Source organism: Simplicispira sp. GW247-4R2A, from assembly GCF_059424465.1.
This window is the reverse complement of sequence record NZ_JBWKZM010000001.1, coordinates 87,006-133,835: the sequence shown is the minus strand read 5'-3', so window position 1 is coordinate 133,835 and position 46,830 is coordinate 87,006. Positions and strand designations below refer to the sequence as shown.

Below are 46,830 nucleotides of genomic sequence, written 5' to 3'. Positions count from 1 at the left end.
GGGGCGGCCTTTGCTCGGCGTCCCACGCCTGGGGCCGCGCCAGTGTTGTGCGCTGCTGACGAACGCGCAAGGCGGCCAGCAGCGTCCGATCACAACTCGTTACGACATCGCCCTCAAGTTCTGCGCCATCGCGCCGAAGCGCCGCCACAATGGCACGCGCGCCGACACCGGCATGGCTGCGCGCGGCAGGCGCCTGAACAGGGCGACTTTCTCACCGTTTAATCGGCCATTGCCGGCGCCTTGCGCCCTCGACAATGTGGACAAGAGGAGCCTCCGATGGACATGCAATACCAGCTCAAGGCCGGCAGCTACTACCTGTACGACATGCGCGACGTGCCCAGCGCCGTGACCGGCGAGCGGCGCTTCAAGCTCAAGACCGACACCGTGGCGATTGCCTTTGACGCCCACACCGGTGAAGTGCACCAGCACGGCAGCCCGGTGCGCATCCAGTCCTGGGCCAACCACACGCGCCGGCGCCTGCGCGCGGCAGGCAATCAGGCGGTGGCCAACGACCTGGTCGTGGTGTCTGGCCCCCTGCCCGTGGACGAACTCAACAAATGCCTGTGGATTGCCGGCTACTGCCGGCGCATGTTCAAGCGCCTCGCCACACTGCCGCACGGCAAGCTGCAGCGCCCGCCTGAGACAACGCGCCGCGCCGCCTGAGCTTGCGGTTTATTCGGCCCCGTCCTCATCCTCTGGGACTTCCGGCGCTTCGGCATGCTTGACGATGGTGACCGGCACCGGGCTGGAATGCGCCAGTGCCTGCGACACCGAACCCAGTAGCGCGCCGCTGATAGCGCCCTGACCGCGGGCGCCGATGATGGCCATGTCGCTCTGCGTGTTCTCAATCAAATCCACCAGTGTGTGCGCCGGGTCGCCCATGCCGATTTCCGTCTCGTAGGTCAGGCCCGCTGCATCGAGCAGCGCGCGGGCACCGGCCATCAGGTGGGCGCCGGCCTCCAGGCTGGCGGCGGCAATGCGGTCGGGGTCGCGCGAGACGACCAGCTCGTACAGCGTGGCCGGCTCCTGCACGTTGGCCAGTACGAAGTCGGCACGCAAACCAGCGTGCACCAGGCCAATCGCGTGGCGCACGGCGTCGAGCGCGAGTTCGGAGCCATCAACGGCAATCAGGATTCTGGGCATACGGGACTTTCTTCTAAGAGCATGGCGGCCAGTGTAGCGGTCGGGCGCTCCAACCCTAGAAACGGCAGTTGACCGCTTTCCATTGTCTGGACAAGAGCATGGTGGCTGGCATTGTTGGCTTCGTTGGCACTCACCCAGGGGGTAAACAGCGCTATGCACCCACCAGCACCACGCTGGCCGCACCATGCGGCGTTGCTCGTCCTTGCGCACAGGAGTGCGCGGCGTCCTCACGCCTTGCCTGGCCCGCCCATCGCAGCACTGGCAGGCGCATTCAACTGCCGCTTCTAGCGGTGACAATCGCACGTATGCTGAAGTTTGAGCTCCTCACCACCGACCCCACCAGCCACGCGCGCCGCGCGGCGATGACCCTTAACCACGGAGTGGTACAAACTCCCGTCTTCATGCCCGTGGGGACGTATGGCACCGTCAAGGGCGTGATGCCGCAAAGCCTGCTCGATATGGGCGCGCAGATCATCCTGGGCAATACCTTTCACCTGTGGATGCGCCCCGGGCAGGACGTGATGCAAAGCTTTGGCGGCCTGCACGCGTTCGAGCAGTGGCACAAGCCCATCCTGACCGACTCGGGCGGTTTTCAGGTCTGGAGCCTGGGCACGATGCGCAAGATCACCGAAGAAGGCGTGCACTTTGCGTCTCCCGTCAATGGCGACAAGCTCTTCATGTCGCCCGAGGTGAGCATGCAGATCCAGACCACGCTGAACAGCGACATCGTGATGCAGCTCGATGAGTGCACCCCGTACGAGACCAAGGGGCAGCTCACCACCGAGCGCGAAGCGCGCCAGTCGATGGAAATGAGCCTGCGCTGGGCGCGCCGCAGCCAGGAGGAATTTGCCCGGCTGCAAAACCCCAATGCGCTGTTTGGCATCGTGCAGGGCGGCATGTTCACCAACCTGCGCGAAGAATCTCTGGCACGCCTGGTCGAGATGGATTTCCCCGGCTATGCCATTGGCGGCGTGAGCGTGGGCGAGCCCAAGGAGCAGATGCTGGGCATCATGGCGCACACCCCGCACCAACTGCCCCAGCACAAGCCGCGCTATCTGATGGGCGTGGGCACGCCCGAAGACCTGGTCCAGGGCGTGGCCGACGGCGTGGACATGTTCGACTGCGTCATGCCGACCCGCAACGCCCGCAACGGCACGCTGTTCACGCGCTTTGGCGACCTGAAGATCAGGAACGCCCGGCACAAGACGGACCACCAGCCGCTCGATACCACCTGCACCTGCCACGCCTGCGCGGGCCAGTCGGGCGTGGCGTGGGACCAAGGCGGGCGCGGCGGTTTCAGTCGCGCCTACCTGCACCACCTGGACCGCTGCGGCGAGATGCTCGGCCCCATGCTGACCACGGTCCACAACCTGCATTACTACCTGAACCTGATGCGCGAAGTACGGGAGGCGCTGGACGCGGGGCAGTTCGCGCAGTTTCGGGCGCGGTTCAAGGCGGATCGGGCGCGCGGGGTGTAAGCCTCGGTAAAGCGGGGCTCCCCCTCTCGACCTCCAGTCGAAGCCACGATGCACCGTCCTGCTTTGCTGCGTACCTGGCGCGATCGGGCTTGATCGGACGCATTCGCGCGACGCAAACCGGCACGCGCACAATGCCAGCGTGAAGAAACCGTTGTCTAAAACTGTGTTGCACACAGCCCTGGCGCCACTCAAATGGCTGCTGGCGCTGGTCATTCTGTTCGAGGAATGGGGCTGGGAACCGCTGCAGCGGGCGCTCGCCACCCTCGGCCGCTGGCCGGGCCTGCGCTGGATCGAAAGCGCCGTGCGCCGCGCACCGCCCTGGCTGGCCCTGGTTCTTTTTTGCGTGCCCGCACTGGCTTTGCTGCCCGTAAAACTGCTGGCGCTGTGGCTGATCGGCGAAGGGCACGCGGTGGCCGGGCTTGCCGTCATCCTGTTGGCCAAGCTGGTAGGCACGGCCGTCGTCGCTCGGCTGTTCAACCTGACGCAGCCCGCCCTGATGCAGCTCACATGGTTCGCACGGTGGTACGGCCGCTGGACACGCTGGAAAGACCTGCTGCTGGCGCAGGTACGTGCCTCGGCGCCGTGGCGCATGGCCCGCGTGATCAAGCGCACGCTGCGCCGCATCACCACGCACTGGATGCGCGCCATTCGCAGCTGATGCCTGCAAAGCGCCTGTGGGTGCAGGCCGGCGAGCAGTGCGCCCTCAATGGACACCGCACCCACCGTAGCGCTTGCCCGCTCCATCCATCCGTTTAAAGCAGGCTCACGGTCTCAGCGCTCGAGATCCAGCGTAACGGCGGTTTGTCCTGGAATGCTGGCGATGGAGAGTTGCGCGCCAATGGCGCAAGCGCGCTCTTGCAGACCGGTCAGTCCCTTGTGCCATGGCTCCTGGATATCAAACCCCTTGCCGTTGTCGGTCATGCGCAAACGAAGGCCACTGCCTTGTGCCTTGACGGTGATGCTCAGAATATCGGCCATGGAGTGTTGCAGGGTGTTGGAGAACACCTCCAGCACAATGAACTGGAGCTGTCGCATGGCCTGTGCATCAAGGCGCTCCAGTGGCGGCAATAAATCGACATCCCAATGCAGGGTGATACCCGAGCTTTCCAGGCGAGGCCCAAGCCGGTAGCGCAGGTTGGCCAACAAGGCGACAACATCACCGGCGGGCAGGTGCATCGAGTCCACAGTGAGCTTGAGCTGGTCCAAAGAGTCGCGCAGGGTTTGAAGAAGCTGATCCGGTTGTGCCACGCCCGATTGCACTTGGCGAATGGCGGAACTGATGTGCGATCCAACGCCATCGTGCATATCGCGCAAGATGCTGGCGCGCTCCAGACTACGTGCTTGCTCGCGCGCCAGGGCTTCGACACGGACATAGCTCTCTTGAAGCGCCAGCTCTCTTTCGGCGACGCGAGCCGCCAGATTGGCGAGCAAATCACGCGACTGCGCGCTGGCCGCACGGAACCGCGTCACCACAAAGTAACCCAGCGCCAAGCCGAACACCGTCGGTGAATACCGCATCCAGGAGTTGTCAGGGTAGCTCGGGTCAATGCGGAAAGCATAGAAATCGTGTGCGCCAACGGCTATGTTGAGCAACATGGCGAAACCGATCCAGCGTGAGGACCATTGCGCGCGGCGCATGCTTCGCGCGACAAAAAACGCACCAAACACGACAAAACTCGCGAGTTCAAGGGCATACCAAAGTGTCAATACCAAGGGTCGCTGGTAGGCCAGCGCGATGTACGCCAGTGGGCCACTCAGCCAGGCCAACAGCCCTATCCAACGGGTAAGCAGAACGGCCCCACGTTGGTTGGACCAACTCGCAGCATGCATACAAAACTGCGACATGCAAAAGGTCCAGATCGCCATGGCCACCACCGGCACCACACCCCACTGCGGCCAAGGCAGCGGTGGACTCTCAATCAATACGTCGCCTACCCGCGTGCTCCAGCACACCTCCGCCAAACCGGCAAACAGGTACAGCGGATCACGCCGCGTTTTAGCTGAGACACTGGTATCGATTTGGGTGAACCACAAGATCAGCGCCATCAGACCCACGAACAAACTGAACCCTGCAACGAACACGGACCCCGTGATGCGCAAATGGTAGGCCCGCAGGTACATTTTGGTCGTCTCTGTCTCCGGCCCAATATAGAGTTTGGAGAGTCCGCCGCGGCGCCCCGCGTCGGTGCGGATTCGAACCTGCAACACGTTGGCATGCGTCAGCAGATCGGACGGAACAAGAATGTGGCGTGGTTGTTGGGCGAAGTCTGCCCCGCCAGCACGATCCATGGCGCCGCGGCGCTGCAGGAGCATGCCGTTCAATTTGATTTCGTAGGCGTTGCCCAATCTGGGGATGTACAGGCCATACGGCACGTCGGGATACAACTGGTTCAGCGGGAACGAAATTTCAAACTGCGCACTGCCCTGCGTTCCGGCTCGCCAATAGTCCCACGCATACGGCAGAGTGGTCTGGCGATGGACGGTGGCGGCTCCTTCGGGGTGAAACTCGCCGGCCGCAGAGTCGAGACGAAGCACCGCGCTTGGCGCAGCCGCCCAACTCTGGAGGCCTCCCAGCGCCAGGAAAAGCCAGACCAGGATGAGGCGCCCCCGCATGCTCATGCTTGGTGCCCTAAAAACACTAGCGACCAGTACCCAGAAGGCCAAGCTGGGTGGCCTCGTAGACGGCTTCACCGCGGGATCGCACCGCCAGCTTGCGGTAGAGATTCTTGATGTGTGTTTGCACGGTGTGCACCGTGACGCCATGCAATTTGGCAATTTCCGCATAGCTGAAGCCCCGTGCAATAAGCTCCAGAACTTCCTGCTCGCGTACAGACAACAACGGCCTTATCGACATGGGCAGGGGCGTTGTGGGGGCGCTGACAGCATGGGCCTGGTTGAGCGTCAGAAATTTGGCGAGCACACGCCGCGCGATCATGGGTGAAATCGGCGAGGCCCCGGCCTTCATCTCCAGGATCGATGTGGCGATATTGTGCGGCGCTGCGTCTTTGTGGATATAGCCCAGGGCGCCGGCTTCGATGCTCTTGAGCACGTTGTCTTCGTCGCCAAACATTGAGATCACGAGCGATTCGCACTGCGGGTGAACCTGAGCCGCATGCCGAATCACCTGCAAGCCGCTACCGTCTGGCAGCCCCAGGTCAACCAAGAGGACATGGACGGCTTCTTCGTTGGCATCAAGCCATGCACAGGCGCTTGCCACCGAGTCGGCCTCGCCCGCCAGACCAAGCTCGGGGCAGCTGCGGACATTGGCCGCGAAATAATCGCGCATCCGGGCATCGTCTTCCACAATCAGGACACGCCACATTACAACTCCACAGCAGTCTGACCCTTGGCGAGCATGCCACGGATTGGGGAAGGCGCAAGCGGCTGTTCCGCCCCCGACATTCCGTACCGTTTACAGGCCAATCCTGACGCCGAGTCAACCCGAACACCGGCCGCTGCGCCATCCCATGAACGGGGGATGCACAAGATCACCCAGCTTTCTTAACCTGCAACTCTTTGTTCGTTTGGAGAATTGCATGTTGCTGAAAATGAAACCTCTTTCGCTGGCCCTGTCAGGTTCTGCGCTGTTGGTGCTTGCCGCCTGCGGCGGCGGCACTTCGACCGAAGCACCGGCAACTCCTGCGACGCTCACCGGGACGGTAACCGTGGACCAGGCCATCAAAAATGCCGTGGTGTGCATGGACCTCAATGCCAATAATGCCTGCGATGCGGACGAACCGGCTTCGGCAAAAACAGGGGCTGATGGCGCCTACAGCCTCACCTACGATCCCGCTAAGGTGACTGCGGCGCAGGCGGCAGGCGCTTCGCTCATTGCTCCCATGGTGCCCGGCGCCATCACCGATGCAACAACCACCCTGGATGCCGCCGACCCAACGACAAGCAGTACCGACAAGGCCTACGTACTCAAGCAGGTGCCGGGCAAGGGCGGGCAGATCAATCCCTTAACCTCGCTGGTCGAAGTAGGGATGGCACAGGGCATGGCCGAGAATGTGGCGCGGGCCAACGTTGCCACGCAACTGGGCATCGCCGATTCCAAGATCGACAACTACCAAGACGACCCCAGCTTCAACGCGGACCAGGTTCAGGACAACGCCCGCATGATGGCCAAAATCACCGCAGCCGCATTGGAGGCAGGCGCTTCCTTGCAGGTGGGCGACCAGACAGCAGCCGTCAGCCCGGCTGCGGGAAGCCTGGCCAAGCTGCATTACACCGATGCGGCGAACTACGAAGTGCGCACCTTGGACATTCTGGGCAAGTCTGCCGGCACCGGTCCAGTACAGATAGTCGATATGCGCAGCGGTCAAACCAACAGTACCGCAATGGTCGAGGGGACGCTGTACACCGAGGTTTACCTCTCCAGCGCCGGATGGGTCCATTGCAATGCCGCAGCCGCCGTTGTCGGGACACTAGGCAATCCTAGCCGCAGCACTTACTGCAACACCCAGCAATCTGCGGGCTTCACTGTCTCCTCCGATGTTGCTGGCCAAACTATGGCCAGCGTGGTCACATCCATGCAGGCAGACCCCAGTACCAATGTCATTAACAACGCGCTACCCACGGCACCATTGCTGACCGCTTTGGGAACCGCTGCTTTTCCAGCCAACGCCTATATCGACCAGCGTACCAAGCTCAATCTGGCGCAAGCCATTTACGTCGACAGCACCGACAAACCCCTTGCTGCAACCATTACCTCACTCGAACAGCTTATTGCCAGCAAACCCAGCGCTGCAGTCAAACTCGTCACGGGTGGTGGCACCCTGGGACTGGGACGTGCGGACAGCCAAACAAGCACGTTACGCGTGTCTTTCAGTGGCGCCACTAGCCCCATAGCCGGGGTCGCGCAGTTCTATCGATGCGACTACAACGCCAGCCAGGACAGCATCGCCAATTGCGTCGCGACCCAGACGGGCACCTATACCATCAGCACCGTGAATGGCGTCCGCGTCTTGCGCTATTCGGGGAATGCGCCGACGATCATGGACCACACCCGCTTGCATGTCGAGGTCGCACAAGGGGTTCCTGGACTCACAGATGGCCCGCTCAGCGGTCCCCGTGTCTTTATGGCTCGCGAAAATAAGGCTACCGTGGCGTTCAACCAAAGCACGAGCAACCGCCTGAACAGCACCGCCTGGGCAGCACTGAAAAGCAAACTTGGTATTTGATTGAAGGTGGGGGCCTATGTGCCCCCATCCGACCCACTTAGCGCCGCCATAAAACAGGCCCCTGCCATGCGAGATAGCAAGGGCCTCATGCAGCGCGGTTGCGCGGCGAATCAGTCGCGCAGCTCAGGGGGCAGCGAACCCCCGTTGGCGGCGATGCTGCGCATCACCTGCTTGTGCAGCCAGATGTTCCAGGCGGCCGAACCGGGTTCGTCACTGCCGCTGTAGAACAATTCGCCGGCCAGCTCCTTGCGCGCGGACAGGCTGCTGTCCAAGCCCAGCAACTTGAGCAGATCAACGATCGAGGTGCGCCAGTTCAGCGCACTGGCGCCCGGCATCGCATCCAGGATGGGCGCCACATCCCCCATCGGGATGGAAGGCGGCGCGGCTGGGGCGGCCGGTGCGGCCGGCGTATCTGCGGCAGCCGGTGCGGGGGGTGGTGCCACGACGACTTCAGCTGCGTTGGCCGATGGGAAAATTTTGGAAAAGATCTTGGAGAAGAAACCCATAAATGCTCCCTTGGTGACGTTGAGGTGGACGTCGAAGTTGCGGTTGGTTTGGCACAACACCCAAGGATGAATCCTTGAGTACTGTGGGGCTTTGTATCACGCCAAGAAGACCGGCGCCCGTTCCGCTGCCTGCTGGCTGGCCTGCGCACTGGTGCCACACGCATGGCAGAACTTCGCAAACGCACTCTTGCGCGTGTTGCAGGCGCCGCAGCGGTCAAACAAACCGATACCGCAGTGCGGGCAGAAGTCGATCTTTTCGTTCTTCAAATCCACCGGACGCTCGCAGCCGGGACAGACGCTTTTGGCCAGGCGCGCCAGAGCCACGTCGTAGCTCAATTCCTTGCGTCGCTCCTGGTCCGGCAGGGCTTCGGCGAGTTTTTGCCGCTCCAGGTAGCGGTTGAGGGCCAGGATGGCGTAGCGCCCCACCAGCGCGGTTACCGCAATGCCCACCACGTAACGCACGTAGCCGCCGTAGCTCGGCAGGTAGGGCACGAGCTCGACAAAGAAGGCGAACAGCGCGAAAAAGATGAAACCCCAGACGAAGGGCCAGTAGGTGCCCTTGCGCTTTTTCACAAACAGCCAGCCGGCCACAACGAGCAGCGGCAGGGTCAGCGCCAGCCGGTAGAGGAACACGCGCATTTCCACGCGCCGCATTTCCTCATTGAGCTTGGCGCGGGCCGCGGTCTCCATGCTGTCGAGCTGCTTTTGCGTTTGCGCTGCCGCCTGCCGTGCGTCCAGCGCCGCTTGCTGCTGCGCCTCGACGGCGCGCTGCTGGGCCTGTTCGGCGCGCTGCTGTGCGTCGAGCGCACGGGTGCGGGCGATGACTTCGGGGTCTTGCTCGGATCGCTGGGTCACGCTGCGCGTGGCCAGCCAATTGTTGAAGCTCTCGCGCTGGGCGCGTGTTTCGCTGCGCGCCTTGCTGCGCTGGAGCTGCGCCTGGGCCAGGGCGCTGTCGGCGGCCTCGGCCGCACTGCGCTCGCCGCGCAACTGCTCGCGCAGCCGCTGGGCCGCGGGCTGGTTCAGAAAGTTGTCGAGCGCCAGCGGCGTCTCCACCTTGGGCAGGTCGCCCACGATGGTGCCGCCCAGGCCGATCAGGAAGCTGGCAAACACCAGCGCCACCAACCACAGGCCACGGCGAAACCATTTTTCGGACAGGCGCAGGGATTTGCTCATTTCGTTTTCCTGATGGAATTACTATATTTTCGATAGCTGTTCGCGCAACCACTGTATGCGCTGGAGGCTATTTTCTTCTATTTTTTCTTACCTTTTCATCTGACCCGCCCCAGCGGCGGCGGCCCCTACGCCTGCGCGACAGGCGGGCAGCGCGCCGTCTTTCACAATGCCGCCATCGCACTCAGAGGTATTTTCCATGGCCAAAGCTTTTGATCTTGTCGTTCACGGCGCCACCGGTTTTACCGGCCGGCTGGTGGTGGAGTATCTGCTCCAGCGCTACCCAGCAGGCAGCGGTCTGCGCTGGGCCATGGGCGGGCGCAGTGCAGAGAAACTTGCCTCGGTGCGCGACGCCATCGGCGCGCCAGCCGATACGCCCCTGGTGCTGACCGACAGCAGCGACCCCGCCAGCCTGCAGGCGCTGATGGAGCAGACCCGGCTGGTGCTGACCACGGTGGGGCCCTACCAGCTCTACGGCAGTGAACTCGTGGCGGCCTGCGCGGCTGCGGGCGTGGACTATGTCGACCTGTGCGGCGAGCCGGCCTGGATGCGCCAGATGATCGATGCGCACGAAGGTGCGGCAAAGGCCAGCGGCGCGCGCATTGTGTTCTCTTGCGGTTTTGATTCCATACCGTTCGACATGGGCGTATGGATGCTGCAGAACGCGATGCATGCGCGCTTTGGCCACCCTGCCAGCCGCGTGCGCGGACGCGTGCGCAAGATGAAGGGCACCTTCTCCGGCGGGACTGCCGCCAGCCTGAAAGCCACCATGGCCGCCGCCGCGGACCCCGGCGTGCTGGAGCTGTTGCGCAACCCCTTCTCGCTCACCCCTGGCTTTGAAGGCCCGCGCCAACCCTCGGGCAACAAACCCATGGTGGACGAGGCGCTGGGCATGTGGGTAGCGCCGTTCGTGATGGCCGCCATCAACACGCGCAATATCCACCGCTCCAACTTGTTGACGGGGCACCGCTACGGGCCGGACTTTGTGTACGACGAGATGCTGGTGACCGGCACGGGCGAGAAGGGCGAAGCGATGGCCAACGCCGTGGCCGCCGACAAGTCGCTTGGCTCCGACAGCGGCCCCAGGCCGGGCGAAGGCCCTTCGCGCGAGGAGCGCGAGGCGGGGTTCTACGACGTGCTCTTCCTGGGGATGGACGCCGAGGGCCACCAACTGCGCGTGGCGGTCCAGGGCGACCGCGACCCGGGCTACGGCTCAACCTCCAAGATGATTGCCGAGGCGGCCGTGTGCCTGCTGCAGGACGCCACCAGCACACCGGGCGGTATCTGGACCACGGCCCCTGCACTGGGACAGCCGCTGATCGACCGGCTGCAGGCCCACGCCGGGCTGACATTCGCCGTCGAGCCAGCCTGAACCGCCTTAGCGGAGCAGCCCCCACCACTGCCAGAGCGCAAAGCCTGCCAGCAGGGCCGCCGAGCTCCATTGGATGCGCTGGCGCCAGGTCTCATCCAGGCGCGCGCGCCAACGGGCCACCATGGCAGTCAGCAGCAGCCACCACAGCGCCGAGCCCAGCCACACCCCCGCCACCATGGGCAGCACCGCCACGGTCCGGGCCCCACCGGCCATGGCGCCGAAGATGGCGATGAACGACAGGATGGTGACCGGGTTCGACAGGGTGAGCGCCAGCGTGCCGACAAAACACCCCAACAGATCGCCGGACGTGGCCACGACTGCCGCCTGCCGGGCCATGGGCTGGCGTGCCACGCGCCAGGCCATCCCCAACAGCACCAGCCCACCCACCAGCGCCAGCCAGGTTCGCGCGCCCACCAGCGCATCGATCAGAAAGCGCGTGCCCAGTGCCCCGAGTGCGCCATACAGCGCATCCGCCGTGGCCGCTCCGAGCCCCGTGGCCAGGCCGGCACGCATACCGCGCTCCAGCGTGCGCTGGATGGTCAGCAGGCCGATGGGCCCCACTGGCGCAGCGATCGAGAACCCAACCCACAGAGCCTCAGAAAACAACACAAATACCTTGGAAACCATCTCGCCATGGTAGGCAGAGACGGCGCATGACAACAGCCAGAAAATTCGGCCGAACAGCTTGAATGCCGTTCTTTTCAAGGCAAGAATTGGCAATGACAAAACATTCACCGATCCAGCTCGACAACAAGGCCTGGCTGCTACTGCAGGCCCTGCAGGCCGATGGCCGGGCACCGCTCAAGGCGCTGGCCGATGCCACGGGCCTATCCATGCCGGCCACAGCCGAGCGCCTCAAGCGACTGCAGGAGTCCGGTGTGATCCGCGGCTACCAGGCACAGGTGGAACCGGCCGCCGTGGGCTACGGGGTGCGCGCCATCGTGGGCATCCATGTGCCGCAACCGGGCAAGCGCGCCCTGCTGGACAGGCTCGCCGAGCTGCCCGAGGTGCTGGAATGCCACCATGTGGCGGGGGAGGATTCCTATGTGATGCAGGTCGTCGCCACCTCACTGCAAGACCTGGAGCGCTTCCTCGCCGGCATCAACGGCTATGGCGAAACACGCACCTCCATCGTGTTCTCCACGCCCATCGAGCGGCGCGGGCTGGCGCGGCCTGCACGCTGAGAACGTGTTTACGATCTCGCAGGAGCCGCGTTGGAGCGCAATCGGGATGAGTGGATGCTTCGGATGCGCCGCATGGGCTCATGCCCATGCAAGCAGCCGGGGCGTCCAATCGCCCGATTTCGCTCCAACGCGGCCCCTGGGAGATCGTAAACACGTTCTGAGGGCCTGCTCTCGTGTCTCCTGCAGGCGCGCGTTCGCGCGCAACCGGTCACCCACCTACACACAACTTCACGCTTGCCCTACAGACATTTGACAAGCAGGCCGCATCATGGCGATATTGGCTTTCCGTGAGCCGTATCCCAGGAGAACCTTCATGCACCGCCCTCTCACCACCGCCGCCGCTGTGGCTGCCCTTGCCCTCGCCAGCCTGGCGCCGGCGCAGGCTGCCACCCAGGCCACTGTGATCATCCAGTCCGGTCCAACCCTCGAATACCGCAACCTGCCACCACCACCGCCCCCACGCGTCATCGAGCGCCCTGGCATGCGGCGCGGCCAAGTCTGGGTGGAAGGTCACTGGGAATGGCGCGGTGCACGCTACCACTGGATCAATGGCTACTGGCTGAAGATGCGCCCCGGCTACACCTACATGCAACCTCACTGGGTGCAGAGCGGCGGCGATTGGCGCTTTGAGCGCGGCGGCTGGCAAGGCCGCGGTCCCGGTATGCGCGACCATGACGACATGCGCAACCGCTACAACCGCCACGACATGGACGGCGACGGCTTGCGCAACAACCGGGACGGCGACCGCGATGGCGACGGCGTGCGCAACCGCAACGACCGGCATCCAAACGACCCGCGCCGCAATTAAGCGCCGCCGGCATTGCGGCCTTGCTGCACGCAAAGCGCCCCAGCCCTCGCGGTTGGGGCGCTTTTTCGTTACCGCTGTGCGAGAAACACCGTCAGTACGCCGGTGTAGCCGTAGATGTTGGCGTGCGCGATTTCACCGCCGGCAAAAAACCCGACCAGCGGCACATCGCCCAGGGCATGCTGCACGATGCGCAGTTCCGCACTGTCACCGCCAAAATGCCGGCCACCACGGCCTGAGCAGCTCACGTAAAGCGCGCCGGCAATGGCGTGGGTGGGCGCCGCACCTTCGGGCGCCAGTTCCTCGCGGATTTCGGCGCAGATGCGCGTCAGATCGGCGCGCGCCGCCTGCACGTTGCGCTGGCAGAACGCCAGGCGCATGCCGCTTTCCACACGCTCTGCGAGGGCTACGCCGTGGCGCGTGCCATCGAGCCCGATGATGTGCCGCACACGGGTTTCGGCACCGAAATGGCCGGTGCTGCGCAACGCCGGTGCGGACCCCGAACGCTCGTCGTCCATGAGACCGGCCAGCGTCACGCGCACGCGCTCGATGGCCTGCTGCGGATCGCCTGAAAGCGAGACCTCCAGCGTATCGAGCAGGCGCTCGAGCGCCGGCTCGTTGTCCAGCGCCAGCACCACGTTGTCGGCGGCCTCGGTGATGCGGTGCACCGGCCCGACGGGCTGGCAGCCCTGCGTGACGCGCGAGATCAGGGCCACGCCGGCCCCAAAGGCCACGCCCGAGAGGCCGCCGGTAAATACGCCACTGGCGGCGCCCTGCCCGGCAAGGTTGCCGTTGCCACCCACGGCAAATTGCACGCTGGCGCCACGGCTGGCCGCCAGACCACCAAACAAATAGCCGCTCGCCGTGCGGTCGGCCAATTCGGCCACCAGCGCCGCAACCTCAGGCGCGGCGCCATCGGCATGTACCAGCGCCGTCTGCGCCGAAAACCCGCCCACCCCGCTGCAGGGCAGCGGCGCGACGCCGGAGAACACGCGGTACTGGTCGGGCGGCAATTCCAGCAGCATCAGCGCCAGCGCTGGCTGGTCGAAGTATTCGGCGCTGCCGCCGCAGACCCCGACGCCCACAGTGCCGCTCCAGTCGGTGATTTCGGGCAGCTCGGCGGCCAGCAGGTCGAGCACTTCCTGCGCTTGATCGGCGTAGTGGTCGGTGATGTAGAGCAGGCCCAGCGTGGGTGCCGACGCATATCCAGGCGCGCCCATCTGCGCGCGCACCTGGGCCAGCGCCATCAGCGCTGCCATGCGGGCTTGCGGATGGGTGGCGTGGCCGGTTGGAAACAGTTTCATCGAGATCCCCGCCAAAGAAGGTGCCCAGCGCTGCGCGCTGGTGGCTTCAGCGCGTGCTACGGGCCGAGGTTTTGCGCGCCGCCGCCTTGCGCGGTGCAGGTTTTTTTGCCGTCGCCTTGGCCACCTTCTTCGCAGCCACGGGCTGTTTGGCCGCGCTGCGGGGGCTGGCCGCCTTGGTGCGGCCGGTGGCGGCCTGCATGCTCTTGACGCCCTGAGCCGCCATTTGCGCGGTCATGCCGGTGGCGGTCTTCAGAGCGTCCTTGGCCAGACCGGTGGCCACGTTGCGCGCGGCGTCCACGGCCGTCTGGCGCGCAGCGTCCTTCATGGCCGAGCTGGCGATCTGCTGGAACTGCTGCGTCAGCGCGCCCCACCACTGCATCGGGTCGATGACGCTGGTGGCTTCGGCCTTGCCTTTGGATTTGCCTGCAGGGGCCTTCTTGTCCGTGCCGCCGTGCACGGAGCCTGCGGCCTCGGGCGCTGCTTCGTCCGCCGAGGGGCGAACCGCGTCGGCCGCGCGGGATGCCACGCCGCTGACCATCTGCGCGGCTTGGGCCAAGCCCTCACCCGCCTTGTGCACCCCGCCCATCACGGTATCGGCGGTCTTGAGCTTGAAGGCATTGGCCACGTCGCCCATGCTGAAGTTCATGCCCTTGAGCGTGGCCAGGGTCATCTTCTGCACTTCCAGCGCCTGGATGGTGGCGGCCAGAGCCCGCGAGTTCTGCTCCAGCCAGAACTGTACGGCTTTGAGCTCCTCGACGCGCTTGTCCAACTCTTCGACGCTGAGGGTCGGCGCCACCCAGTTGGAGAGCTGGGGCAGCTGCGGGATGTTGCCTGCAGCGCCCTTGGCCAGGCCTTGCAGGAAATCGAAGCCCGGCACGAATTTGCCAAAACCAAAGGGGGTTGAATCGCTCATGGTTGCTTCCGCTGTGGAGGGTTAAGAGGTGTGCGGACAGCTTACTCCAATGCGCCCCGGCTGGGGGCGCCCACAGCGGTAATGCGGCGCTCAGTTCTTCTGCGTGGGCATGGGCATCGCCATGGGCGCGGCGTGGCCGCCGTGCGCGCCAGGGGGCATGGTGGCCACCGGGACCTGCAGTTCCATGCGGTGCTCCTCGCCCTTGGCGTCCTTGAACACCAGGGTCAGCGGCAATTGCGTGTCCTTGGCCAGCGGCGCCTTCAGGTCCATCAGCATGATGTGGTAGCCACCGGGCTTGAGCTCGACCGCCTTGCCGGCCGGCAGATCGAGCTCCGGCAAAGCACGCATTTTCATGACGCCACCATCCATTTTCATCTCATGCACTTCGGCGTGGCCAGCAGCAGGCGTCTCGGCACGCAGCAGGCGCAAAGGCTCGCTAGCGGTAATGCGCATGAATGCACCCGAGCTCGTTTGGCCCTGCACGCTGGCACGTGCCCAGGCGCCATCGACGGCGGCCGGAGCCGCGCCCTGGGCATAGGCATGGCCGGCCAGCAGAGTGGCGGCAAACAGCAGGGAGGTGGTGAAACGTTGCATAGTCATCGTGGGCTCCTGTGAAAAACTTAGTGCGAATGGCCGCCGGCTGCGGGCAGCAGCTCCAGCGCAGCCGCGGGGGATTTGAGGTCGTGCAGCTTCTGGCCTGCCGTGGGCACCTCGGTCCAGTCCATGCGGCCCTGTTCGCAGATTTGCTCCACCGGCCAGTAGATTGTTCCGGCCTGGCTGGGCAGGTGCGCCTGGAGCACGAACTCGTCGTAGAAATCGCCGGGCAGTGCGTCCGCTGGCGTCTTGGCGCTCCAGCGGATGCGGCGCACTTCCTCGGTGATGGTCTTGCCGTGGTCGCTGCGCGCCTGGGCCAGCTTCTCGCGCTCGATGGCAATCGTCCAGCCCGGCTTGGGCATGGGCTTGGCGCCTTCCACGCCGGCGGGAATGGTGACGGCGATCTCGCGCGTGGGCGATGCGCCGCAGCCGTGGCCGACGCGGAACGTGGCTTTGTAGCTGCTGCCTGCATTGGCCACCTGGTATTCCAGCGTGACATGCGCATTTGCAAGGTTAAAAACGCCGCTAGCGCTTACCAGTAAAGCGCTGACAGCTATGAATTTGAGAGTTTTTGAAGGCATGGTGGTTCTTTCAGAGGTCGATCTTGAGTTCCGCGACATAGCTGCGCTGCGGATAGGGGTGGAAATTCCAGAACTGGTAGTTGTTGGCGTTGTCGATGCCGAAGGACGCCACCATGTGCTTGTCGATCCGGTAGCGGGCACGCAGGTCCACGGTGAAGAACTTGCTCACGCCCATGTAGGCAAAACCGTTCACGTCGCTGTTGTCGAGGGTGCGGAACTGCGGGCCGCTGTAGCGCGCGCCCACCGAGGTGCTCCAGCGCTCGTTCCAGCGGTAGCTCGCCAGCGCGCTGGCGCGCCATTTGGCGACATTGGGCTGGCGCTTGCCGATGGTGTCGCCCGGCACCGTGACGAAGCCGGCGTTGTCCTTGATGACCGAATCGGCGTAGGTGACGCTGGCGTTCAGGTCCAGGCCGCGGCGCAGCACGTCGCTGCCGCTCCAGGCCAGTTCCAATCCCTTTGTCTGGATGCGGCCAACGTTCTGCACGCGGCTGACGTTGCGGTTGGCCACGGTATCCAGCGTGGTCTGGGTGTAGAGCGCGTCGTGCGTGTCCTCGGTGAAGAAGGTCAGGCGCAGCAGGCTGCTCCCCAGGTCTTTTTCCGCGCTCAGCTCGGTGGTCCAGGATTTTTCCGGCCGCAGGTTCGGGTCGTTGATGTACTGCGCATTCGCGGTGGCGGTGGCGCCATACAGCTCACTCACTGTCGGAAAGCGCACCGCCCGGCCGGCCGAGGCCTTGAGCACCGTGTCCGGCAGCCACTGCCAGGAGAGCGCCGCCTTGGGCGAGAAGTGCGTCTCGCTGCGCTCGGCCCAGCGCGTGTCGATGGCGGGCGCGGCGCCCGGAATGGCGGTGCTGCCGTCGTAAGCGCTCCAGCGCTCGCCGCGCAGGCCCAGCACCGTCTTCCAGCGTGGCGCGAACGACCAGGCATCCTGCGCGTACAGGCTTTGCAAGCGCGTCTTGCCGCCCACCTCGCTGACCCGCGCGCCGGGGCCGTCCTGCAGCCAGTTGCCCGGGATCGCGGAGGTGAGGTAGTCCAGTTGGTAGCTGCCCTGCTGGAAGCCGAAATCGACGATGTGGGCGCCCTGCATGCCGCCCGGGCGCCAGATGCCCTTGAGTGCCAGGTTGTTCCAGCCTGTTCCGTTGCCGTCTGCCAGCGTGCCCGCCCCCCCGGACGCGGCACCGGGAAGGGGGTTGGCGGCGCTGTTCTGGCGCTTCTGGTCTTTGCCGTAGTCGTAGAGGCTGGCCGCCACTTCCCAGTCAAACACGCCCTGCGTATGGCTCTTGACCGACAGGCCGTGCATGGTGTGCAGGAGCGATTCGTTGGTCAGCGCGAAATCGCTGCCGGTCAGCGGCGCGTAGCTGCGCCCGCCGATGTTGATGGCGCCGCTCGTGACCGGCTGGCCCGCGGCATCGCGCAGGTACGACACCGGCCGCCCCTGCGACTGGTTTTGCCACACCCCCAGCGTATAGGCGGCGCGCAAGGTGGGCGTGATGTCCCAGGCCAGCTTGGCCTTGAAGTGGTCCTGCTGCGTGGTGTACGCCGTGCCGCTGCCCAGAATCCACCAGGTGGCATTGGCGCTGTTCAAACCTGGAACCGCGCCGGTGACCGGTGTGCCGGCCGTGCCGGGCGTTCCGCTGGCCAGGGTGCGCGTGGCAAAGGTCAGCGGCTGGCCCTCGCTGTCGGTGTGGCTGAAGTTGAGGAACCAGGCCCAGTCGCCGCTTTTGTTGCCCACCGAGGTGCTGGCCTGCCAGCTGCGGGTTGTGGTGTTGGTGCCGTAGAGCTCAAAAGGCTGCGACACGTAGCCCATCTTGGCGTGGGCCTCGAAGTGCGTGGGCATGCGCGTGACGTAATCGACCACCGCGCCCACCGAGTTGCCGGGGTAGGCGGCGGAGAACGGCCCGTACATCACATCGACCCGCTCGATCTCCTCGGGCGTCACCAAACCCCAGCGCGGCGGAAACGACAGGCCGCCGATGCCGTTGCCCAGGTAGTTCGACAGCAGGATGCCGTCGGCATACACCGCCGAGCGCGCGCTGTTGCCGGTGCCCGAGGCCCGGCTGGAGAGGATGGCGTGGTTGTAGTCGCCGATGTAGCGCTTACGCACCAGCAGGCTGGGGAAGTACTTGAGCGCGTCCTCGCTGTCGGTGGCGTTGATGCCCTGCTCAATCTGCTCGCCCGTGACACCCTCCATGGTGGTGGGAATCTGCGTCGGCAGCGAGGTGGGCTGACCACCGGTGATGGTGACGACGCCCAGTTCTTTGGTCGGGGCATCGTTGGCCTGGGCATACGCGCTCAGGCTGAAGGGAAAGGCCACGGCAAGCGCCATGGCCACGCGATTTCTGCGCATGGGAACACTCCTGAAACCAATGAAAACGACCGCCAGCGCTTATCCCTATTGGGCAAGCAGCTACGGTTGCAATAGCACTTCAGGAGAACAGCGGAGGCCCGCGCGCCGGCAGCGGCGCGGCCGTGCGCGCCGCAATGTGCGCGGCGGGAATGGGCAGCAGGGCATGGGCCAGCCGCAGGGCCTGCGGCAGGCGGATGGGCGCAGGCGGCGGGGCGGCACTGCCAAAGTGCACGCACAGCGGACAGTCAAGCGTATGCCCGCGCTGCGTCTGCGTACCATCGTCGCCCAGCACCAGCAGCTTGACGTCGCCGCTGGCCGAGCACACCAGCTGCGCCGATTGCGGGTGAACGAAAGGCGACGCCGTCGCCACGCCGATGGACATGGCAAACCACACCAGCATGAAGCTGGCGAGAGCGCGAAAGCGGCGCAAGGTTTGCATGGACGGGGATTGTAGGCGGCGCGCTTGCCGAACGCTCATCCGGCTTCGCGCCGCAGCAGGTCTTGCAAGCCGCTGGCGCGCTGGGTGCGCAGCTGCACCGCCTGCGCCAGCAGCCCGGCGCGCGGCGCCACCAGCGTAAAGATCTGGCGCGCGCGGGTGATGCCGGTATAGACCAGTTCGCGCGAAAGCAAGGCGCCCGCGTGCGGCGGCAGCACCAGCGCGGTGTGCTCGAACTCCGAGCCCTGCGCCTTGTGCACCGTCATGGCGAACGCGGTTTCCACATGCGCCAGCCGCGCCACGCTGACCGAGCGCAAGCTCGGGCCATCGGCAAAAAACACGCGCAGGCCGGCGCCCCCCGCAGCCGGCAAGGCCAGGCCCACATCGCCATTGAACACGCCGGCCTCCGCGTCGTTGCGTGTGACGAGCACCGGGCGCCCGGCGTACCACTGGCCGGTGCCGCCAAGCAGCCGCGCCTCGCGCGCCGCACGTTCGATGGCGCGCGCCATCCCCTCGGCACCCCAGGGGCCTTCGCGCACCGCGCACAGCAAGCGAAAGCGCTCGAAGGCGGCGAGCACGCTGGCGGCCCAGGCAGCGTGCCCTGCCGCATCGTCCGCCACCGGCCGGCTGCCAAGCCGCAACAGGTAGTCGCGGTAGCTCGGCGCGGGCCCCTCGGCGAGCGCCAGGTCCACGGCGGCCTGGGGCTCGGCACCTTCCAACGAATGGAGGGCGCCACTGGCGTCATGGCGCAACAGCGCCGCCGCACGCGCGCCGTCCCCTGCGTGGACGGCCAGCGCCAGCGCGCCGATGGGGCCGGAAAAGCGGTGGCTCTCGCGCAGCACGACCGTGTTCGCGGCGAGCAGCGGCACCGGCACCGCCAACGCACGCAGCGCCTGGGGAATGTCCACGCCGGCTGCCGCCTGGGCGTAGCGCACCGTGCCCGCGTCGTAATGGCCCTGCTCCGCGCCCTGGCACAGGTCGCCCAGCACGGCCCCCGCTTCAACCGAGGCGAGCTGGTCTTTGTCGCCCAGGAGCACCAGGCGGGCGTGGGCGGGCAACGCGGCGAGCAGCGCAGCCATCATTTCAAGGTGCACCATGGAGGCTTCATCGACGATGAGCACGTCCACATCCAGCGGCGCCGCCGCGTGGTGGCGCAGCCGCCGCGTGCCTGGGCGGGCGCCCAGCAGCGCGTGCAGGGTACGCGCCGGACCGATGCGCGTGGCAAAGCCGGCCAGGTCCAGGGTATCGCCCGCCCGCGCCTGCAAACCCGCCAGCGCCGTCTCCAGCGATTGGCGCAAGCGCGCTGCCGCCTTGCCTGTGGGCGCGGCCAGCGCGACGCGCAGGCGCTCGGGCGTGCTGTCCACCGCCAGCAACGCGGCGAGCAGGCGGGCTGCGGTGTAGGTCTTGCCGGTGCCGGGGCCGCCCGTGACGATGGCCAGGCGCGAGCGCAAGGCGATGGCACAGGCGAGCTTCTGCCAGTCGCAGGTGCCAGCAGGCGCCGGGTCGAACAAGCGGTCGAGCCAGTGGCGCGCCAGCGCGGTGTCCACCGCGATAGGCTCGGCAGCGCGGGCACGCAACTGCTGCGCCACCGCTTGCTCGAAATGCCAGTAGCGCCGCAGGTACAGGAGCGGCGCCTCGGGCGGGCCGGCGAGCACCAGCGGGGTGCCACCGTCCGGCTGGGCACCCTGCTGCGGCGCGCGGGCGGCGTCCTGCACGCAGTGGCTGGCGCGCAGCGCCTGCATCCAGTGGGCGGGGTCGGTGGAAAGGCCGCGCAACAACGCGTCCAGCGCCTCCTGAGCCGCTGGCGGCCAGCCCGGCAAGGCAAGCGGCCGCACGCACAGCAGGTTCACCGGAAGGCAACTGTGGCCACGGCCCTCGAACTGTGCCAGCAGGGCGGCGGCCACCAACAGCTCGGGTGCAGCGTCGGGGTCGAGCCGGGCCATGAACTGTGCCAGCGCCCAGTCGAGCTGGCGCAGCCAGCCTGCGTCGGCCAGGGCGCGCAAGCCGGCAAGGGTGGCGGCGCGCGGGCCGGGCACTCCCGGAATCTGGGGCATCTCACCCATGCCCAGGTCGGTCGTGCTCATGGGTGCACCTCGCCTGCCACGGGCGTCTGGAGCAGCGCGTCGAGCGCATCCAGCAGCGCCAGCGGCGGCGCAAGCTGCACCACGCCGCTGGCCGGCCCGTCGATGCCGCGCAGGAAGTACAACAGCACGCCGCCCAGGTGCTGCTGCGGGGCATAGTGCGCGCCCAAGCGCGCGCGCAGCAGGCGGTGCAGCGCCAGCAGGTAGAGCGCAGCCTGCACGTCGTAGCGGTGCTGGGCCAGGGCCTGCTCCAGGGCGGGCAGAGCGTAGGCCTGGGCGTCCGGCCCCAGCCAGTTGGATTTGTAGTCCAGCACCCAGTAGCGCCCGCCATGCTCGAACACCAGATCGGCAAAGCCCATCAGCATGCCGTGCAGCGCACGCTCGGGCAGGGCCGGGCGTGGCAGGCCGGGCAGCAGATGCTGGCGGCACAGCGCGTCGATGCCCTGCGCCGGCAAGCGCTGGGCGGGCAGCCAGAATTCCATCTCCGGCAGGCGCGTGGCCAGCGCGGCGAGGGGCACGCCCAGCGGCGGCAAGGGGGTTGCCACGACCGCCGCCAGCCAGGTCAGCACCTCGTCTGCCACCGCGCCATAGGCAGAGCGCTCGCAGCGCCGGCGCAGGCGCGCGGCCACCGGACCATCGGGCGCGAATGCAAAGCCTTCGCCCGCGAGCCATTCGAGCTGCTCATGCAAAAAGTTGCCCACCAGCGTGCCGCGTGCAAAGCCGTGCCAGAGCGCCGGTGGCTCGGGAAACAGGTCGGCCGTACTGCCGCGCGGGCGCTTGGCCAGCGTGGCGCTGCCGGGTTCGGCGCGTTCGGCGCGTTCGGCATCGTCCGGCACCGGCGCCTCATCATCCGCCGGCATGGCGCGGTGCGTGGGCAGCAGCGCCTGCTCCGGGCCGGCGGATGGCAGGCCGCGCACCAACTGGGAAAAGCTGGCGATGCCCCAATGCCGGTCGAACCAGGCGGTGTAGTCCGTGCCCTCCTGCAAGGCGCGCACGCCGCCGCGTGGAACAAAGGCGGTGCAAGGCGCGGCGCCCTCCTCTACCGCTTCCAGGCTGATCGCTGGCTGTGCGTCCGCCAGGTCGTGCAGTTCGTTAAGCCACTCCTCGGGCGAGCGCGCCTCGCCTCCGGCCAGCACGCTGCCGGCCGCGCTGCGGTGGGTACTGGTCTTGGCCGACTTGCCTTCGCTGATGGCGGCAAAGCCCAGCCAGAGCGCGTGCCGCGCGCGGGTCAGCGCCACGTAGAACAGGCGCAGATCTTCGCGCAGGCGTTCGCACTCGGCCTGCTGCCATTGCGCATCGCTGGGCGCAAGCTGGAGCGTGCGAACGCCCGCGGCATCCGACAGCGCCACGGCGGGGTTGCGCTTTTGCTTCTTCACCGGCCGCACGGAGCAAGCAAACGGCAGGCAGACCACCGGGTATTCCAGCCCCTTGCTTTTGTGGATGGTGACGATCTGCACCAGGTCGGCATCGCTCTCCAGGCGCACGATCTGCTCGTCGGCGGCCGCGCCCGCTTGCTGCAACTGGCCGGCAAGCCAGCGCACCAGCGCCTGCTCGCCATCGAGCGTGCTGCTGGCGGTCTGCAGCAGTTCGGCGAGGTGCAGGAAGTTGGTCAGGCGCCGCTCGCCACCGGCCTCGCGCAGCCAGCGCGCGGGCAGGCCGAACTGGTGCAGCGTCTGGCGCAGCATGGGCAGCACGCCCTGCGATTGCCACAGCGCCTGCAACGCGCGCAATTGCTCGCTGCGCGCCTCCAGCGCCGCATCGTCCTGCGCCAGGCGTTCAAGCTCGGCCAGCGGCAAATCCAGCGTCGCGCTCGCCAGCGCGGTGCGCAGGCGCCGCGCATCGCGCGGCTCGGCCACGGCTTGCAGCCACCAGAGCAGGTCGCGCGCTTCGGGGCCCTTGAACACCGAGTCCTTGTCCGACAAATACACCGAGGCCAGGCCCCGGCGGCGCAGCGCACGCTGCATGGCCTGGGCTTCGGTGCCGCTGCGCACCAGCACGGCGATGTCGGCGGGGCGCAGTGGCCTGAACGGCTCGCCTTCCTCGGCAAAGCCCGCCTGCGGGTCGTTGAGCCAATCGACAATCTGCTCGGCGCAGCGTGCGGCAAAGCGCTGGCGCTGCACCGGCGCGCCCGCGGGCTCCAGGGCGTGGGCGAGCACCATCGGGGGCAATGCGCCCGCGCGTGTCACCAGGCGCTCCTTGCGCCCTTTGGCGCCCACCGGCACAAAGGGCAGCGGGTCGGCTTCCAGCGCGGCGCTCTCGCCCATGTCCCCCGCCACTTCGCCGGAGCGAAACCCAAAGGCCCCCGCGCCAGGGCGCTCCTCCGCGCGGGCAAACCAGTGGTTGACCACCTCCACCAGCACCTGGGTGGAGCGGTAGTTGGTGTCCAGCATGGCGTGCCGGCCGCGGGTGGCGCGGCGCGCGGCCAGGTAGCTGTAGATATCGGCACCACGGAAGGCATAAATCGATTGCTTGGGGTCGCCAATGAGCAGCAGCGCCGTCGCCGGGTCGTTGGCCTGCGGCTGGTACAGGCGCTCGAAGATGCGGTACTGCAGCGGCGAGGTGTCCTGGAATTCGTCAATCAGCGCCACCGGGTGCTGCGCCAGGATGCGCGCACGCAGGGCATCGCCGCGCGGCCCCGAGAGTGCGCGGTCCAGCCGCACCAGCATGTCGTGGAAGCCAAAGCTGCCGCTTTGCTGTTTGAGGTGGGCCAGGCGCTCGGCAATCCGCGCGGCAGCATGCTCGCGCAGCGCAATCTCGGGGGTGGGCAGAGCCTGCTGCGCAGCCAGCAGCGCAGGGATGGCAGAAAAGTCGGGCGGAATCTCGCTCGGCGGCGCATCGGGTTTGCGCAAGGCCAGCAGCGCTTCGCGGCACAGGCGTTCGGTGGCGGTCTTGGTGAGCGTGAGCGGCTCCACCCCGTCGGAGCGGGCCCAGTCGGCCACCGTGCGCAGCCAAGCGGTGACGGACGAGAGCTTGCGCGAGTCCCAGGCGGTCTTGCGCTCGGCAAGCTCGGTCTGCACCCACAGCGCCAGTGCGTCGGCGCGCTCGGCCCACCCGGCCTTGAGCCCGGCGACGGCTGCCGCGTGCCGTGCATCGGCGCGGGCCAGGCAATCGGTGACGCTGCCCTCGCCCGCACCGGGCGCCAGCGCCACCGTTTCCAGCGCGCGCGCATCGGCGGCCAGGGCGTCCACGTCGGGCCACACGGCCAGCACGCGCTCCAGAAGCTCGGGCGAGAGCAGGTACACCTGCTGGCGCCAGTGGTCGTGTACCGCCTGGGCGCGCAGGGTGGCTTCGTCGGCGTCGAGCTCTTCGTCAAACAGCGCGCCGCTATCGAAAGCGTGCTCACGCAGCATGCGCTGGCACCAGGCGTCGATGGTCTGCACTGCCGCGTCGTCCATGCCCTCGGCGGCCGTCGCCAGGCGCCAGGCGGCCTGCGCGCGTGCGGGGCCGGGCGCGTACGCATCGCGCAGCGCGGCCAGGTACGCATCGTCTGGCGTGGGATCGATCTCATCGCGCAGCACACGCGCTGCTTCGGCCAGCCGGGCGCGGATGCGGCCCGAGAGCTCCCGCGTGGCCGCCCGGGTGAACGTCATCACCAGAATTTCGGCCGGCGCCAGCGGCCGGGCATAGCCGGCCTCGCCGCCGTGGCCCAGCACCAGGCGCAGGTAGAGCGCGGCAATGGTCCAGGTCTTGCCCGTTCCGGCGCTCGCTTCGATGAGGCGGCTGCCGTGCAAGGGAAAATGCAGCGGGTCGAGCTTGTGGGTGGCAAGGTCGGCGGAGGGGCTCATTCGTCTTCCTCCGCGTCATCGCCATCGCCGGGCGCAAGGGTGGTGTGCGGTGTGATCTGGAGCGCCTCGGCCGCCCATCGCGCCAGCGGCGCGTGCAGCAGCAGCGCCAGGGCCTCGAAACGCCCATCGGCGGCGAGCGCCTCGAAGTCGGGGTAGAAGCGCTCCCACTCCGGGTCTTTGACTTCACCCGGCGCGCCCTGGCGCGACCCCGAGCCTTCGTACGCGGCCTGGGCGGGTCGCTCGCTCACCAGGGCCAGCGCAGTGGCGAGCGGCAAGGGCAGCGGCGCATCGGCGTGCCACTGCTGCTGCCACAGCCCCAGAACGACCGTGAGCGTCTGCTGTGCTGTTGCCTGCTCCATGGGCGGCCAGCAGACCACCGCATCACCGGCGACGAGCACCCCTTCCACCGGGGCGCCACAGGCGGCCGCCGCGAGCGTGCGCAGCCACCAGACCAGCATTTTCTCGGGCCGCGCCCGCGCCGGCCCTTTCCCCTTGGCAAGCACGCGCGAGACCGTGCGCCCCAGCAAGGCGACGCGCCCGTCGGCTGCGCGGTGCAGGGAGTCGATCCAGTCTTCCAGGGCGGCAGGCGCTGCATTTTTTAGGTCTAAATGGCCTCTAGCGCTTATTCCATATGCGTTAGCAGCTACCAAATCAGAAGCATCCAACGATTCCCACACCACCCGCAGGCGCGGCGCCGGTACGCTCCACAGCGCGCACTGCTGCTGCCAGGCCTCGGCCACGGGAAGCAGGGTGTCGAACAGCATGTGCTGGGCGCGGGCCCCCAGCGCAGCCATGGGCAGGCGGCCCGCGCGGCGCAGCCCTTCCAGGGCGTCGGCCAGCATGGCGTCCAGCGGGGCGGGGTCGCCCACCGCTGTGCGGGCGTCGAGCGCGGCCAGCGTGTCCTCGGCCATCTGGTACTGCTCCAGGCCCGCGACGGCAAAGCTCTCATCGTCGGCCACCTCTTGCTCGGGCGGCTCGAACACCACCGCCAGTCGCTCGCGCAAAAAAGCACGCGCCGGGTGGCGCAGCCAGGCGCTGAGCTGCGCGAGCGTGGCGATGTGGGGCGTAGACGCGAAGGGGGACGCCGGGCGCAGGGCCGCATCCGGCTGGCCCGGCGCAGCGGCCTCGTGCGCGGCACGCCACTCGCGCGCGTAGGTGAACCAGCGCGCGTCGCCCTCGAAATACTGGCGGCTGAAGGGCTGCAGCGGGTGCTCGGTGGTGCGCGCCTTGACGGCCTCTTCGCCCCAGCCAGCGGCCAGGTAGTCGCGCAGTTGGGACACCAGCACCGAGGGCGGCTGTTCGCTGTTGTCGCGCACGCTGCGGCCGGTCCAGCTCACCAACAGCATGCGGCGTGCCGAGAGCAGGGCTTCGAGCATGAGCTGGCGGTCGTCGCTCTGGCGCGACCGGTCGCCAGGGCGCGCCATGCCGGGCAGCGCCATCAGGTCAAAGTCGCTGCGCGGGCTGCGGCGTGGGTAGTCGCCGTCGTTCATGCCGAGCAGGCAGACCACCTCGAACGGGATGGCGCGCAGCGGCAGCAGCGTGCAAAAAGTGACGCCGCCGGCCCGAAAGCGCTGGGCGAGCTGGGGTTCATCGAGTGCCTGCATCCAGGCGGAGCGCGCGATCTCCAGCGGGATCGTGCCGGCGAAATCGCCTGCCTCGCAGGCGGCAAGCCAGTCGGAGAGCGCGGCTTCGAGCGCCTGCAGCACTTGGCGATCGGCCTCGCCCACGGGCTTGGCAAAATCGGCCATGAGCGCGCGAAAGCGTTGCGCCCACACGGTGGGATCGGTGGGCCCCTGGCAGGATTCGAGCCAATGTCTGAGCCGTGCGAGCAAGGCGGCCAGCGCGCCGGCGAGTTCGGCGTCGAGCCCGCCCACCTCGTCCCAGGCCTCGATGCCGCCAAAGCTGCCACTGCCCACGGCGTAGCCGAGCAGCATGCGCTCCAGCCCGAACCATGCCGTGTTCTGCGCGCCGCAGGCCTGCAGGCCCAGGCCTGCACGCTGCCCGGCGTCCAGGCCCCAGCGAATACCGGCGCCCGACATCCACTGCGCGAGCTGGGCCACACCGTCGGCCGCCAGGCCAAAGCGCGCCGCAATTGCCGGAACGTCGAGCAGATCGCGCAGTTCGCTCATGGCAAAACGTTGCTGGGGCACCTGCAAAAGCCAGTCAAGCGCCCCCACCAGGGGATGGCTGGCACGCGCACCCAGGTCGGCAATCCCCCAGGGGATGTAGCGCGCATCGCCCTGCGGCACCTGGCCAAACACCGCCCGCACGGCCGGGGCAAAGCGCTCGATATCGGGCACCATCACCACGATGTCGCGCGGCGCCAGTGGCTGGTGGCCCGGCGGGTGGGCGAGCAGATCGAGCAGTTGGTCGTGCAGCACCTCGACCTCCCGCAGCGCGCTGTGGGCACTGTGGAAGACGATGGAGCGGTCATCCTCCGCCAGCACTGTGGGCGGGTGCTCCGCCAGCGGCACCAGGTCGCGTATGCGCTGCTGCACCTGCAGCAGCAGCGGTGGGGTGGGGCCATCGTCCGCTTCGTCGAAATAGTCCACGCGCGCCATACCGAGGCGTGCCTGCGCAGTGGCGGTCTCGTCGAAGGCGTCGAGCTGGCGCACGAAGTCTCGCCCCTGGCGCCCCCAGGCGGCGAGCAGCGGGTGGGCGTGCGCGTGCAGGCTCTCGATGGGCAGTTGTGCCAGATCGACCCCGCCGCGCAGCGGGTGGCGCCGACGCGCCGCAGCGAGCAGCTCGCGACCGTCAATGGCGTCGGCCCAGTGAAAGCGGCAGGGGTTGGGGATGGCCATCAGCACCTGGCTGTAGCGCGACAGGTCCGCCAGGAGTTCGAGCACTGGCAGCGGCAAATGGGTCATGCCGAACAGCACCACACGGCGCGGCAGCGACGCAGCCAAGGGCTCGCCAGCGCGCAGCGCGGCCAGCGCCCGTTGGTGAATCTGCGGCCGAATGGCGGCGCGCTCCGCTTCGCCCAGGCCGCCCAGCACGGCACGCCAGAGCAAAGGCTGCCAGAGCTGCTCAGGAGGCACTGGCAGCGCAGCGCCCTGGCCGCGTACCAGCCTGTCGTGGCCCTGTGCCCAATCGCCCAGCCAGTCGGGGCGATAGACCTGGTACTGATCAAACAAATCCGCGAACCGCCCGGCGAGCTGCCACAACCGATCGGGTTCGCCAGCGCGAAGAAACCCGGCCACCGGCTCGAAGCCAGGCTGCGCAACCAAGTCAGGGAGCTGCTGCAGCAGGCGCCAGATCAGCGCCGTTTTGTCCACCGCCGAGCGCGGCGGCACCGCGGCCGGGCCCAGCACCTGGCGGTAACTGCGCCACAGAAAGCGTGCGGGCAATTCGACCTGCGCCGCCGCGCACACCCCGGCGCGCCCGGCCAGCGCCATCTTGAACCACTCGGCCACGCCGTTGCTTTGTACCAGCACGATTTCGGATTCAAGCGGCGCGAGCGGGTGCTGCGAAAGCCATTCGAGGACCGCGTCGGCCAGCCATTCGGCACGGTTACCGTGCAAGGCGATCAGGCCAGACTGGACAGGAGAGCGTGGGGCCGCAGCGGTGTCAGGCATACAGCACCGATTCTGGCCTATCAAGCAGGCGCGACAGGCGCTGCTTCATCTGAGCTAGGAATTTATAAGCCAGAAATGCAAAACGCCCACAGAAGTGGGCGTTTGCTGATTGGTTGCGCGAGAAGGATTTGAACCTCCGACCTTTGGGTTATGAGCCCAACGAGCTACCAGACTGCTCCATCGCGCGGTAAGAGGTAAATTATAGCTTATTTAGCGGCTTCTGCCGGTGCAGCAGAAGATTCTTCGCTGCGCTCGACCAATTCGACGAACGCCATGGGGGCGTTGTCGCCGACGCGGTAACCCATTTTCAGGATACGCGTGTAGCCGCCGGGGCGCGCGTTGAAACGCGGGCCCAGCACCGTGAACAGCTTGGTGACGCTGTCGCGGTCGCGCAGGCGGTCAAACGCCAGGCGGCGGTTCGCCAAAGTATCCACCTTGGCCAAGGTGATCATGGGCTCAATGACGCGGCGCAGTTCTTTCGACTTGGGCAGCGTGGTCTTGATGGCCTCGTGCTCGATGAGCGAGTTCATCATGTTGCGCAGCATCGCGAGGCGGTGCGAGCTGGTGCGGTTGAGTTTGCGAAGGCCGAGTCCGTGGCGCATGGTGCTTATCCTTAAATGTAGTTAAAACGGGCAGCCGTATCAGGTACTGCCCGGGCACGGCCCTTTCTGTGAGGGCGCGAAATTATAGCTTTAGCGCTTGTCCAGACCGGCAGGCGGCCAGTTTTCAAGCTTCATTCCCAAGGTGAGCCCACGCGAGGCAAGCACTTCCTTGATTTCGTTGAGCGACTTGCGACCCAGGTTGGGGGTCTTGAGCAGCTCGTTCTCGGTGCGCTGGATCAGATCACCGATGTAGTAAATGTTCTCTGCCTTCAGACAGTTGGCAGAACGCACGGTCAGTTCGAGCTCGTCCACCGGGCGCAGCAAAATCGGATCGAAACTTGCGTTGCTGCGTGCTCCAGAAGGCGCATTGATGGCATCCATCTCGCCACCATCGAGCTGAGCGAATACCGCGAGCTGCTCCACCAGGATGCGCGCCGAAGCCCGAACCGCATCTTCTGCCGTGACCGCACCGTTGGTTTCAATTTCGACGACCAGCTTATCGAGGTCGGTGCGCTGCTCCACGCGCGCGCTCTCGACCGTGTAGCTGACGCGCTTGATCGGCGAGAACGAAGCATCCAACACGATACGGCCAATGGACTTGGTCGCCTCATCGCCGTAGCGGCGCTGATTGCCCGGCACGTAGCCGCGACCCTTTTCAACCTTGATCTGCATGTCAAGCTTGCCGCCTTGCGACAAGTTCGCAATCACATGATCAGGGTTGACGATTTCCACGTCATGCGGCGTCTGAATGTCGCTGGCGGTGACCACGCCTTCGGCGTCCTTGCGCAGGCTCAGCGTGACCTCGTCACGGTTGTGCAGCTTGAACACCACACCTTTGAGGTTCAGCAGAATGTTGACGACATCTTCCTGGACGCCATCCACGGACGAATACTCGTGCAGCACGCCAGCGATGGTGACTTCCGTCACGGCATAACCAACCATGGAAGACAACAGAACTCGACGCAGCGCATTGCCGAGCGTGTGACCATAGCCACGCTCGAAAGGTTCGAGCGTTACTTTGGCACGGTTGTGACCAACCTGATCGACGTTGATGGTTTTTGGCTTCAGCAAATTCGTTTGCATGCAGACTTCCTCTCAATACCCCCAGCTCGTTACACCGGTAAGGCTGGTGAAGCGCCCACCCAGCGATGCCTCGCTGAGCAGGAACGATAAATTCAGATTTGCTGGCTTAGCGCGAGTACAACTCGACGATCAGCGATTCATTGATGTCGGCGCCGAACTCGTCTCGATCGGGCACTTTCTTGAACACGCCTTCGGCCTTGTCGGCATTGACATCCACCCAGGCGGGCATACCGACCTGCGCAGCCAGTTGCAGGGCTTCGACGATCCGGTTTTGCTTCTTCGATTTCTCGCGCACGGCAACCACATCGCCCACCTTGACCAAGTAGGAAGGAATGTTCACCGACTGGCCGTTCACCGTGATCGCCTTGTGCGACACCATCTGGCGTGCTTCAGCGCGCGTCGAGCCAAAACCCATACGGTATACGACGTTGTCGAGCCGGCATTCCAGCAACGACAGCAGGTTGGCGCCCGTATTGCCCTTTTTGCGCTCCGCGGCTTCGAAGTAACGGCGGAATTGCTTCTCCAAAATGCCGTACATGCGCTTGACCTTTTGCTTCTCACGCAGTTGCAGGCCATAGTCGGAGGTGCGCTGACCCGAAGTGCGACCGTGCTGGCCGGGCTTGGAATCAAACTTGGACTTGTCCGCGATCGAGCGGCGTGCGCTCTTAAGAAACAGATCGGTGCCTTCACGGCGGGAGAGTTTGGCCTTGGGGCCGAGGTAACGTGCCACTTGAATATCCTTCTGATGTCTCTACCGCAAACCATTGCGGGAGCCGCCTGCGGCGTGGATACGGGCGCAGGCGGCGGTGGGCTTGGAGTAATTTAAATACGGCGACGCTTTTGTGGACGGCAGCCGTTGTGGGGAACCGGTGTCACATCAGAAATTGAGGTGATACGGATACCGAGCGCACCCAGGGCACGCACCGAGGACTCGCGACCTGGCCCTGGGCCCTTGATCTCGACATCCAGGTTTTTGATGCCTTGCTCGATGGCAGCGCGCCCGGCCGTCTCGGATGCGACCTGTGCCGCAAACGGCGTGGACTTGCGCGAACCCTTGAAGCCTTGGCCACCCGACGAAGCCCACGACAAGGCGTTACCCTGGCGATCGGTGATCGTGATGATGGTGTTGTTGAACGAGGCATGCACGTGGGCGATACCGTCGGAGACGTTCTTGCGAACCTTCTTACGGACACGCTGTGCGGCGTTATTGGCGGGAGACTTAGCCATATGGTTCTTTCAATCTCTTTATTTCTTCAGGGCCGCGGCGCCCTTGCGCGGACCCTTGCGGGTGCGGGCATTGGTGCGTGTGCGCTGACCGCGCACCGGCAAACCGCGGCGATGGCGGAAGCCTCGGTAGCAGCCGATGTCCATCAAGCGCTTGATGTTCATCGTGGTTTCGCGACGCAGGTCACCTTCGATGGTGAACTGCGCGATCTGGTCGCGAATCTTTTCGAGATCGCCGTCCGTAAGATCCTTGATCTTCTTGGAGTAAGCGATTTCGCAAGCTTCACAGATCTTGCGTGCGCGGGTGCGACCAATGCCATAGATGGCCGTCAAGCCAATCTCTGCGTGCTGATGCGGCGGAATGTTGATGCCAGCGATACGTGCCATGTGCGTCCTCTAATACTTTCCTGTTCAACCCTGGCGCTGCTTGTGACGCAGGTCCGTGCAGATCACGCGCACCACACCCTTGCGGCGGATGATCTTGCAGTTGCGGCAAATTTTCTTGACCGAAGCCGAAACTCTCATTTCATTCTCCTAAAACCAGTCGTGGTGTGCGGCCTATGCCATAAACACCGTGTTTGCGTGCGCCATGGCGCACTGCGTTAATGCGAAACCCGAAGGCTTCATCTAATAGTGCTGCGCCTCCGTGGACTTGCAGCAAGCCTTCGTCAAGCCCCGGCCCCGCCTTTGAAATTAGCCTTCTTCAATAGCGATTCATATTGCTGGGACATCAGATAGTTCTGCACTTGTGCCATGAAATCCATCGTGACCACCACGATGATCATCAAAGAGGTGCCACCAAAATAAAACGGCACGTTGTACTTCAGGATCATGAATTCAGGCAGCAGACACACCAACGTGATGTAGATAGCCCCAGCAAGCGTCAAACGGACAAGGATTTTATCAATGTACCGCGCTGTCTGGTCGCCCGGCCGAATACCAGGAATAAACGCGCCACTCTTCTTGAGGTTGTCCGCAGTCTCTCGGCTGTTAAATACCAGCGCGGTGTAGAAAAAGCAGAAAAACACAATGGCCGTCGCATAGAGCAACACATAGATCGGCTGCCCCGGTGTCAAAGCGCCCGAAATATCTTTCAGCCAGCGCATGGAATCACCCGCGCTGAACCAGTTCACCACCGTTGCCGGCAACAAAATGATCGAAGACGCGAAGATAGGCGGGATCACGCCAGACATATTGAGCTTCAGCGGCAGGTGAGACGATTGACCGCCATACACCTTGTTGCCGACCTGTCGCCGCGCGTAATTCACAAGTATCTTGCGCTGACCACGTTCAACGAACACGACAAAATAGGTCACCAAGCAAACAACCAGAACAATGAACAATGCCGCGATGATGCTCATGGACCCGGTTCGTACCAGCTCCAAAAGACCACCAACAGCGTTGGGAAGTCCTGCTGCAATACCAGCGAAAATCAGGATGGAAATTCCATTGCCCAGGCCGCGTTCGGTGATTTGCTCGCCCAACCACATCAGGAACATGGTGCCTGCCGTCAGACTCACGACCGCAGTCATGCGAAAACCGAAACCAGGCGTCAGAACCAAGCCAGCCGAACTCTCGAGTGCAACTGCAATACCCAGGGACTGAAAAAGCGCCAGACCCAGCGTGCCATACCGCGTGTACTGCGTAATCTTGCGCTGACCGGCCGCCCCTTCCTTCTTCAACTGCTCAAACGCCGGCACCGCATAGCTCATGAGCTGCATGATGATCGACGCCGAGATGTACGGCATGATTCCCAAAGCGAACACCGTGAACCGGGACAGCGCGCCGCCCGAGAACATATTGAACAAATTGAGAATACCGCCCTGCTGGCCACTGAACAATTGTTTGAGCTGCGTAGGATCGATGCCCGGAACTGGGATATGCGCGCCGACGCGGTAGACGACCAACGCAAGCAGCAGAAACACCAACCTGCGGCGCAGGTCGCCGAATTTGCCGGTTTTGGCTATTTGAGCTGCGTTAGTTGCCACGGAAGCCTTTCGTCACCGTTTGTTCAGGCGAGACTGCCGCCTGCAGCTTCAATCGCAGCGCGCGCGCCCGCAGTGGCGCCAATACCCGTCAACTTGACAGCCGTAGCAAGTTCACCACTCTTGACGATCTTCACGACCTTGGCCATCTGGCTGACCAAACCTGCTTGCTTCAACGCCAACATATCCACTTCCGCCAGACCCAGCTGCGCCAAGGCAGCCAATGTCACTTCGGCGTTGTACTTGAGCGTTTGCGACTTGAAACCGCGCTTGGGAAGGCGACGTTGCAAAGGCATTTGACCGCCTTCGAAACCTACCTTGTGGTAACCACCGGAACGCGATTTTTGACCTTTGTGGCCGCGTCCTGCTGTTTTTCCCAGCCCGGAGCCAATGCCGCGACCGACGCGACGCTTCGCGTGCTTGGCGCCAGCGGCCGGCTTAATGCTATTGAGTTCCATCTCGAACCTCTCAGAGGACTTTGACCAGGTAACTGATCTTGTTGATCATGCCGCGCACTTCAGGACTGTCCTGGAGTTCGCTGACACTGTTGAGCTTGCGCAGGCCGAGGCCGCGCACGGTAGCGCGGTGCGACTGCTGGGTTCCAATCGGGCTGCGAACCAGCTGGATCTTCACGGTTTGTTGCGTAGACATGTGTGCGCTCCTGTCAGACGAAGAGGTCTTCGACCGACTTACCGCGCTTGGAAGCAATTTCCGAAGGCGTGGTGGAATTGGTCAGCGCATCAAACGTGGCGCGAACCATGTTGTAAGGGTTAGATGAACCATGGCTCTTGGCCACGATGTCGGTCATGCCCATCACTTCGAATACGGCACGCATCGGGCCGCCAGCAATGATGCCGGTTCCCTTGGGAGCAGGAGCCATCATCACGTGGGCTGCACCGTGGTGGCCAGTGACCTGGTGGTGGATGGTGCCGTTCTTCAGCGACACCTTGACCATGTTGCGACGCGCCTCTTCCATCGCTTTTTGCACGGCAGCCGGCACTTCCTTCGACTTGCCCTTGCCCATGCCGACGCGACCGTCGCCATCGCCTACCACGGTCAGTGCGGCGAAACCAAGAATCCGCCCACCCTTCACGACCTTGGTGACGCGATTGACCGCGATCATCTTCTCGCGCATTCCGTCGTCGCGACTGTCGTCTTGCACTCTGGGTTGAAATTTAGCCATTTTTTTATCCGTTCCGCTTAGAACTGCAGACCCGCTTCGCGGGCAGCATCGGCAAGCGCCTTGACGCGGCCATGGTACGCAAAACCTGCGCGATCAAATGCCACCTTCTCGACGCCAGCAGCCTTGGCGCGCTCCGCAATGCGCTTGCCAATGACCTCGGCTGCGGCGGCATTGCCTCCCTTGCCGGAGGCACCCAGCGCGGTGCGGACTTCTGGCTCGACAGTGGAAGCGCTCGCAAGCACCTTGCCACCATCGCTCGAAATGACTGCTGCGTAGATGTGAAGATTCGTGCGATTCACCGTGAGTCGCGCCACGCCTTGCTGGGCAATGCGGATCCGCGTCTGACGGGCTCGGCGAAGTCGCTGCTCTTTTTTGGTCAACATGGTGCAGCTCCTTACTTCTTCTTGGTTTCTTTGATCACAATGCGCTCGCCCACGTAGCGAATACCCTTGCCCTTGTAGGGCTCGGGGGGACGAATCGCACGAATCTCGGCGGCAATCTGCCCTACGCGCTGACGGTCGGCACCCTTGATCACGACCTCTGTCGGAGTCGGGGTCGCCACGGTGATGCCTTCCGGCATCTCCTTGTTGACAGGATGGGAGTAACCCACCGACAGATTCAGCTTGGAACCCGTCGCCTGCGCCTTGTATCCCACCCCCACCAGACTGAGCTTCTTTTCAAAGCCAGCACTGACACCAACGACCATGTTGTTCACCAACTGGCGCAAGGTGCCACTCATGGCATTGGCTTCGCGGCTCTCGTTCGCAGGCGCGAAGCTCAGCTTGCCGTCTTGGCTACCAACCGTAACCAGCGCGTTCTGCGCCAACGACAAGGAGCCGCCTGACCCCTTCACATTGATCAGGCCGTTCGTGATCGACACATCCACGCCAGCGGGGATGGTGACCGGCATTTTTCCTACTCGGGACATTCAGTTTCTCCTCAATGTCACGGCTTAAGCCACATAGCAAAGCACTTCACCACCGACACCGGTAGCGCGCGCTTTACGATCCGTCATCACACCCTTAGGCGTGGTAACAATGGCTACGCCGAGGCCGTTCATGACCTGCGGAATGGCATCACATCCCTTGTAAATGCGCAAACCAGGGCGACTGACGCGCTCAATGCGCTCAATCACCGGGCGACCTGCGTAGTACTTCAGGGTAATTTCAATTTGTGACTTGCCATCTTCGGTCTTGACTTCAAAACCGTCGATGTAACCCTCGTCCTTCAGGACTTGGGCAATGGCCACCTTCACTTTGGAAGATGGGACGGCGACGCTGGCTTTGGAGACCATCTGCGCATTGCGGATGCGGGTCAGCAGGTCAGCAATGGGATCACTCATGCTCATGTTGTATCTCTCCTGCCGGCTTACCAGCTGGCCTTGGTGACACCGGGGATGTCGCCTGCAAAAGCCAGTTCACGGATCTTGGCACGGGCCAGACCGAATTGACGGAACGTTCCACGCGGACGACCAGTGATCGTGCAGCGGTTACGCTGGCGCGTGGGGTTGGCATTGCGCGGAAGCTTTTGCAAGCCCAGACGCGCTGCTTCGCGCTCTCCGTCGGTCGACTTCATGTTCGAAGCCGCCGCCTTCAGTTCTGCATATTTCGCTGCGTATTTCGCAGCAAGTTTTTCGCGCTTGAGTTCGCGCTGGATCAAAGCTACTTTTGCCATACGCTGCCTCAGTTCTTGAACGGAAAACGGAAACCAGTGAGGAGCGCCTTGCACTCTTCATCGGTCTGCGCCGTGGTAGTAATGCTGATATTGAGACCGCGCAAGGCATCGACCTTGTCGTACTCGATTTCAGGGAAAATAATCTGCTCTTTCACGCCGACGTTGTAGTTGCCACGGCCGTCGAAAGCACGGCCGGAAATACCCCGGAAGTCGCGCACGCGGGGCAGCGCCACCGTCACGAAACGGTCGAGAAACTCGTACATCTTGACGCCGCGCAGCGTGACCATGCAGCCAATCGCCTGACCTTCGCGGATCTTGAAGCCAGCGATGGCCTTCCTGGCCTTGGTGACGACAGGCTTTTGCCCAGCAATCTTGGTCAGATCCGCAACAGCGCTGTCCATCACTTTTTTATCAGCAACCGCCTCACTCACACCCATATTGAGCGTGATCTTGGTCAGACGCGGAACCTGCATGGGCGAGGTGTAGCCAAACTGCTTCATCAGTTCGGGCGCCACTTTGTCGCGGTAGTGTTCTTGAAGTCGTGCCATTTCTATTTCCTCAGGCCGTCTTGATTTCGGCACCGCTCGACTTGAACACGCGAACACGCGTGCCATCTGCCTGCAGCTTGATACCTACGCGATCACCCTTGCCCGTCGCAGCATTAAAAATGGCGACATTGGACTGGTGAATGGGCATGGCCTTTTCAACGATGCCACCCGTAGAACCCTTCATAGGGTTGGGCTTGACATGCTTCTTGACCAGATTGACGCCTTCGACCACCAAATGGGAGTCGTCCGCGCGCAGCGCGACCGTGCCGCGCTTTCCCTTATCGCGCCCCGTGAGCACGACGATTTCGTCGCCCTTGCGAATCTTGTTCATCGCGTGTCCTTAGAGAACTTCAGGAGCCAGGGACACGATCTTCATGAAACGCTCGGTGCGCAATTCACGCGTGACCGGGCCGAAGATGCGGGTGCCGATCGGCTCCAGCTTTGCATTGAGCAACACCGCAGCGTTGCCATCGAATTTGACCAGCGAGCCGTCACCGCGACGAATACCCTTGGCAGTACGAACCACCACGGCACTGTAAATTTCGCCTTTTTTGACGCGCCCACGAGGAGCCGCCTCTTTGACAGCCACCTTGATGATGTCGCCCACGCTGGCGTAACGACGCCTGGATCCGCCCAGCACCTTGATGCACAAGACGGATTTCGCGCCGGTATTGTCGGCAACGTCTAACCGAGTTTCAGTCTGGATCATTTCAATATTCCCAACTTGCACCAGAAGACTACCGCTCCGAGAACACCTCGAAAGCAATTGCCTGCCAGTCAGTCTTGGGCCCGCCGTCCACGCTACAAACCATTTGCAGCGCTTCCGCTGGGCAGAGATTTCGCTAATTTCTTAGCGAAGCCTGCTATTTTCACTAAAAATTCTTCGCCCGTCAAGTAGCGCAGCGCGATTTTTCTTAGTGGGGCAGGCTGGCGTATTGTGACGCAAGCTCCCGAAAGGGCGCCAGCTGGGGGTCCAGGCCGGTTTCCTCATGGACGATCCCAGCCACACGCTCAGCCATTTCACTGGCTTGGCGGGCGTCGAGAAACAGAGCACGCCAGCGGCGGGCCAACACATCCTCCACCGTGCGTGCATACTCGTTGCGCACAGCAAAGCGCACCATCGCTTCTGTCAGATTCATGCCAAGAACCACGCCAGCGCCAGGCAGCTGGCGTATGAAGGCAGCCTCACTGCCGTAACTGTGCCAACCTGGGGCTTCGCACAGCCGATGCCGTGCGTACCCGGCTTCTGCGCCAACCAGTGGAAAATCGTTCGTGGCGCCCCCTTTTCGAGCGTCCAGCAGTTCGGAGTTGAAGCATTTTTGCAACACATCTTCGGCCATTGCGCGGTACGTGGTCCATTTGCCACCGGTAACCGTCACCAAACCGCTGCGGCTGGCGAGCACGGTGTGCTCCCGGCTGAGGCTCTTGGTGTTATCGCCATTTTCGTCCTGCGGTTTGACCAGGGGCCGCAGACCCACCCAGACACTGCGGACATCGCTTGCCTGGGGTGCGCGGCGCAGATATCGCGCGGATTCACTGAGGATAAAAGACACCTCCTCCGCGAAGGGCGTGGGCTCGCGGTCAAGGTCGTGCCGCGGGGTGTCTGTGGTTCCGAGGATGACCTTGCCCAGCCAGGGAACAGCGAAAAGCACGCGGCCGTCGGCCGTCTTGGGCACCATCAGCGCATGATCAGACGCGAGGAAATCCCGGTCTACAACCAGATGCACGCCTTGGCTTGGCGCCACCAGCGGCGACACCGCCCGTCCTGTCGCTTGGGCATCTTTCTCGCGCAAGGCATCGACCCAAACGCCTGTGGCATTCACCACGCAGCGCGTGCGCAGCGTGAACGTATGGCCCGATTCAGCATCTCGGCACACCACACCGGAGATTTTTCCACCCTCGTTCACGAGGTCCGTTGCTTCCACATAGTTGGCAACCAAGGCCCCGGTGCGGGCCGCCGTACGCGCCAACGCCAGCGCCAGCCGCGCATCGTCAAACTGGCCATCCCAGTATTTCACACTGCCCTTAAGCCCCTGCCGCCGCACGGTTGGCAGGCACTCAAGCGTGCGTGTCCGGCCAAGAAATTCGGTGGGCCCCAGCCCCGCCTTGCCGGCCAGGGCGTCGTACATCTTCAGGCCCACACCGTAAAACGGCGTCTCCCAACACTTGTAGGAAGGCATGACGAACGGCAGAGGTTGCGCAAGGTGCGGTGCGTTGTGAAGCAAGGTGGTGCGTTCATGCAAAGCCTCCCGTACCAAGGCGATATTGCCCTGAGCCAAATAGCGCACACCACCATGGACCAGTTTGGTGGCGCGTGATGAAGTGCCTTTGGCAAAGTCCAATCTCTCGATCAGCGCAATCCGAAACCCCCGCGTGGCAGCGTCCAGTGCCACCCCCAAGCCGGTAGCGCCGCCGCCGATAACCACAAGATCGTAGGTTGCAGCGCCGGCCAGACGCTCCAGCAATTCAGCGCGAAGGGTAGGCAAGGGCGAAGAATGGGAAGCCATGAGAGCCGCAGGTAGAAGGATGAATAAGGGTTAACCCTAGTCCATTGTGCTGCGGCACCACGTTTTCTGCCAGCAGTCCACGGACTTACGATCCCGCCGCCACACACCACAGGGTATGCGGCGGCTCAGGAAGCTATCAGGACGCAGCGCTCAACGCACCTTGCCATCCTTCCAGGCTTGCAGGAGCTTGTCGTAGTCAACGGTTTCACCCTTGGGCTTCTCGTTGGCCAGCTTCTTCCAGGGTGCATGCTCGTCGCTGAGCCACTTGGCCGGATCGCTCTTGGGGTTGAGCTTGGGCGCGCAGTGGGCCATGCCCGCCCGTTGCAGCCGCGCCATCACGTCGTCCATCTCCTTGGCCAGGTTGTCCATTGCCTGCTGCGGCGTCTTCTCACCCGTTACCGCCACGGCCACGTTCTTCCACCACAATTGGGCCAACTTGGGGTAGTCGGGCACGTTCGTGCCAGTGGGGGTCCATGCCACGCGGGCCGGGCTGCGATAAAACTCGATCAAGCCACCGTACCTATTGGCGTTCTTGGTGAAGTATTCGCTGCGGATATCGCTGTCGCGGATGAAGGTCAAGCCGGTGATGGATTTCTTCAGCGATACGGTCTTGCTGGTCACGAACTGCGCATACAGCCACGCGGCGGCGGCGCGGTCTGGGTTCGCAGACTTCAGAAAGGTCCAGGAGCCTACGTCCTGGTACCCATTCTGCATGCCATCTTTCCAGTACGGGCCGTGCGGGCCGGGGGCCATGCGCCATTTGGGCGAACCATCGGCGTTGACCACCGGCAGGCCGGCTTTGGTCATGTCGGCGGTAAATGCCGTGTACCAGAAGACTTGCTGCGCGATTTGGCCTTGGGCAGGCACAGGTCCCGCCTCGCCGAAGGTCATGCCGGTGGCCTCGGGCGGTGCGTACTTCTTCAGCCAGTCGATGTACTTGGTCAGGGCGTACACCGCAGCCGGGGAGTTGGTGGCGCCACCACGAGCAACTTCGGCCCCCACCGGTGTGCACTTGTCAGCAGCCACGCGAATGCCCCATTCGTCAATCGGCATGCCGTTGGGAATTCCCTTGTCGGCTTCTCCGGCCATGGACAACCACGCGTCGGTGAAACGCCAGCCCAGCGAGGGGTCTTTCTTGCCATAGTCCATGTGTCCATAAATGGGCTTGCCATCGATGGTCTTGACATCATTGGTAAAGAAGTCAGCGATGTCCTCGTAGGCGCTCCAGTTCACTGGCACGCCCAGGTCGTATCCGTATTTGGCCTTGAATTTGTCCTTCAGATCCTTGCGCGCAAACAGATCGGCACGGAACCAGTACAGATTGGCGAACTGCTGGTCAGGCAGTTGGTACAGCTTGCCGTCGGGCGCCGTGGTAAAGCTGGTGCCAATGAAATCCTTGATGTCCAGATAGGGATCGGTCAAGTCTTTCCACGGCCCGGCCATCTGGTCGGTCAGGCTCATCGCGGTGCCATAACGGTAGTGGGTGCCGATCAGGTCGGAGTCGCTGATCCAGCCGTCATAGATGGACTTGCCCGACTGCATGGAGGTTTGCAATTTCTCCACCACGTCACCTTCCTGGATGATGTCGTGCTTCACCTTGATGCCCGTGATCTCCTCGAAGGCCTTGGCCAGGGTCTTGCTCTCATATTCGTGCACGGTCAGAGTCTCCGAGACCGTGCTGATCTCGTTCACTCCCTTGGCCTTGAGCTTGGCGGCCGCATCAATGAACCACTTCATTTCCTTGAGCTGCTGGTCCTTGCTCAGCGTAGAGGGCTGAAACTCGGTGTCTATCCACTTTTTGGCTTCGGCCTCGCCAGCCCAGACCGCGTGTCCCATGGCCAGCGCCGCAGCAGCAAACGCCACTGCTTTCAATTGCACCTTCATTGCATGTCTCCTCATGTATCCCCCTTTGCGAAAAGAGCCCGGCCACGGGGGTACCAACTGGGCTCCAGGAATCTCAGCCTTTGCGCATGATGAACACGAGCAGGGCCATGGACAGCACCAGGCTGATCCACACCGAAGGTTCGGCTTCCAGCGAGAACCACTGCGCCATTTTTTCGCCCAGGCCCACCCAGAACAGGTTGACGTAGGCTGCGGTAAGCAAGCCAATGAACAGGCGATCGCCTCGCGTGGTGGCGATCGGCAAAAAACCTTTGCGCAGCACGGTGGGCGACTTGATCTCCCACACCGTCATACCCGCCAGCATCAGCGCGATGCAGACAAAAAATACCGCCACCGGCGTGGTCCAGGCCATCCACTGAAACATCGCTGTCTCCTTTATTCCTTGGGCGTCAGACGCGCCCCATTGCAAAACCCTTGGCGATGTAGTGCCGCACGAACCAGATGACGATGGCGCCTGGCACGATGGTCAACACCCCCGCAGCAGCCAAGGTCGCCCAATCCATGCCCGAAGCAGACACCGTGCGCGTCATGATGGCCACGATGGGCTTGGCATTGACGCTGGTCAGCGTGCGCGCCAAGAGCAGTTCGACCCAACTGAACATGAAGCAGAAGAACGCCGCCACGCCCACGCCGGACTTGATAAGCGGCAGAAAGATCGTGAGGAAGAAGCGTGGAAAGCTGTATCCGTCGATATAAGCCGTCTCGTCAATCTCGCGGGGAATGCCGCTCATGAAACCTTCCAGAATCCACACCGCCAGCGGTACGTTGAACAGCAGGTGGGCCAGCGCCACGGCGATATGGGTGTCCATCAGCCCGACCGTGGTGTAGAGCTGGAAGAAAGGCAACAGGAACACGGCTGGCGGCGTCATGCGATTGGTGAGCAGCCAGAAAAAGACGTGCTTGTCACCAAGAAACTGGTAGCGCGAAAACGCATACGCAGCTGGCAAGGCAACCGTGAGCGAAATCACCATGTTGATGGCGACATAGATCAGGCTGTTGATGTACCCCGAATACCAGGCCGGATCCGTGAAAATGGTGCGGTAATTGCTCCAAGTGAAATGCTGCGGGAAGAACGAGAAGCTGGACAAAATATCTTCGTTCGTCTTGAAGCTCATGCTCACCATCCAATAAATGGGAAGCAGCGCGAACACCAGGTACAGCGCGAGAAAAATGCTGCGCTTGTGAAAGCGGTTTTCATTCATGGCCAACGCCCTCCTCGCTGCTCGTGCCGACCCGTTGCATCCAGTTGTAGAGGACGAAACACAGCAGCAGGATGATGAAAAAATAGATCAGCGAGAAGGCTGCCGCCGGCCCGAGGTCAAACTGACCTACCGCCTTCTGCGTGAGGTATTGCGAAAGAAAGGTGGTGGCATTGCCCGGCCCACCCCCGGTCAGCACGAAGGGCTCGGTGTAGATCATGAAGCTGTCCATGAAGCGCAGCAGCACGGCGATCATCAGCACGCCGCGCATCTTGGGCAGTTGGATGTAGCGAAACACGGCAAACTTGCTGGCCCCGTCGATGCGGGCCGCCTGGTAATAGGCGTCGGGAATGGAGCGAAGCCCGGCAAAGCACAGCAAGGCAACCAGCGGCGTCCAGTGCCAGACATCCATCGCCAGCACCGTGAGCCAGGCCTGGGTGGCATTGCCGGTGTAGCTGTAGTTGATGCCCAAGGCATCCAACCCCGCACCCAGCAAGCCGATGTCCGAGCGTCCATAGATCTGCCAGATGGTGCCCACCACGTTCCACGGAATCAGCAAGGACAGCGCTACCGTCACCAATACGGCAGACGACTTCCAGCCCTTGGCCGGCATGGAGAGCGCCAGCGCGATGCCCAGGGGGATTTCCACCAGCAGCACCGCAAACGAGAACATCAGTTGGCGAATCAGCGCTTCGTGCAGCTCCTCGTCGCGCATCACCGAGGCAAACCAATCGGTTCCGACAAAAACACGGCGATCGGGCGAAATGATGTCCTGCACCGAATAGTTCACCACCGTCATCAGCGGAATGATGGCCGAGAAGGCCACACAGATCAGCACAGGCAGGATAAGGAACCAGGCCTTCTGGTTCACCGGCTTGGTGGTCGTACTCATTGTGTAACCTCCGTGCTGCGCACTGCGGTGCGAGCTTCGCTTGAAGCGGTCGACGCGGCGCTCATGCCAGCAACTCCTCGTTTTGATAAAAGCAGGTGTGCTCACCCAGGATCCGCAGCCAGACCGTATCGCCCGATGCGGGCAACTGCGCATCGGGGTCAAAGCGCGCGCGCAGCACCTGGCCTGCAACCTCTGCTGTCAACATCAGCGAAGTCCCCAGGTCTTGCACCCGCAGCACCTTGCAGGGCAAAGCCCCCGCCTCGCCCGGCGCGGTACGTGCCAGGTACTCGGGGCGCACACCGATCTGCAAGGCGCCAGCCGGCAAACCGCGCTCGGCAGGTGCATCGAGCCAATGGTCGACAAGCCGCAAGCGGCCTGCGACATGCTCCACAGGCAGGAAGTTCATGCCTGGCGAGCCGATGAAGTGGCCCACAAAGACATGCTGCGGGCGCTCGAACAAGGCATCGGCCGCCCCCACCTGCACGGCGCGGCCGCGCGTCATCACCACCACCTGGTCGGCAAAGGTCAGCGCCTCGACCTGGTCGTGCGTGACGTAAATCAGCGTGAGCTTGAGTTCGTGGTGGATCTGCTTGAGCTTGCGCCGCAGCTGCCACTTGAGGTGCGGGTCGATCACCGTGAGCGGCTCGTCGAACAGCACCGCCGCCACGTCCGGCCGCACCAGGCCGCGACCCAACGATATCTTTTGCTTGGCATCGGCCGCCAGCCCGGCGGCACGCTGGTCGAGCTGGCCGCTCAGCTCCAGCATTTCGGCAATCACGCCGACGCGCTCGCGTATCTGCGCCTCGGGCACCTTGCGGTTGCGCAGCGGGAAGGCCAGGTTCTGGGCCACCGTCATGGTGTCGTAGATCACCGGGAACTGGAACACCTGGGCAATGTTGCGTTCCTGCGGGCTGGCATGCGTGACGTCGCGCCCGTCAAATTGCACGCCGCCGTGAGACGGCACCAGCAGACCCGACATGATGTTGAGCATGGTGGTCTTGCCACAGCCCGAGGGGCCCAGCAGCGCGTAGGCGCCGCCATCGGCGAACTCCATCTTCAGCGGCAGCAGCGCGTAGTCGCCATCCGCCGTCGGGTTGGGCTTGTACGAATGCGCCAGGTCCAGCGTGATGCGTGCCATCTCAAACTCCTCTCTGCCGACGCGGCGCGCAGAGCAAGGCTTCGTCCGCACCGAACACGTACAGTTGGTCGGCCTGCACATGCAGCGTGACCGGCGCACCCAAATCAAAGTAGTGCACGCCGGGCACCTGCGCCACCAGGTTGCCCATGGGCGAAGAGGCGTGTACATAGGTGTCGGAGCCGGAGATTTCCGCCAGCTCCACCGTCCCGCGCATGGTCAGATCACCCGGACGCTCTTGCAGCCTCAAGGAGCTGGCGCGCACCCCGACCGTGTAGTGCGACTGCGCACCAAGCACCGCTGAGTCCATAGTGGCCAATTCAGGGCCGGACTCAATCGCCAGACCCGATGCAGAACGCCGCGCCGCCAGCAGGTTCATAGGCGGGTCGCTGAAGGCACGCGCCACACTCAGCGACGCCGGCGCATGAAACACCTGTGCGGTGGGGCCGTATTGCAGCAATCGGCCCTCGGCCAGCACGGCCGTATAGCCTCCCAGCAGCAAGGCCTCGGCGGGTTCGGTGGTGGCGTACACCACGGTGGAATCGCCTGCGGCGAACAGCTGCGTCAATTCCTCGCGCAGCTCCTCGCGCAGCTTGTAGTCCAGGTTGACCAGGGGTTCGTCGAGCAGCATCAGCGGCGCGCCCTTGGCCAGCGCTCTGGCCAGCGCCACGCGCTGCTGCTGGCCGCCTGAGAGTTCGGCGGGCAGGCGGTCCAGGAACATCTCGATGTGCAGGCGGCTGGCCAGGTCGTGCACGCGCCCCTCGATATGGGGCTCGCGCCGCAGCTTGAGCGGCGAGGCTATGTTCTGCGCCACCGTCATCGAGGGGTAGTTGATGAACTGCTGGTACACCATGGCGACATTGCGCTCGCGCACCGCGGTGCCAGTGACATCGACACCATCCACCAGCACCCGGCCGGCGGTCGGGGTGTCGAGCCCGGCCATGATGCGCATCAGGCTCGTCTTGCCGGCCTGCGTAGCCCCGAGGAGCACGGTCACCGCGCCGCTGTGCAGGGCCAGGTCCATGGGGTACAGCCATGTCTGCGGCCCCACCTTCTTTTCAATGGCTTGCAGCGCCAACTCCATTACAGCTCCCAGAAACGCAAGACACTTGCGCAGCGCCACGGCGTTGCGGCCACAGACAAAGAAAACGCGCTTGTTGAATTTCGCATAGGTTCATTTTTATTCCTTTTGATTCGTTTTCATCTCAAGGTTTACCCTGAAACGTTTCCTTTTTGTTCGCTTTACAGTCACTCTCGTGAACACCAACCCAAGACAACTGCAACTGCTCAAGGAAGTCCGTGCGCGCCAGTCGGCCACGGTGGAGCAACTGGCCGACACCCTCGGCGTCACTTTGCAAACCGTGCGGCGCGACGTGCAGCGCCTCGCGGACGAAGGCTTGCTGACGCGCTTTCACGGCGGCGTGCGCGTGCCCAGCTCCACGGTGGAGAACATTGCGCACCAGCAACGTGAAACCCTGCATGCCGCAGAGAAGTCGCGGATTGCGCGGCACGTCGCGCGCGAAATCCCGAGCAACTGCTCACTAATCCTGAACATCGGCACCACCACGGAAGCGGTAGCCCGCGCCCTGCTGCACCACAAGGGGTTGCGCGTGATCACCAACAATCTCAATGTCGCCGCCACCCTGAGCAGCAACCCCGATTGCGAAGTCATCGTGGCCGGTGGCGTGGTGCGCTCGCGCGACCGCGGCATCGTCGGCGAGACGGCGGTCGATTTCATGCGCCAGTTCAAGGTGGACATTGCCGTGATTGGCATCTCGGGCATCGAAGCCGATGGCTCGCTGCGCGACTTCGACTACCGCGAAGTGAAGGTCGCGCAAACCATCATCGCGCAGTCGCGCCAGGTATGGCTGGCGGCCGACCACAGCAAGTTCAACCGCCCAGCCATGGTGCAGCTCGCCACGCTGGCGCAGATCGACCGCCTGTTCACCGACGCGCCGCCGCCAGAGCCCTTCCCCGCATTGCTGGAAGATGCGAGCGTTGCCTGCGACATTGCGTCCTCTTGAAGGCGCGCCTTCTTCCGACCCGTTTCTGCCTGCCCATGACCTACCTGCTCGCCCTCGACCAAGGCACTTCCAGCTCCCGCAGCATCGTTTTTGACGACCACGGCCACGTGGTGGCACAGGCGCAGCGCGAGCTGACGCAGATCTACCCACGCCCCGGCTGGGTGGAGCACGACCCGCGCGAAATCTGGCGCACCCAACTCGAAACGGTGCGCGAAGCGCTGCACACAGCCGGCATCGGCGCCGCCGAAGTGCGCGCCCTCGGCATCACCAACCAGCGCGAGACCACGGTCTTGTGGAACCGCTTGACGGGCGAGCCGGTGCACCACGCCATCGTCTGGCAGGACCGGCGCGCCGAACCCGCCTGCGCCGCCCTGCGCGAGCAAGGCCACGCACCCACGATTGCCGAAAAAACCGGGCT

Annotated in this window: 48 protein-coding genes and 1 tRNA gene (1 of these 49 cut by a window edge); 9 read left to right on the top strand and 40 right to left on the bottom strand. The window is 64.2% G+C overall.

The window, feature by feature from the left end; all coding sequences use genetic code 11:
- Nucleotides 1-276 precede the first annotated feature (276 nt).
- Nucleotides 277-663 (top strand): hypothetical protein, encoded by a 387-nt coding sequence (locus AC07ZH_RS00645; protein WP_119109327.1) that lies wholly within the window; start codon nt 277-279, stop codon nt 661-663.
- 9 nt (nt 664-672) lie between these two features.
- Here AC07ZH_RS00645 and AC07ZH_RS00640 read toward each other — a convergent pair whose 3' ends face one another.
- Nucleotides 673-1,143, bottom strand: coding sequence for a universal stress protein (locus tag AC07ZH_RS00640; RefSeq protein ID WP_119109328.1), 471 nt, complete (start codon nt 1,141-1,143; stop codon nt 673-675).
- 305 nt (nt 1,144-1,448) lie between these two features.
- Between AC07ZH_RS00640 and tgt the strand changes: the two genes are divergently transcribed.
- Together tgt and AC07ZH_RS00630 are read left to right on the top strand one after the other, a co-directional pair.
- Nucleotides 1,449-2,621 carry a tRNA guanosine(34) transglycosylase Tgt gene (gene tgt / locus AC07ZH_RS00635; protein ID WP_495198116.1) on the top strand — a complete coding sequence of 391 codons (1,173 nt, stop codon included), beginning with the start codon at nt 1,449-1,451 and terminating at the stop codon, nt 2,619-2,621.
- 151 nt (nt 2,622-2,772) lie between these two features.
- Nucleotides 2,773-3,279, top strand: coding sequence for a hypothetical protein (locus tag AC07ZH_RS00630; RefSeq protein WP_495198115.1), 507 nt, complete (start codon nt 2,773-2,775; stop codon nt 3,277-3,279).
- A 113-nt stretch (nt 3,280-3,392) separates the two neighbouring features.
- Here AC07ZH_RS00630 and AC07ZH_RS00625 read toward each other — a convergent pair whose 3' ends face one another.
- Nucleotides 3,393-5,240 (bottom strand): sensor histidine kinase, encoded by a 1,848-nt coding sequence (locus AC07ZH_RS00625; protein ID WP_495198114.1) that lies wholly within the window; start codon nt 5,238-5,240, stop codon nt 3,393-3,395.
- A 19-nt stretch (nt 5,241-5,259) separates the two neighbouring features.
- On the bottom strand, nt 5,260-5,943 hold the full coding sequence (locus AC07ZH_RS00620; RefSeq protein WP_495198113.1) for a response regulator transcription factor: 684 nt from the start codon (nt 5,941-5,943) through the stop codon (nt 5,260-5,262).
- A gap of 214 nt (nt 5,944-6,157) precedes the next feature.
- On the opposite strand from AC07ZH_RS00620, the gene AC07ZH_RS00615 reads away from it, so the two are divergent.
- Nucleotides 6,158-7,804 (top strand): hypothetical protein, encoded by a 1,647-nt coding sequence (locus tag AC07ZH_RS00615; RefSeq protein WP_495198112.1) that lies wholly within the window; start codon nt 6,158-6,160, stop codon nt 7,802-7,804.
- A 110-nt stretch (nt 7,805-7,914) separates the two neighbouring features.
- Here AC07ZH_RS00615 and AC07ZH_RS00610 read toward each other — a convergent pair whose 3' ends face one another.
- Nucleotides 7,915-8,310: a DUF3597 domain-containing protein gene (locus tag AC07ZH_RS00610; RefSeq protein WP_495198111.1), complete on the bottom strand. Its 396-nt coding sequence runs from the start codon at nt 8,308-8,310 to the stop codon at nt 7,915-7,917.
- A gap of 96 nt (nt 8,311-8,406) precedes the next feature.
- Entirely contained in the window at nt 8,407-9,483 is a 1,077-nt protein-coding gene (locus AC07ZH_RS00605) for a serine endopeptidase (RefSeq protein ID WP_495198110.1), read from the bottom strand.
- A gap of 196 nt (nt 9,484-9,679) precedes the next feature.
- On the opposite strand from AC07ZH_RS00605, the gene AC07ZH_RS00600 reads away from it, so the two are divergent.
- The gene (locus AC07ZH_RS00600) at nt 9,680-10,852 is read left to right on the top strand and encodes a saccharopine dehydrogenase family protein (protein WP_495198109.1); all 1,173 of its coding nucleotides are present in this window, start codon (nt 9,680-9,682) and stop codon (nt 10,850-10,852) included.
- A 6-nt stretch (nt 10,853-10,858) separates the two neighbouring features.
- Here AC07ZH_RS00600 and AC07ZH_RS00595 read toward each other — a convergent pair whose 3' ends face one another.
- Nucleotides 10,859-11,479, bottom strand: coding sequence for a LysE family translocator (locus tag AC07ZH_RS00595; RefSeq protein ID WP_495198108.1), 621 nt, complete (start codon nt 11,477-11,479; stop codon nt 10,859-10,861).
- Between the two features lie 92 nt (nt 11,480-11,571).
- Between AC07ZH_RS00595 and AC07ZH_RS00590 the strand changes: the two genes are divergently transcribed.
- Together AC07ZH_RS00590 and AC07ZH_RS00585 are read left to right on the top strand one after the other, a co-directional pair.
- On the top strand, nt 11,572-12,036 hold the full coding sequence (locus AC07ZH_RS00590; RefSeq protein WP_495198107.1) for an Lrp/AsnC family transcriptional regulator: 465 nt from the start codon (nt 11,572-11,574) through the stop codon (nt 12,034-12,036).
- 313 nt (nt 12,037-12,349) lie between these two features.
- The gene (locus AC07ZH_RS00585; protein WP_119109332.1) at nt 12,350-12,844 is read left to right on the top strand and encodes a YXWGXW repeat-containing protein; all 495 of its coding nucleotides are present in this window, start codon (nt 12,350-12,352) and stop codon (nt 12,842-12,844) included.
- Between the two features lie 68 nt (nt 12,845-12,912).
- Here AC07ZH_RS00585 and AC07ZH_RS00580 read toward each other — a convergent pair whose 3' ends face one another.
- The 34 genes from AC07ZH_RS00580 to AC07ZH_RS00415 all read right to left on the bottom strand — a co-directional run bounded on the left by AC07ZH_RS00580 (nt 12,913) and on the right by AC07ZH_RS00415 (nt 45,472).
- Nucleotides 12,913-14,145, bottom strand: coding sequence for an FIST signal transduction protein (locus AC07ZH_RS00580; RefSeq protein ID WP_495198106.1), 1,233 nt, complete (start codon nt 14,143-14,145; stop codon nt 12,913-12,915).
- Between the two features lie 46 nt (nt 14,146-14,191).
- Entirely contained in the window at nt 14,192-15,058 is an 867-nt protein-coding gene (locus AC07ZH_RS00575) for a PhaM family polyhydroxyalkanoate granule multifunctional regulatory protein (protein ID WP_495198105.1), read from the bottom strand.
- 90 nt (nt 15,059-15,148) lie between these two features.
- Nucleotides 15,149-15,658 carry a copper chaperone PCu(A)C gene (locus AC07ZH_RS00570; RefSeq protein WP_495198104.1) on the bottom strand — a complete coding sequence of 170 codons (510 nt, stop codon included), beginning with the start codon at nt 15,656-15,658 and terminating at the stop codon, nt 15,149-15,151.
- Nucleotides 15,659-15,678: 20 nt separating this feature from the next.
- Entirely contained in the window at nt 15,679-16,233 is a 555-nt protein-coding gene (locus AC07ZH_RS00565) for a YcnI family copper-binding membrane protein (RefSeq protein ID WP_495198103.1), read from the bottom strand.
- Nucleotides 16,234-16,243: 10 nt separating this feature from the next.
- Complete coding sequence (locus AC07ZH_RS00560) at nt 16,244-18,577, bottom strand: TonB-dependent receptor (RefSeq protein WP_495198102.1); 2,334 nt, start codon at nt 18,575-18,577, stop codon at nt 16,244-16,246.
- 79 nt (nt 18,578-18,656) lie between these two features.
- Complete coding sequence (locus tag AC07ZH_RS00555; RefSeq protein WP_495198101.1) at nt 18,657-19,016, bottom strand: DUF2946 family protein; 360 nt, start codon at nt 19,014-19,016, stop codon at nt 18,657-18,659.
- Between the two features lie 35 nt (nt 19,017-19,051).
- On the bottom strand, nt 19,052-21,097 hold the full coding sequence (recD, locus tag AC07ZH_RS00550) for an exodeoxyribonuclease V subunit alpha (protein WP_495198100.1): 2,046 nt from the start codon (nt 21,095-21,097) through the stop codon (nt 19,052-19,054).
- Nucleotides 21,094-24,879 carry an exodeoxyribonuclease V subunit beta gene (gene recB, locus AC07ZH_RS00545; protein WP_495198099.1) on the bottom strand — a complete coding sequence of 1,262 codons (3,786 nt, stop codon included), beginning with the start codon at nt 24,877-24,879 and terminating at the stop codon, nt 21,094-21,096. The genes recD and recB overlap by 4 nt, the downstream gene beginning before the upstream one ends.
- Complete coding sequence (gene recC, locus AC07ZH_RS00540) at nt 24,876-28,454, bottom strand: exodeoxyribonuclease V subunit gamma (RefSeq protein WP_495198098.1); 3,579 nt, start codon at nt 28,452-28,454, stop codon at nt 24,876-24,878. Before recC ends, recB begins: the two co-directional genes overlap by 4 nt.
- Before the next feature lie 110 nt (nt 28,455-28,564).
- Nucleotides 28,565-28,641 (bottom strand) — tRNA-Met (locus AC07ZH_RS00535).
- A gap of 19 nt (nt 28,642-28,660) precedes the next feature.
- A complete protein-coding gene (rplQ, locus tag AC07ZH_RS00530; protein ID WP_119109342.1) occupies nt 28,661-29,056 on the bottom strand; it encodes a 50S ribosomal protein L17 in 396 nt (131 codons plus the stop codon).
- 90 nt (nt 29,057-29,146) lie between these two features.
- Entirely contained in the window at nt 29,147-30,139 is a 993-nt protein-coding gene (locus AC07ZH_RS00525) for a DNA-directed RNA polymerase subunit alpha (RefSeq protein WP_119109343.1), read from the bottom strand.
- Between the two features lie 106 nt (nt 30,140-30,245).
- Nucleotides 30,246-30,869, bottom strand: coding sequence for a 30S ribosomal protein S4 (gene rpsD / locus AC07ZH_RS00520; RefSeq protein WP_119109344.1), 624 nt, complete (start codon nt 30,867-30,869; stop codon nt 30,246-30,248).
- Nucleotides 30,870-30,961: 92 nt separating this feature from the next.
- The gene (gene rpsK / locus AC07ZH_RS00515; RefSeq protein ID WP_119109345.1) at nt 30,962-31,366 is read right to left on the bottom strand and encodes a 30S ribosomal protein S11; all 405 of its coding nucleotides are present in this window, start codon (nt 31,364-31,366) and stop codon (nt 30,962-30,964) included.
- Between the two features lie 18 nt (nt 31,367-31,384).
- A complete protein-coding gene (gene rpsM, locus AC07ZH_RS00510; protein ID WP_119109346.1) occupies nt 31,385-31,750 on the bottom strand; it encodes a 30S ribosomal protein S13 in 366 nt (121 codons plus the stop codon).
- Between the two features lie 24 nt (nt 31,751-31,774).
- Nucleotides 31,775-31,888, bottom strand: a complete 114-nt coding sequence (gene rpmJ, locus AC07ZH_RS00505; RefSeq protein ID WP_005793651.1) for a 50S ribosomal protein L36 — start codon at nt 31,886-31,888, stop codon at nt 31,775-31,777.
- A 143-nt stretch (nt 31,889-32,031) separates the two neighbouring features.
- A complete protein-coding gene (gene secY / locus AC07ZH_RS00500) occupies nt 32,032-33,351 on the bottom strand; it encodes a preprotein translocase subunit SecY (protein WP_119109347.1) in 1,320 nt (439 codons plus the stop codon).
- Nucleotides 33,352-33,374: 23 nt separating this feature from the next.
- Nucleotides 33,375-33,806 (bottom strand): 50S ribosomal protein L15, encoded by a 432-nt coding sequence (gene rplO, locus AC07ZH_RS00495; protein ID WP_495198097.1) that lies wholly within the window; start codon nt 33,804-33,806, stop codon nt 33,375-33,377.
- A 10-nt stretch (nt 33,807-33,816) separates the two neighbouring features.
- A complete protein-coding gene (gene rpmD / locus AC07ZH_RS00490) occupies nt 33,817-33,999 on the bottom strand; it encodes a 50S ribosomal protein L30 (protein WP_119109349.1) in 183 nt (60 codons plus the stop codon).
- A 13-nt stretch (nt 34,000-34,012) separates the two neighbouring features.
- Nucleotides 34,013-34,531: a 30S ribosomal protein S5 gene (rpsE, locus tag AC07ZH_RS00485; RefSeq protein ID WP_495198096.1), complete on the bottom strand. Its 519-nt coding sequence runs from the start codon at nt 34,529-34,531 to the stop codon at nt 34,013-34,015.
- 17 nt (nt 34,532-34,548) lie between these two features.
- Entirely contained in the window at nt 34,549-34,914 is a 366-nt protein-coding gene (gene rplR, locus AC07ZH_RS00480) for a 50S ribosomal protein L18 (RefSeq protein ID WP_119109351.1), read from the bottom strand.
- An 11-nt stretch (nt 34,915-34,925) separates the two neighbouring features.
- Nucleotides 34,926-35,459: a 50S ribosomal protein L6 gene (gene rplF / locus AC07ZH_RS00475; protein WP_119109352.1), complete on the bottom strand. Its 534-nt coding sequence runs from the start codon at nt 35,457-35,459 to the stop codon at nt 34,926-34,928.
- Nucleotides 35,460-35,483: 24 nt separating this feature from the next.
- The gene (gene rpsH, locus AC07ZH_RS00470; RefSeq protein WP_119109353.1) at nt 35,484-35,879 is read right to left on the bottom strand and encodes a 30S ribosomal protein S8; all 396 of its coding nucleotides are present in this window, start codon (nt 35,877-35,879) and stop codon (nt 35,484-35,486) included.
- A 20-nt stretch (nt 35,880-35,899) separates the two neighbouring features.
- Nucleotides 35,900-36,205: a 30S ribosomal protein S14 gene (gene rpsN / locus AC07ZH_RS00465; protein ID WP_495198095.1), complete on the bottom strand. Its 306-nt coding sequence runs from the start codon at nt 36,203-36,205 to the stop codon at nt 35,900-35,902.
- A gap of 8 nt (nt 36,206-36,213) precedes the next feature.
- Nucleotides 36,214-36,753 (bottom strand): 50S ribosomal protein L5, encoded by a 540-nt coding sequence (gene rplE / locus AC07ZH_RS00460; RefSeq protein WP_119109355.1) that lies wholly within the window; start codon nt 36,751-36,753, stop codon nt 36,214-36,216.
- Nucleotides 36,754-36,763: 10 nt separating this feature from the next.
- Nucleotides 36,764-37,084, bottom strand: coding sequence for a 50S ribosomal protein L24 (rplX, locus tag AC07ZH_RS00455; RefSeq protein ID WP_119109356.1), 321 nt, complete (start codon nt 37,082-37,084; stop codon nt 36,764-36,766).
- 9 nt (nt 37,085-37,093) lie between these two features.
- A complete protein-coding gene (rplN, locus tag AC07ZH_RS00450; RefSeq protein WP_119109357.1) occupies nt 37,094-37,462 on the bottom strand; it encodes a 50S ribosomal protein L14 in 369 nt (122 codons plus the stop codon).
- Nucleotides 37,463-37,667: 205 nt separating this feature from the next.
- Entirely contained in the window at nt 37,668-39,260 is a 1,593-nt protein-coding gene (locus AC07ZH_RS00445; RefSeq protein ID WP_495198094.1) for a glycerol-3-phosphate dehydrogenase/oxidase, read from the bottom strand.
- 150 nt (nt 39,261-39,410) lie between these two features.
- Nucleotides 39,411-41,144, bottom strand: coding sequence for an ABC transporter substrate-binding protein (locus AC07ZH_RS00440; RefSeq protein WP_495198093.1), 1,734 nt, complete (start codon nt 41,142-41,144; stop codon nt 39,411-39,413).
- 73 nt (nt 41,145-41,217) lie between these two features.
- Nucleotides 41,218-41,526 (bottom strand): DUF2160 domain-containing protein, encoded by a 309-nt coding sequence (locus tag AC07ZH_RS00435; protein WP_495198092.1) that lies wholly within the window; start codon nt 41,524-41,526, stop codon nt 41,218-41,220.
- A 25-nt stretch (nt 41,527-41,551) separates the two neighbouring features.
- A complete protein-coding gene (locus AC07ZH_RS00430) occupies nt 41,552-42,364 on the bottom strand; it encodes a carbohydrate ABC transporter permease (RefSeq protein ID WP_495198091.1) in 813 nt (270 codons plus the stop codon).
- A complete protein-coding gene (locus tag AC07ZH_RS00425) occupies nt 42,357-43,253 on the bottom strand; it encodes a carbohydrate ABC transporter permease (RefSeq protein ID WP_119109362.1) in 897 nt (298 codons plus the stop codon). Before AC07ZH_RS00425 ends, AC07ZH_RS00430 begins: the two co-directional genes overlap by 8 nt.
- A 61-nt stretch (nt 43,254-43,314) precedes the next feature.
- Nucleotides 43,315-44,391 carry an ABC transporter ATP-binding protein gene (locus AC07ZH_RS00420; RefSeq protein WP_495198090.1) on the bottom strand — a complete coding sequence of 359 codons (1,077 nt, stop codon included), beginning with the start codon at nt 44,389-44,391 and terminating at the stop codon, nt 43,315-43,317.
- Between the two features lies 1 nt (nt 44,392).
- The gene (locus tag AC07ZH_RS00415) at nt 44,393-45,472 is read right to left on the bottom strand and encodes an ABC transporter ATP-binding protein (protein ID WP_495198089.1); all 1,080 of its coding nucleotides are present in this window, start codon (nt 45,470-45,472) and stop codon (nt 44,393-44,395) included.
- A gap of 172 nt (nt 45,473-45,644) precedes the next feature.
- Here AC07ZH_RS00415 and AC07ZH_RS00410 point away from each other — a divergent pair, with 172 nt between their 5' ends.
- Nucleotides 45,645-46,412, top strand: a complete 768-nt coding sequence (locus tag AC07ZH_RS00410) for a DeoR/GlpR family DNA-binding transcription regulator (protein ID WP_119109365.1) — start codon at nt 45,645-45,647, stop codon at nt 46,410-46,412.
- Between the two features lie 35 nt (nt 46,413-46,447).
- Nucleotides 46,448-46,830, top strand: the 5' end (the start) of a protein-coding gene (gene glpK / locus AC07ZH_RS00405; RefSeq protein WP_495198088.1) for a glycerol kinase GlpK. It continues 1,114 nt past the right edge of the window; the window shows 383 of its 1,497 coding nt (coding positions 1-383); the start codon lies at nt 46,448-46,450; the stop codon falls past the right edge of the window.

Excerpts from the sequence above, each read along its gene's own strand:
- rpsH (WP_119109353.1), bottom strand. The coding sequence starts at position 35,879 with ATGAGCATGAGTGATCCCATTGCTGACCTGCTGACCCGCATCCGCAAT.
- AC07ZH_RS00595 (WP_495198108.1), bottom strand. The coding sequence starts at position 11,479 with ATGGTTTCCAAGGTATTTGTGTTGTTTTCTGAGGCTCTGTGGGTTGGG.
- AC07ZH_RS00555 (WP_495198101.1), bottom strand. The coding sequence starts at position 19,016 with ATGCAAACCTTGCGCCGCTTTCGCGCTCTCGCCAGCTTCATGCTGGTG.
- AC07ZH_RS00425 (WP_119109362.1), bottom strand. The coding sequence starts at position 43,253 with ATGAGTACGACCACCAAGCCGGTGAACCAGAAGGCCTGGTTCCTTATC.
- AC07ZH_RS00645 (WP_119109327.1), top strand. The coding sequence starts at position 277 with ATGGACATGCAATACCAGCTCAAGGCCGGCAGCTACTACCTGTACGAC.
- rplF (WP_119109352.1), bottom strand. The coding sequence starts at position 35,459 with ATGTCCCGAGTAGGAAAAATGCCGGTCACCATCCCCGCTGGCGTGGAT.
- AC07ZH_RS00590 (WP_495198107.1), top strand. The coding sequence starts at position 11,572 with ATGACAAAACATTCACCGATCCAGCTCGACAACAAGGCCTGGCTGCTA.
- rpsM (WP_119109346.1), bottom strand. The coding sequence starts at position 31,750 with ATGGCACGTATCGCTGGCATCAACATTCCGCCGCATCAGCACGCAGAG.
- rpsE (WP_495198096.1), bottom strand. The coding sequence starts at position 34,531 with ATGGCTAAATTTCAACCCAGAGTGCAAGACGACAGTCGCGACGACGGA.
- AC07ZH_RS00570 (WP_495198104.1), bottom strand. The coding sequence starts at position 15,658 with ATGACTATGCAACGTTTCACCACCTCCCTGCTGTTTGCCGCCACTCTG.
- recC (WP_495198098.1), bottom strand. The coding sequence starts at position 28,454 with ATGCCTGACACCGCTGCGGCCCCACGCTCTCCTGTCCAGTCTGGCCTG.
- AC07ZH_RS00565 (WP_495198103.1), bottom strand. The coding sequence starts at position 16,233 with ATGCCTTCAAAAACTCTCAAATTCATAGCTGTCAGCGCTTTACTGGTA.
- rplE (WP_119109355.1), bottom strand. The coding sequence starts at position 36,753 with ATGGCACGACTTCAAGAACACTACCGCGACAAAGTGGCGCCCGAACTG.
- AC07ZH_RS00435 (WP_495198092.1), bottom strand. The coding sequence starts at position 41,526 with ATGTTTCAGTGGATGGCCTGGACCACGCCGGTGGCGGTATTTTTTGTC.
- AC07ZH_RS00640 (WP_119109328.1), bottom strand. The coding sequence starts at position 1,143 with ATGCCCAGAATCCTGATTGCCGTTGATGGCTCCGAACTCGCGCTCGAC.
- rplR (WP_119109351.1), bottom strand. The coding sequence starts at position 34,914 with ATGTTGACCAAAAAAGAGCAGCGACTTCGCCGAGCCCGTCAGACGCGG.
- AC07ZH_RS00605 (WP_495198110.1), bottom strand. The coding sequence starts at position 9,483 with ATGAGCAAATCCCTGCGCCTGTCCGAAAAATGGTTTCGCCGTGGCCTG.
- AC07ZH_RS00580 (WP_495198106.1), bottom strand. The coding sequence starts at position 14,145 with ATGAAACTGTTTCCAACCGGCCACGCCACCCATCCGCAAGCCCGCATG.
- AC07ZH_RS00420 (WP_495198090.1), bottom strand. The coding sequence starts at position 44,391 with ATGGCACGCATCACGCTGGACCTGGCGCATTCGTACAAGCCCAACCCG.
- rplO (WP_495198097.1), bottom strand. The coding sequence starts at position 33,806 with ATGGAACTCAATAGCATTAAGCCGGCCGCTGGCGCCAAGCACGCGAAG.
- AC07ZH_RS00625 (WP_495198114.1), bottom strand. The coding sequence starts at position 5,240 with ATGAGCATGCGGGGGCGCCTCATCCTGGTCTGGCTTTTCCTGGCGCTG.
- AC07ZH_RS00415 (WP_495198089.1), bottom strand. The coding sequence starts at position 45,472 with ATGGAGTTGGCGCTGCAAGCCATTGAAAAGAAGGTGGGGCCGCAGACA.
- tgt (WP_495198116.1), top strand. The coding sequence starts at position 1,449 with ATGCTGAAGTTTGAGCTCCTCACCACCGACCCCACCAGCCACGCGCGC.
- rpmJ (WP_005793651.1), bottom strand. The coding sequence starts at position 31,888 with ATGAGAGTTTCGGCTTCGGTCAAGAAAATTTGCCGCAACTGCAAGATC.
- AC07ZH_RS00615 (WP_495198112.1), top strand. The coding sequence starts at position 6,158 with ATGTTGCTGAAAATGAAACCTCTTTCGCTGGCCCTGTCAGGTTCTGCG.
- rplN (WP_119109357.1), bottom strand. The coding sequence starts at position 37,462 with ATGATCCAGACTGAAACTCGGTTAGACGTTGCCGACAATACCGGCGCG.
- AC07ZH_RS00575 (WP_495198105.1), bottom strand. The coding sequence starts at position 15,058 with ATGAGCGATTCAACCCCCTTTGGTTTTGGCAAATTCGTGCCGGGCTTC.
- rplQ (WP_119109342.1), bottom strand. The coding sequence starts at position 29,056 with ATGCGCCACGGACTCGGCCTTCGCAAACTCAACCGCACCAGCTCGCAC.
- rpsN (WP_495198095.1), bottom strand. The coding sequence starts at position 36,205 with ATGGCAAAAGTAGCTTTGATCCAGCGCGAACTCAAGCGCGAAAAACTT.
- rpmD (WP_119109349.1), bottom strand. The coding sequence starts at position 33,999 with ATGTCTACGCAACAAACCGTGAAGATCCAGCTGGTTCGCAGCCCGATT.
- AC07ZH_RS00585 (WP_119109332.1), top strand. The coding sequence starts at position 12,350 with ATGCACCGCCCTCTCACCACCGCCGCCGCTGTGGCTGCCCTTGCCCTC.
- AC07ZH_RS00560 (WP_495198102.1), bottom strand. The coding sequence starts at position 18,577 with ATGCGCAGAAATCGCGTGGCCATGGCGCTTGCCGTGGCCTTTCCCTTC.
- recD (WP_495198100.1), bottom strand. The coding sequence starts at position 21,097 with ATGAGCACGACCGACCTGGGCATGGGTGAGATGCCCCAGATTCCGGGA.
- recB (WP_495198099.1), bottom strand. The coding sequence starts at position 24,879 with ATGAGCCCCTCCGCCGACCTTGCCACCCACAAGCTCGACCCGCTGCAT.
- AC07ZH_RS00430 (WP_495198091.1), bottom strand. The coding sequence starts at position 42,364 with ATGAATGAAAACCGCTTTCACAAGCGCAGCATTTTTCTCGCGCTGTAC.
- rpsK (WP_119109345.1), bottom strand. The coding sequence starts at position 31,366 with ATGGCTAAGTCTCCCGCCAATAACGCCGCACAGCGTGTCCGTAAGAAG.
- AC07ZH_RS00440 (WP_495198093.1), bottom strand. The coding sequence starts at position 41,144 with ATGAAGGTGCAATTGAAAGCAGTGGCGTTTGCTGCTGCGGCGCTGGCC.
- AC07ZH_RS00610 (WP_495198111.1), bottom strand. The coding sequence starts at position 8,310 with ATGGGTTTCTTCTCCAAGATCTTTTCCAAAATTTTCCCATCGGCCAAC.
- AC07ZH_RS00620 (WP_495198113.1), bottom strand. The coding sequence starts at position 5,943 with ATGTGGCGTGTCCTGATTGTGGAAGACGATGCCCGGATGCGCGATTAT.
- rplX (WP_119109356.1), bottom strand. The coding sequence starts at position 37,084 with ATGAACAAGATTCGCAAGGGCGACGAAATCGTCGTGCTCACGGGGCGC.
- AC07ZH_RS00600 (WP_495198109.1), top strand. The coding sequence starts at position 9,680 with ATGGCCAAAGCTTTTGATCTTGTCGTTCACGGCGCCACCGGTTTTACC.
- AC07ZH_RS00445 (WP_495198094.1), bottom strand. The coding sequence starts at position 39,260 with ATGGCTTCCCATTCTTCGCCCTTGCCTACCCTTCGCGCTGAATTGCTG.
- AC07ZH_RS00525 (WP_119109343.1), bottom strand. The coding sequence starts at position 30,139 with ATGCAAACGAATTTGCTGAAGCCAAAAACCATCAACGTCGATCAGGTT.